Annotated in this window: 47 protein-coding genes and 1 riboswitch; of the genes, 26 read left to right on the forward strand and 21 right to left on the reverse strand. The window is 52.0% G+C overall.

The window, feature by feature from the left end; genetic code table 11:
- Positions 1-11: 11 nt before the first annotated feature.
- The 13 genes from HN413_05095 to htpG all read left to right on the forward strand — a co-directional run bounded on the left by HN413_05095 (position 12) and on the right by htpG (position 19843).
- Positions 12-989, forward strand: a complete 978-nt coding sequence (locus tag HN413_05095) for a BMP family protein (protein ID MBT3389768.1) — start codon at positions 12-14, stop codon at positions 987-989.
- Between the two features lie 351 nt (positions 990-1340).
- Complete coding sequence (locus HN413_05100; protein ID MBT3389769.1) at positions 1341-2858, forward strand: ABC transporter ATP-binding protein; 1518 nt, start codon at positions 1341-1343, stop codon at positions 2856-2858.
- The gene (gene thrC, locus HN413_05105; protein MBT3389770.1) at positions 2855-4081 is read left to right on the forward strand and encodes a threonine synthase; all 1227 of its coding nucleotides are present in this window, start codon (positions 2855-2857) and stop codon (positions 4079-4081) included. Before HN413_05100 ends, thrC begins: the two co-directional genes overlap by 4 nt.
- 140 nt (positions 4082-4221) lie before the next feature.
- Positions 4222-5328, forward strand: a complete 1107-nt coding sequence (locus tag HN413_05110) for an AI-2E family transporter (protein ID MBT3389771.1) — start codon at positions 4222-4224, stop codon at positions 5326-5328.
- Positions 5329-5340: 12 nt separating this feature from the next.
- Positions 5341-6291: a glycosyltransferase family 2 protein gene (locus HN413_05115; protein ID MBT3389772.1), complete on the forward strand. Its 951-nt coding sequence runs from the start codon at positions 5341-5343 to the stop codon at positions 6289-6291.
- 86 nt (positions 6292-6377) lie between these two features.
- Positions 6378-7841: a pyridoxal-phosphate dependent enzyme gene (locus HN413_05120; protein MBT3389773.1), complete on the forward strand. Its 1464-nt coding sequence runs from the start codon at positions 6378-6380 to the stop codon at positions 7839-7841.
- Positions 7842-7894: 53 nt separating this feature from the next.
- Positions 7895-11179 carry a DEAD/DEAH box helicase family protein gene (locus HN413_05125; protein ID MBT3389774.1) on the forward strand — a complete coding sequence of 1095 codons (3285 nt, stop codon included), beginning with the start codon at positions 7895-7897 and terminating at the stop codon, positions 11177-11179.
- Positions 11180-11222: 43 nt separating this feature from the next.
- Entirely contained in the window at positions 11223-11768 is a 546-nt protein-coding gene (locus HN413_05130) for a hypothetical protein (GenBank protein MBT3389775.1), read from the forward strand.
- Positions 11769-11874: 106 nt separating this feature from the next.
- Positions 11875-13296, forward strand: a complete 1422-nt coding sequence (gene hydA, locus HN413_05135) for a dihydropyrimidinase (GenBank protein ID MBT3389776.1) — start codon at positions 11875-11877, stop codon at positions 13294-13296.
- Between the two features lie 281 nt (positions 13297-13577).
- On the forward strand, positions 13578-13997 hold the full coding sequence (locus tag HN413_05140; GenBank protein ID MBT3389777.1) for an STAS/SEC14 domain-containing protein: 420 nt from the start codon (positions 13578-13580) through the stop codon (positions 13995-13997).
- Positions 13998-14000: 3 nt separating this feature from the next.
- Positions 14001-14951 (forward strand): dihydropteroate synthase, encoded by a 951-nt coding sequence (folP, locus tag HN413_05145; GenBank protein ID MBT3389778.1) that lies wholly within the window; start codon positions 14001-14003, stop codon positions 14949-14951.
- Between the two features lie 140 nt (positions 14952-15091).
- Complete coding sequence (acnA, locus tag HN413_05150) at positions 15092-17818, forward strand: aconitate hydratase AcnA (GenBank protein MBT3389779.1); 2727 nt, start codon at positions 15092-15094, stop codon at positions 17816-17818.
- Between the two features lie 153 nt (positions 17819-17971).
- Positions 17972-19843 (forward strand): molecular chaperone HtpG, encoded by a 1872-nt coding sequence (htpG, locus tag HN413_05155; GenBank protein ID MBT3389780.1) that lies wholly within the window; start codon positions 17972-17974, stop codon positions 19841-19843.
- A gap of 57 nt (positions 19844-19900) precedes the next feature.
- Here the strand turns inward: htpG and HN413_05160 are convergent, their stop codons facing one another.
- Together HN413_05160 and HN413_05165 are read right to left on the reverse strand one after the other, a co-directional pair.
- Complete coding sequence (locus HN413_05160) at positions 19901-20431, reverse strand: hypothetical protein (GenBank protein ID MBT3389781.1); 531 nt, start codon at positions 20429-20431, stop codon at positions 19901-19903.
- A gap of 127 nt (positions 20432-20558) precedes the next feature.
- Positions 20559-21116: an MFS transporter gene (locus tag HN413_05165; protein ID MBT3389782.1), complete on the reverse strand. Its 558-nt coding sequence runs from the start codon at positions 21114-21116 to the stop codon at positions 20559-20561.
- Between the two features lie 84 nt (positions 21117-21200).
- On the opposite strand from HN413_05165, the gene surE reads away from it, so the two are divergent.
- From surE to HN413_05195, 6 genes are all read left to right on the forward strand, one after another.
- Positions 21201-21977, forward strand: a complete 777-nt coding sequence (surE, locus tag HN413_05170; protein ID MBT3389783.1) for a 5'/3'-nucleotidase SurE — start codon at positions 21201-21203, stop codon at positions 21975-21977.
- A gap of 192 nt (positions 21978-22169) precedes the next feature.
- Complete coding sequence (locus tag HN413_05175) at positions 22170-23267, forward strand: amidohydrolase family protein (GenBank protein ID MBT3389784.1); 1098 nt, start codon at positions 22170-22172, stop codon at positions 23265-23267.
- 74 nt (positions 23268-23341) lie between these two features.
- Positions 23342-24313 carry an aspartate carbamoyltransferase gene (pyrB, locus tag HN413_05180; protein MBT3389785.1) on the forward strand — a complete coding sequence of 324 codons (972 nt, stop codon included), beginning with the start codon at positions 23342-23344 and terminating at the stop codon, positions 24311-24313.
- Positions 24314-24340: 27 nt separating this feature from the next.
- Positions 24341-25792: an orotidine-5'-phosphate decarboxylase gene (gene pyrF / locus HN413_05185; GenBank protein MBT3389786.1), complete on the forward strand. Its 1452-nt coding sequence runs from the start codon at positions 24341-24343 to the stop codon at positions 25790-25792.
- 42 nt (positions 25793-25834) lie between these two features.
- On the forward strand, positions 25835-26863 hold the full coding sequence (locus HN413_05190) for a quinone-dependent dihydroorotate dehydrogenase (GenBank protein MBT3389787.1): 1029 nt from the start codon (positions 25835-25837) through the stop codon (positions 26861-26863).
- Positions 26860-27330 carry a GNAT family N-acetyltransferase gene (locus tag HN413_05195; protein MBT3389788.1) on the forward strand — a complete coding sequence of 157 codons (471 nt, stop codon included), beginning with the start codon at positions 26860-26862 and terminating at the stop codon, positions 27328-27330. Before HN413_05190 ends, HN413_05195 begins: the two co-directional genes overlap by 4 nt.
- A gap of 3 nt (positions 27331-27333) precedes the next feature.
- Here the strand turns inward: HN413_05195 and HN413_05200 are convergent, their stop codons facing one another.
- The 4 genes from HN413_05200 to HN413_05215 are packed head-to-tail and all read right to left on the reverse strand — an operon-like array spanning position 27334 to position 30900.
- A complete protein-coding gene (locus tag HN413_05200) occupies positions 27334-27816 on the reverse strand; it encodes a hypothetical protein (GenBank protein ID MBT3389789.1) in 483 nt (160 codons plus the stop codon).
- Positions 27813-28397 carry a hypothetical protein gene (locus tag HN413_05205; GenBank protein ID MBT3389790.1) on the reverse strand — a complete coding sequence of 195 codons (585 nt, stop codon included), beginning with the start codon at positions 28395-28397 and terminating at the stop codon, positions 27813-27815. Before HN413_05205 ends, HN413_05200 begins: the two co-directional genes overlap by 4 nt.
- An 11-nt stretch (positions 28398-28408) precedes the next feature.
- Entirely contained in the window at positions 28409-29596 is a 1188-nt protein-coding gene (locus tag HN413_05210) for a DUF3048 domain-containing protein (protein MBT3389791.1), read from the reverse strand.
- Positions 29593-30900, reverse strand: a complete 1308-nt coding sequence (locus HN413_05215) for a DUF3048 domain-containing protein (GenBank protein MBT3389792.1) — start codon at positions 30898-30900, stop codon at positions 29593-29595. Before HN413_05215 ends, HN413_05210 begins: the two co-directional genes overlap by 4 nt.
- A gap of 149 nt (positions 30901-31049) precedes the next feature.
- Here HN413_05215 and HN413_05220 point away from each other — a divergent pair, with 149 nt between their 5' ends.
- From HN413_05220 to HN413_05235, 4 genes are all read left to right on the forward strand, one after another.
- Positions 31050-31880, forward strand: a complete 831-nt coding sequence (locus HN413_05220) for a DUF2085 domain-containing protein (GenBank protein MBT3389793.1) — start codon at positions 31050-31052, stop codon at positions 31878-31880.
- A 49-nt stretch (positions 31881-31929) separates the two neighbouring features.
- Complete coding sequence (locus HN413_05225) at positions 31930-32472, forward strand: DUF4126 domain-containing protein (protein ID MBT3389794.1); 543 nt, start codon at positions 31930-31932, stop codon at positions 32470-32472.
- A 16-nt stretch (positions 32473-32488) separates the two neighbouring features.
- Positions 32489-32827 (forward strand): DUF4190 domain-containing protein, encoded by a 339-nt coding sequence (locus HN413_05230; protein ID MBT3389795.1) that lies wholly within the window; start codon positions 32489-32491, stop codon positions 32825-32827.
- 89 nt (positions 32828-32916) lie between these two features.
- Entirely contained in the window at positions 32917-33108 is a 192-nt protein-coding gene (locus HN413_05235) for a hypothetical protein (GenBank protein MBT3389796.1), read from the forward strand.
- 57 nt (positions 33109-33165) lie between these two features.
- Here HN413_05235 and HN413_05240 read toward each other — a convergent pair whose 3' ends face one another.
- The 13 genes from HN413_05240 to HN413_05300 form a co-directional block, all read right to left on the reverse strand.
- Positions 33166-33615 (reverse strand): DUF402 domain-containing protein, encoded by a 450-nt coding sequence (locus tag HN413_05240; GenBank protein MBT3389797.1) that lies wholly within the window; start codon positions 33613-33615, stop codon positions 33166-33168.
- Complete coding sequence (locus tag HN413_05245) at positions 33608-34642, reverse strand: ABC transporter ATP-binding protein (protein ID MBT3389798.1); 1035 nt, start codon at positions 34640-34642, stop codon at positions 33608-33610. The genes HN413_05240 and HN413_05245 overlap by 8 nt, the downstream gene beginning before the upstream one ends.
- A gap of 8 nt (positions 34643-34650) precedes the next feature.
- On the reverse strand, positions 34651-36342 hold the full coding sequence (locus HN413_05250) for an iron ABC transporter permease (GenBank protein ID MBT3389799.1): 1692 nt from the start codon (positions 36340-36342) through the stop codon (positions 34651-34653).
- 168 nt (positions 36343-36510) lie between these two features.
- Positions 36511-37545, reverse strand: coding sequence for a thiamine ABC transporter substrate-binding protein (locus HN413_05255; protein ID MBT3389800.1), 1035 nt, complete (start codon positions 37543-37545; stop codon positions 36511-36513).
- Between the two features lie 18 nt (positions 37546-37563).
- Entirely contained in the window at positions 37564-38217 is a 654-nt protein-coding gene (locus HN413_05260) for a thiamine diphosphokinase (GenBank protein MBT3389801.1), read from the reverse strand.
- A 31-nt stretch (positions 38218-38248) separates the two neighbouring features.
- Positions 38249-38360: riboswitch (TPP riboswitch) on the reverse strand.
- 39 nt (positions 38361-38399) lie between these two features.
- Entirely contained in the window at positions 38400-39323 is a 924-nt protein-coding gene (locus tag HN413_05265; protein ID MBT3389802.1) for a bifunctional riboflavin kinase/FAD synthetase, read from the reverse strand.
- Positions 39324-39398: 75 nt separating this feature from the next.
- Positions 39399-40316: a tRNA pseudouridine(55) synthase TruB gene (gene truB / locus HN413_05270; protein ID MBT3389803.1), complete on the reverse strand. Its 918-nt coding sequence runs from the start codon at positions 40314-40316 to the stop codon at positions 39399-39401.
- 194 nt (positions 40317-40510) lie between these two features.
- Positions 40511-41467: a bifunctional oligoribonuclease/PAP phosphatase NrnA gene (locus HN413_05275; protein ID MBT3389804.1), complete on the reverse strand. Its 957-nt coding sequence runs from the start codon at positions 41465-41467 to the stop codon at positions 40511-40513.
- Positions 41451-41849 (reverse strand): 30S ribosome-binding factor RbfA, encoded by a 399-nt coding sequence (gene rbfA, locus HN413_05280; protein ID MBT3389805.1) that lies wholly within the window; start codon positions 41847-41849, stop codon positions 41451-41453. Before rbfA ends, HN413_05275 begins: the two co-directional genes overlap by 17 nt.
- Positions 41850-41862: 13 nt before the next feature.
- A complete protein-coding gene (infB, locus tag HN413_05285; GenBank protein MBT3389806.1) occupies positions 41863-43656 on the reverse strand; it encodes a translation initiation factor IF-2 in 1794 nt (597 codons plus the stop codon).
- Between the two features lie 183 nt (positions 43657-43839).
- On the reverse strand, positions 43840-44130 hold the full coding sequence (locus HN413_05290; GenBank protein MBT3389807.1) for a YlxR family protein: 291 nt from the start codon (positions 44128-44130) through the stop codon (positions 43840-43842).
- Between the two features lie 40 nt (positions 44131-44170).
- Positions 44171-46168: a transcription termination/antitermination protein NusA gene (gene nusA, locus HN413_05295; GenBank protein ID MBT3389808.1), complete on the reverse strand. Its 1998-nt coding sequence runs from the start codon at positions 46166-46168 to the stop codon at positions 44171-44173.
- 204 nt (positions 46169-46372) lie between these two features.
- Positions 46373-48964, reverse strand: a complete 2592-nt coding sequence (locus tag HN413_05300; GenBank protein MBT3389809.1) for a CBS domain-containing protein — start codon at positions 48962-48964, stop codon at positions 46373-46375.
- A 127-nt stretch (positions 48965-49091) separates the two neighbouring features.
- Here HN413_05300 and HN413_05305 point away from each other — a divergent pair, with 127 nt between their 5' ends.
- Genes HN413_05305 through HN413_05315 form a run of 3 tightly spaced genes read left to right on the forward strand, consistent with a single transcriptional unit; the run spans position 49092 to position 50749 of the window.
- Positions 49092-49388: a nucleotide pyrophosphohydrolase gene (locus HN413_05305; GenBank protein MBT3389810.1), complete on the forward strand. Its 297-nt coding sequence runs from the start codon at positions 49092-49094 to the stop codon at positions 49386-49388.
- Positions 49389-49931, forward strand: coding sequence for an LOG family protein (locus tag HN413_05310; protein MBT3389811.1), 543 nt, complete (start codon positions 49389-49391; stop codon positions 49929-49931). It abuts the gene before it with no gap.
- A gap of 5 nt (positions 49932-49936) precedes the next feature.
- Positions 49937-50749, forward strand: a complete 813-nt coding sequence (locus HN413_05315) for a hypothetical protein (protein MBT3389812.1) — start codon at positions 49937-49939, stop codon at positions 50747-50749.
- Positions 50750-50825: 76 nt separating this feature from the next.
- On the opposite strand, the gene lexA is transcribed toward HN413_05315, so the two are convergent.
- Together lexA and HN413_05325 are read right to left on the reverse strand one after the other, a co-directional pair.
- Complete coding sequence (lexA, locus tag HN413_05320) at positions 50826-51542, reverse strand: repressor LexA (protein MBT3389813.1); 717 nt, start codon at positions 51540-51542, stop codon at positions 50826-50828.
- Positions 51543-51765: 223 nt separating this feature from the next.
- The gene (locus tag HN413_05325; GenBank protein ID MBT3389814.1) at positions 51766-52317 is read right to left on the reverse strand and encodes a response regulator transcription factor; all 552 of its coding nucleotides are present in this window, start codon (positions 52315-52317) and stop codon (positions 51766-51768) included.
- Positions 52318-52418 lie beyond the last annotated feature (101 nt).

Below are 52418 nucleotides of genomic sequence, written 5' to 3' on the forward strand. Positions count from 1 at the left end.
GACACGAAGGCATGATGGAAGAAGCTCCTGCTGCTGAAGAACCGGCTATGGAAGAGGGCATGGCTGCCCCGACCTTTGATGGCACTTTCAAAGTTGCCATTGTAATGCCCAGCGCCATCACCGATCTGGCTTTCAGCCAGAGCATGTATGACGCCCTGCTCGCGGTTCAGGAATGGCTCGGCGGCGAAGCGGCAATGGAAATCGTCTACTCGGAAGGCATGTTCGTGGTGGATGACGCCGCGGCAGCGATCCGTGACTATGCTTCCGAAGGTTACAATCTGGTGATTGCCCACGGTTCGCAGTACGGGTCCTCCTTGCAGGAAATCGCCCCCGACTTCCCCGAAACCAGCTTTGCCTGGGGCACCACGGTGGACACCTTTGATCTGCCCAATATTTTCGCTTATGAAGCAGCTTCCCAGCAGGGTGGCTATGTCAACGGTGTGTTGGCAGCCAGCCTTTCTGAGAGCGGCGTGATCGGCGTAGTTGGGCCTATCGAAACTGGCGATGCCAAGCTATATGTGGATGGCTTCGTGGCTGGCGCTCAGGCTACCAATCCGGATGTGCAGGTCAACGTGAACTATATCGGCTCGTTCTCCGATGTGGCGCTGGCGGCTGAAGCAGCCAACACCCACATCGCAGCGGGTGCAGATGTACTCACCGGCACCGCCCAGATGGTTGTGGGCGCAATCGGTGTGGCTGAAGAATCCGGCGTGCTGTGGTTCGGCACCCAGGCCTCGCAGACTGCTCTGGCTCCCGGGATTGTGGTTGCCAATCAGGTATACCACTGGGAAGTTGTCCTCAAAGAAATGGTCTCCATGATTGCTGAAGGCACCTATGGTGGACAGGCTTTCGTGATTGACCTTGCTGGCGGCGGCGAAGTTCTGGAATACAACGCCGATTTCGTATTGGCTGATGATGTCAAAGCTTTGGCAGATGGCACTGTCCAAGGCATCATTGATGGCAGCATCGTCATTGATCTAGGCGAGTAGTTTTACAGTCTCAAGACCTGGCAAGTTTTCATCATGGAGACTTGCCAGGTCTTCTCATCGAAATATGTTATTAGAACTTACGCAAAACGATGAAAAATATACCGAAAACAGGGGTGTCTTTTACGAAAATGCGTAAGTCCTGTTATGAAGAAACCAGGAGCACATGAAAGAGATTTCTTGTATTCCTGGATTCATCATAAATTCTAAGAACAGATTTCCGAAGATGTGCAAAAGAACTTCAAGCGTGCAACGTCTTCGGAAATCTCCATGATGTCAATATAGTTCTGAGCGCAGGATGGTACCATGACTGAAACGAACAAACTCCCTTCTGGACACACTCGCATTGACCATATGGAAATGCGCGGCATAACCAAGCGCTTTCCGGGCGTACTTGCCAGCGATAATGTCGATTTCGATGTTCGTACTGGTGAAGTCCACGCCTTATTGGGAGAAAACGGCGCGGGAAAAAGCACGCTGATGAAAGTGCTTTATGGTATGTATCACCCGGATGAGGGCGAAATATGGCTCAACGGGAAGCGCGTAGATATTGCTTCGCCTACCGATGCCATCAACCTCGGCATTGGTATGATTCACCAGCATTTTATGTTAGTTGAAACTCTCACTGTCGCTGAAAATGTAGCGCTGGGAATGCCATCCTCACGTGGCCCACTCACCGACCTTGATAACGTCACCAAGCGTATTCTGGAGTTAGCCGATATTTATGGCCTGCAAGTGGACCCCCAGGCCTACATTTGGCAGCTTTCGGTGGGGCAGCAGCAGAAGGTTGAAATTATCAAAGCGCTTTATCGCGGCGCGGCTCTGCTCATCCTTGATGAACCCACCGCCGTGCTGACCCCTCAGGAAGTGGATGAATTCTTCGTCATCATGCGTCAGATGACCAAAGACGGCCACGGGCTGATCTTCATCTCGCATAAATTGCATGAAGTCATTGAGATTTGCCAGCGTGTCACCGTGCTGCGTGATGGCCGTATGGTCGGCACTCGCCAAATCTCCGAAACCACTAAAGAAGATTTGGCTAGCTGGATGGTTGGTCGTGAAATTGGCTTTGCCCCCGACCGCGGCCATGCTGAATTAGGTGAAATCCGCCTGGAATTGAAGAACGTATCTTGTAAAAGCGACCGCGGCACTCCAGGTCTGAGCGATGTTGATCTTGAAGTGCGCTCTGGCGAAATTCTGGGCATTGCGGGCGTCTCCGGCAATGGGCAGCGTGAACTTGCCGAAGTCATCACCGGGCTGCGCAAAACCACACAGGGCGAGGTTTATCTGGAAGGTGAAGATATTTCGTCGCTTCCTCCCGGTGATCGCACCGACCGGATGCTTTCCTATATCCCTGAAGAGCGGATGCGTGACGGCATGATTCAGGACTTTACCATTGCTGAAAATATGATCCTGCGCGAGCATCATAAACAGCCCTTCTCGCGTTTTGGTTTTCTCAACCTGCGCCAGATTTCTCACCATAGTGAGCGGCTGATTGAGCAATTCCGCGTAAAAACCCCCTCGCAAGAAACGATGGCAAAAAGCCTTTCGGGTGGCAATATCCAAAAAGTTGTCCTGGCGCGTGAAATCTCGCGCCAACCGCGTGCCATTGTCGCCGCACAGCCCACGCGCGGCCTCGATATCGGTGCTACCGAATACGTGCGCGAACAACTTCTCGCCCAGCGTCGCAGCGGCACCGCCGTTCTGCTCATCTCTGAAGACCTCGATGAAATCCTGACCCTCTCCGACCGCATCGCGGTTATCTTTGAAGGGCAAATTATGGGCATTGTGCCCGCCGAAACCGCCACCCCCGCACAGCTTGGTCTGCTGATGGCGGGCGTTACAGAAGAAGAAGGAGTACAAACTGCATGACCCATTTTACTGGTTATAAATGTTCAGTCTGTGGGGCCGAATACGGTCCCACAGAAGTTACGTATACCTGCCCGAAAGATGGGGGTAATCTGGATGTTATTCTGGATTATGAAGCCCTAAAGAAAAAACCGGTGGATGCTCTGGTCGTCAAGGCCGAGGCATCCCTGTGGCGTTACCTGCCCCTCTTGCCGGTGCCCGACCCTGGGGGATACGGTACTCCGCTCCGGGCGGCTGGCTGGACCCCGATGTTTTCACCACCCGCGTTGGCGAAAAAACTTGATCTGAAACATCTCTACATCAAAGACGAGAGCAGCAACCCCACAGCATCTTTCAAAGACCGCGCCAGCGCTGTGCTGATTGGCCGCGCCCGCGAAATCGGCGCTGAAGTCGTCGTGACCGCTTCTACAGGCAACGCGGGAGCCGCTCTAGCAGGCATGGCCGCCGCTGTAGGGCATCAATCAGTGATCTTTGCGCCGAAAACGGCCCCCGCGGCGAAGATTGCGCAACTTCAAATTTTTGGCGCCAAAGTGATTTTGGTAGACGATAATTACGACGCGGCTTTTAAATTATCACTGGAAGCCACCGCTGAATTTGGCTGGTACAACCGCAACACGGGCTATAATCCCTTCACTGCTGAAGGCAAGAAAACCGCCGCTTTTGAAATCTGGGAGCAGGTGCCAGTTGTCAATGAGCAGTTATCTGTTTTTGTCTCTGTGGGTGATGGCAACATCATTTCCGGGATTCACAAAGGGTTCAAAGACCTGCTAGAACTAGGCCTCATCGAGGGGATGCCGCGCATCTTTGGCGTGCAATCCACCGGCTCGGCAGCCATCGCTAACGCCTTCAACGCGGGCAATGAGGAAATCATTGCCGTCAGCGCCACTACGCGCGCCGACAGTATCTCCGTCAATATGCCCAGCGATGGTTTGCGCGCTTTGCGGGCTGCCACGCACACTAATGGGGCCTATATTCTGGTTGAAGATGAAGCCATCATTGCCGCGATCGGTGAACTTGGCCCGGTGGGTATCTTCGCTGAACCGGCTGGCGCAACTTCCTACGCAGGGCTGGTAAAAGCCGTACAGGATGGCCTGATTAACTCAGACGATCCCGTAGTCGTCGTCAATACCGGCAGCGGCCTGAAAGATGTCAACGCCGCGATGATGGCCGCAGGCGAGGCGCCGGTTATTAAGCCAACATTAGATGCCGTTAAAGCATTGATTTAGGCAATGGCTAATTGTGGGGTAAATCCTCAAACTGGGCACAAAAAAATTGTATAGAGGCTTGCGCGGATTCTGGTAGAATGGTGATCTGGAAATCCGCGCGAGCTTTCTTGCTCTTGGGGATTTGATCAGGAAAAGGAAACATGATGCAGCAGGAAAGATGGAGTAAAGAAGCGCGTTATGGCGCATTGGCTAGTCTGATACTTTTAGTGATCGGGGTGCTATGGTATTTTCGCGCGGTCATCAATCCGTTGATAATCGCGGCAATCATGGCGTATATCACTTACCCGATTGTGCGTTTTCTTTCCACACGTACACGCCTTTCACACGGGGCGGCAGTTGTGATTGTCTATATCCTGACCATACTTGTCATTGCTTCGGCACCGGCGATGATTACGCCGGTGATAGTGGGACAGGTGCGTTTATTTACGGTTAATTTCGAGAGCCTGGCAATCCACTATGCAGAATTACGCTCAACCCCGGTTCAGTTTATGGAGTGGGTTTTCTATCCGCAAGAATTTTTACCTGATGTGCCCCAGTTTTCTGCTGATATGCTCTCTCCCATTGCCGAGAGTGTCTTTGTCGTTGTTGGGGCGGTCACAAAGAATTTCATCTGGGTCATGGTGATGATGATTAGCTGGTTCTATTTCTTGCACGATGGTCACCGTTTTGGGGAAGGCATTGTCAATATTGCCCCCGATAATTTGCAGGAGGATATTCGAAAATTATTAGGCCAACTCCGTTTTGTCTGGGCCGATTATATGCGCAGCCAGCTAACTTTTATGTTGGCCGTTGGGGTGATGGATTCGGTTGTCTGGCTAATTGTGGGTTTGCCTGGAGCAGTCATGCTGGGATTTTTTACCGGCCTGACGAGTTTTGTACATGAAGTTGGCGCGATTGTATCGGGCGTTCTCTCGGTTGGGGTGGCCTTGCTCGAAGGTTCAGCCTACTTTTCTATGTCAAACTTCTGGTTTGCTATCCTGGTATTAGCTTTGTATCTGATTCTAACTGCGGTGAAAAATTTCTGGCTGCGCCCTGTGATTGTGGGGCGTACCGTTCACATTCATCCGGGGATTGTATTGGTGTCGATTTTGGGAGCTTTGGTGTTGCACGGCGCGCTGGCTGCGTTTTTAGTCGTTCCAGTATTGCTCTCTTTGTGGATTTTTGCCAAATACCTGCGCTGTCGTGTGCTGGGATTACCTCCTTTCCCGGTTGATGAAGAGTTTCCTATCTCCGAGTTGAGTTCATAAACGAAGTTGGTTATGAAATATTCTGTTATTGCGCCAATCTATAATGAAGTTGAAAATATCCTTGAGCTAACTCGCCGGGTACGCGTGGTGATGGAGCAAACCGGCGAAGCCTGGGAGTTATTGTTGGTTGATGATGGCTCCACAGATGGCTCTACTGAGCAGATTCAGCAACTAGCTGAAAAAGACCCGCGTGTGGTGCCCGTGATCTTCGCGCGCAATTTTGGGCACCAGATTGCTGTCACCGCGGGGCTGGATTATAGTCGCGGGGAAGCGGTGATTATTATTGATGCAGATTTGCAAGACCCGCCTGAAGTGATGCTAGATTTAATTGCCAAATGGCGTGAAGGTTATCAGGTGGTTTATGCGGTGCGTTCCAAACGCGAAGGGGAATCCTGGTTTAAGTTATTCACCGCGGCGGCATTCTATCGCATTATCCAGCGCATCACCGATGTGAATATTCCTATGGATGCAGGTGATTTTCGCCTGATGGACCGTTCTGTCGTGAATGTGTTGAATTCAATGCGCGAGCGGCATCGTTTCTTGCGCGGCATGTCGGTTTGGGTGGGGTTTAAACAGATTGGCGTTGAGTACGAACGCGCAGCCCGGTTATCTGGCGAAACCAAATATCCGCTTCGAAAAATGATCAAATTTGCCAGTGATGCGATTACTGGATTTTCCTATTTCCCATTACAGGTAGCCATGTATCTGGGCTTTGCATCTGCTGGGATCAGCATTTTGGCGATTCCGGTAGTGATTGCGCTGCGTCTGGCTGGTTCGCAAGCTTTCTTTGGACAGGCATCCGCACTGATTGCGGTGTTGTTCCTGGGCGGGGTGCAATTGATTTCATTGGGCGTTTTGGGGGAGTATATTGGCCGTTTATATGATGAAGCCAAAGGCCGCCCGTTGTATATTGTCACCGAAGCCCCGCATAGTGATAATTCAATTGTCAGACAAGTTTCCTAAATATACATTTTGCGTTATAATCTAGTTGTCTGACAATTTGATTCCACAAACGTATACCCTAATTCACCCCATATATCAGGAGACCCATGTACACCATTGACCTGACCGTTTATGAAGATCGCCTGGAACGCGCCGTAAAGCGTGCCAAAGAGCGCAATATCATTATTCCGACTTTTGCGCAGATGAAAAACCCCGCGCTGATCCCCGACAAATTCAAAGAAGAATTGGCTTCGATTGGTTTGTGGGATCTGCATCCCCGTAACCTGTTTCGCATTTCCTGGCATAATGAAGCTAAGGCCAGCGGCGGCGGATTCGGTGGTGTAAATTATCTGGAACTGCCCTCCAGCCTGACGGGTGTGGATGCCCGCATCGTTGTATTGGTAGGCAAGTGGTTCCCGACTGGCGCTCACAAGGTTGGCGCCGCCTTCGGGTGCCTCGTCCCACGCCTGGTTACAGGTCAGTTTGACCCCACCACCCAGAAGGCTGTTTGGCCCTCCACAGGCAACTATTGCCGCGGTGGGGCGTATGATTCGGCCCTCCTGGCCTGCGAATCGATTGCTATCCTCCCCGCCGAAATGAGCAAGGAACGCTTCGAGTGGCTGGCTTCGATCGCCGGTGAGACCATCAAAACCCCGGGCAGCGAATCAAACGTAAAAGAAATCTTCGACAAATGCTGGGAATTGCGCGCCACCGGCGAAGACCTGATGATTTTCAATCAGTTTGAAGAATTTGGTAATTATCTGTGGCACTACGAAGTTACCGGCCACGCCATGGAAGAAGTGCTCAAGCAGGTTATGGGCCCGAACGATAATTACCGCGGCATGGCCTCGGCAACCGGCTCTGCCGGGACAATTGCCAGCGGCGACTACATGAAACAGATTTTCCCCGACAGCAAAATTATTGCCAGTGAAGCCCTGCAATGCCCCACGCTGTTAGAGAACGGCTACGGCGCGCACCGCATTGAAGGCATCGGCGACAAACACGTGCCCTGGATTCACAATTCCAAAAATACTGATATGATCGTTGCGATTGACGACAACGCTGTGGTCAATATCTCGCGCTTGTTCAATGAGCCTGCGGGTAAGGCCTACCTGGCGCAGCAAGGGGTTCCCGAAGCCATTGTTGGGCAGCTTGATCTGTTGGGCTTCTCCGGCATCTCCAATGTACTTTCAGCGATCAAAGCTGCCAAGTATTATGAGATGGGTGAGAACGACATCATGCTCACAGTTTTGACCGACTCAATGGAACTATATCAGAGTCGCCTAACAGAAATGCACGAAGAGTATGGCGAATACAAAGAAACCGATGCTGCCGCTGACTTTGCTCGTTGGTTGCAAGGTGAGAGTACAGACAATCTGGAAGAACTGCGCTATACCGACCGCCGTCGCATCCATCAGCTCAAATATTTTACCTGGGTTGAGCAGCAGGCCCGCACCTATGAAGAAATTCAGGCGCAGTGGTATCAGCCCGATTACTGGACCAGCTTCCAGACTCAGATTGAAGAAATGGATGAATTGATCGTCGCTTTTAACGAGAAAGTCGGTTTATAATACTGGGGTATTTGGTAGACTGAAAATCCCCTTGGGGCTTATAGGTGACTGTCATGCACGAAGTGACAGTCACCTTGTCGCTTATTATCATAAGGCCAACCGTGAATTTCACCCTGCTTGATTTTTTAACCGAAAATGAACTGCGTGATATGGCGGGGCCAAACGTTTATCAGCGCGGTCATGCATATTTTCGCGCCAACCGAGTTTATGTTCAATCGGCAGACCTTCAGGAAGCCCAGTGCAGCGTTCGGGGCACACGGCTTTACAGGGTGGAATTGTGGGTGCAGAGTGATGAGTTAGATCTGGACTGCACCTGTCCACATGCTGAAAGCGGCTGGTTCTGCAAGCATATGGTGGCTGCTGGCCTGGCAGTTCATGCACATCTTGCGAAACTGGCTCCCAGCGCGTGGCGTTCGCGCTTTGATCGTATGTTGATTGAGCGCAAACCCGCGGCGAAAAAGGCTTCCAGCCCATACTGGATTTTTCTCAGTTTGCAGCCTGAAACCACGGGGTGGACGCTCGTTCCCTACCGCCTGTGGTTGGATCGCATTCCCGAAGGGGTGCTTCCCATCGGGGAGTTACCGCCTGAAAAAGACCTCCCCGAACTGGTCAAACACAATCAGTGGATGCTCAACGCCATTAAAGAGATTAGCAAGAACTTTAATCCCCAGGGTGCGCTGAATTATTCCGCAGACGCGGATGCTTTTATTCGCCTGATTCAAAAGCAAACGCGCCGGGCGAGTTCTTACTATTACTACGAATCATACGATTTCCCCATCGCCGAAGATTTATCCTTATTGCGACATATACCACTGCCGATCTTTTTTGGGAGTTCCAGCAACCCCATGCGGCGGGCAGTGCAACTCATTCCTGAAAGCACAGAAATGCATCTGCGCCTGGAAAAAGACGCCGAATATATATCGATGCAGGCTGCCTTAAAGCATGGGGAAACGGATATTTCAATTCGTGATGTCAATGTGGATATTGTCAGCGTGAAAGAACCGATCTGGGCGTTGGTAGATGATAAACTGATTGAAATCGAAGCGCCCTATTCGATCGATTTGTTGCATACATGGCTGCGCTCTCCCGAAGTCAAAATCACTGTCCATTACGAAGATGAGTTCCTTGAGAATTACTTTCCTGCATTGGCGGAACGCTTCCGTATCGAGAGCGACCTGATTTCGTGGGTAGATGCCGGTGGAGAACCGGCAAAGCGCCTGTATCTCACCGATGATGGTGGGGAATTCCAGGTGCAGTTATTCTTTGGCTACGAAGAGTATGAAGTGCCCTATCAATCGCAACTTCCGGAGCAAACCATTCGCCGTACGCCGGGAACGTGGGAGTTGGTGCGCGTCCATCAGCAGCCCATTCAGGAAGAAGAAATTTACAGTTCGATTTCCTCGGCGCATAACGGTCTCAAATATGGCCGCGGCGATTACGATGATCATGTCTTTTTGCTGCGGGCGCGTGTTGACCCGATTGATTTTCTCATGCGTCACATCCCACGGTTAGCCGACGCCGGTTTTGAGATTTACGGTGAAGAAAAGCTCAAAACGGCGCGTGTCAATCGTAATGCGCCCACGCTTTCACTTAACATCAGTTCGGGGATCGACTGGTTCGACATCGAGGCAGTCATCACCTTCGGGGACGTAGAAACCACCCTCAAGGAAGTCCGCCGCGCCCTGCGCAAAAAAGAAAAATACGTCAAGCTGGCTGATGGCACAATCGGCGAAATCCCAGACGAATGGATCGAGCGTTATAAACATCTCTTTGGCCTCGGGGAGCAAACCGATGACGGGATGCGCCTCTCGAATCATCACATCGCCCTGATTGACGATCTGCTCGACAAAGTGGATCAAAACCAGATCGATGAAGAATTTCGTACCCGCCGCAAACGCTTGTTGGAATTTGAGGGCATTGAAGCCCAGGCATTGCCCGCGGGCTTTACCGGCGAACTGCGCCCCTACCAGAAAGCTGGTTACGACTGGATGCATTTTTTGCATGAATATCAGTTTGGCGGTTGCCTGGCCGATGATATGGGTTTGGGAAAAACAATCGAGGCGTTGGCCTTCTTGCTGTCGCTGCGGATCAGCGGCCATGCTCAGTCTGCCGACCTGATCGTGTTGCCGCGCTCTCTGTTGGTCAATTGGCAGCGCGAGGCGGCGCGTTTTGCGCCCTCGTTGCGTTTCCACGAATATTACGGTGCGGAGCGCGAAGCCGGGGCCGCTGTTTTCGATCAGTACGATCTGGTGTTGACCACCTATGGCACGATGATGCGCGATATCGAGACTCTGCGTGAATATAAATTCCATTATGTTGTCTTGGATGAATCGCAGGCGATTAAAAATCCGCTGGCGAAAACATCGAAGGCGGCGCGTTTGTTGCGCAGTGACCATCGCTTGGTGTTGACCGGAACCCCGGTGGAAAATAATACCTTTGAATTATGGTCGCAATTTGCCTTTCTCAATCCTGGTTTGTTGGGCAGCCTCGAGTATTTCAAGCGCGAATTCAGTAACCCCATCGAAAACCGGGGTGATGAAACGGCAGCCCAAATGTTGAGGGCGCTGGTTTATCCCTTCATATTGCGGCGCACCAAAGCCCAGGTTGCACCCGAACTGCCGCCGCGCACGGAGCGAATTCTATATTGTGATATGGAACCCGCCCAGAAAAAACTATATGCCAAAACGCGCGACTATTATCGAGCCATGCTGCTGGGTATCATCGAAGAGCAGGGCATGAACGATGCCCGCATGAAAGTGCTGGAAGGCCTGTTGCGCTTGCGGCAAATTTCCAATCACCCGCGCCTCACCAAGGAAGATTTTCGCGGCGCCTCAGCGAAATTTGAATTGCTGGTGGAAACGCTGGAAACGCTGCGCGCTGAAGGGCATAAAGCGTTGATTTTTTCGCAATTCGTGCAAATGCTCAAACTTGTGCGCGAGGAACTGGATGCCCGCAAAACCCCCTATACATATCTGGATGGGCGCACGCGCAAACGCCAGGAATGCGTCGATACCTTCCAGAATGATCCTGAAATTCCCTTTTTCCTCATCTCGCTTAAGGCGGGCGGCGTTGGTCTCAACCTGACGGCTGCCGATTACGTCATTCATATTGATCCGTGGTGGAACCCCGCCGTTGAAATGCAGGCCAGTGACCGCACGCATCGCATTGGCCAGGATAAGCCGGTGTTTGTTTATAAATTAATCACGCGTGACACGGTAGAAGAGAAGATATTACAATTACAGGAAAAGAAGAAAAAGCTCGTTGAACAACTCATCACTACCGAGAGCAGTTTCTTCAAAGGCCTGACCGCCGATGATGTGGAAGTTCTTTTCAGTTGACGTCCGACGTCCCGATGTCTGATGTCATTGCGTTAGTCATCCAATGATAAAATCCACTGATTTAGTCCTTGTTGTTTACACCCCCTCGCCGCGCGACCTCGAAATTGCCCGCGTGCTGGGTTGGTATCGCATTCCGTTTGCCACCGCGCCCAAAGTAGTTGCCGTGGATTATCTCGCTTTTTACCAACCGGCTTCTTTTGGGGAACATAAATGGCAGATTGAGTATCTGGCCCCCGTGCTGGGACATGAATTGACGACCCGCGCCGAAATATTGCAGGACGAGCCAGACCATCCCCGGGCTGGGGAGGCGTACTTCAAGATTCAACTTGGCCCAATGGTGCCGCTGCCATACCCCATCCGCGCCAAAACCTGGAAGCGCCTGACCTTCCTCTACACCACTGGCGAATACCTTGCCAAAGCCGCAACGTTGGAAGACCTCAGCGTTCACTCCGATGAGCGCAAACTGCTTTGGCACGCCTTGCGCGAACGCGTTGAGAGTGACCACGGGTATGAAGTTCCTGAAGTCGATATCCCGCCGGAAGTGTTGGCGATGTTGTTGGGGATTCGAGGGGGCAAAGGAACCAAATGAACCAAAGGGAGCAAAAGGCCAAAGGTTATCGTAGGCTCATCGAGCGCAAAAAATATTACCTCAGTCCCTTTGTTCCCTCTGTTTCTTTTAATTTGAAAGGAACACCATGTCCAAAACTACTATTCTAAAAAACGGAACCATCATCACCGCCTCGGATACCTTTAAAGCAGATATTCTCATCGAGAATGAAAAAATCCTGGCGATTGGCAGCCAACTCAACGCCGCGGATGCCGAAATCATTGACGCCGCGGGAAAGTTGATACTACCCGGCGGCATCGATCCTCATGTCCATCTGGCGTTGGAAATGTTCGATACGATTTCATCCGATGACCATTACACGGGTCACAAGGCGGCGGCTTTTGGCGGCACCACCACGGTGATGGATTTTATCGTTCAGGAGCCGCAAGGTCTTGCGCATTCCGTTGAGCTTTGGCGACGCAAAGCCGAAATCGCGGCGATTGATTATGGCTTCCACATGAATATTACCCATTTTGACGAGAAAGTGGCCGCCGAAATTCCGGTCTTACTCGATGAAGGCATTACCACTCTCAAGGTTTTCACAGCCTACAATGGCCGCTTGCGCTTGCAGGATGACGAAATTTTCCAGGTGATGCGCATCGCCAAAGAACACGGCATGTTGACCATGCTCCACGCTGAGAATGGCGATGTGATTGACGTATTGGTTGCGGAGGCACTGGCGGCAGGGCATACCAGCCCTGAGTGGCACGCCTACACTCGCCCGGCCTGGGGAGCCGTGGAATCGGTGTTGCGCGCCTGCGCCCTGGCAGCTCAAGCCGATGCGCCACTCTACATTGTTCACATGAATACCGCCGGGGGCGTAGACCAAATTCAATACGCCCGCGCTCAGGGCGTTCCGGTGATGGGCGAAACCTGCCCGCAATATTTATTTTTCACCCAAGATGATTTGCGCCGCTCGGATGGTGCCAAGTGGATCTGCTCCCCCCCCATGCGCTCGCCCGCCGACAACAACCGCCTGTGGGAGGCTGTCTCGGATAGTACCATGCAGGTTATGGGCACCGATCATTGCCCATTCTATTACGATGGCACTAAATCGATTATGTACGAAGGCCAGAAAATCGCTATTCCCGGCAAAGAGTTAGGGGCGCGTGATTTTACGAAAATTCCCAATGGCCTTCCTGGTGTGCAAGATCGTATGCCCCTGTTATGGACCGAAGGTGTTGTCAAAGGGCGCATTACGCCCAATCAATTTGTCGCCATGACGAGCACCAACCCGGCCAAGATTTTTGGCCTGTACCCCCGCAAAGGCGCGCTCGTCCCCGGAGCCGATGCTGATATTGTAATCTGGGATCCGACACGCGTGGTTAACTACGGCGTTGGTATGTCTCATCATCGTACCGATTACAATCTCTACGAAGGTTGGCAGCTCACCGGCTACCCGGAAAAAGTCTTCTTGCGCGGCAATCTTATCGTTGATGGTGACGAGTGGTTGGGGCAGGCCGGTCAGGGACAATATCTGCATCGCAAGTCCCACGCCGAAGTTTTGTAACGCCAATGCCCTAAAATGTCGATAAGTGTTTAAAATCGATCACGAATGAGAACGAATTGGTTGAACTTTGTAGCGGGCAATAAGATGTTGAATTTAGAATTACATCACGCAACGGCGCTAAATTTTCTCTTCAAAAAATTTTTGCGCCTTCACGGCTTTGCGGGAAAACTGTTCAAAGTGATGTTGCCCATTACAAAATTTGTCGAATTTCACGAAGTTTTAACAATTTTCGAGTAAAATCATTTCTACCATCCTTTTGATAATCACAAGGAGTTTGACGCATGACTGACCAGAAACAGCTCCATTTTACGCCCGATCCCGATGCGGGCTATACGGTTGCCCGCCGTGAAGACGGTGGCATGAATTTGACCTTTACCCATATCAACGAGCATACCCTGGAACACTGGCGCGATTTTTCGGCCGAACATCTGCTGGGCTCCGACCGCCTGACGCGCAATCTTTACGATCTGCGTCGGGTTGAACGTATCTCTGAACGAGCACTCAAATATGCCGTTGAACTTAACAGCGATCCGTCCACGCGCAATATTCGTCTGGCGGTTGTCGTTGCCGATGATATGGTGCGTGTGGCCGTGCAAAAAATTGCTGACCTCACCCCAGGTGGCGGCGCGCGCATGGCCATTTTTACCGATTTGGGTGAAGCAGAAGCCTGGCTTGCCCGTCCGATGGAATCAATGATTTAATCGATGCTCACTGCGTTAGTTCTCGACCAGCATACTTTCAGTTGGGGTGCCCGCACATATGTGATGGGCATCCTTAACGTTACGCCCGATAGTTTCTCCGGGGATGGTTTGATGTCTCCCTCGCCCTCCCCCCAGCCCCCTCCCTCTCCCAAGTTTGGGAGAGGGAGGGGGAGCGAGGCGGGGGTGGGTGAGGGCATCACCTCCGCTCTTGAGCAAGCCCGCCATTTCATTGCTGCCGGTGCTGATATTTTGGATGTGGGCGGCGAAAGTACGCGCCCTGGTGCAGAGCCAGTGGATGCCGCCGAAGAGTTGGCGCGCGTCATCCCGGTGATCCACGCCCTGACGGCTGAATTTCCCGACACGCTGATTTCGATTGATACCTACAAGGCGACCGTGGCCGAAGCGGCGTTGGAAGCCGGAGCGCATATTGTCAACGATGTGTGGGGGCTGCGCGCCGACCCGGAGTTGGCTGCCGTGGTCAAGCGTTTCAACGTCCCGGTGATCCTCATGCACAACCGCAGCAACCCCAAAACTGCCGAAATCCGCGATCGTTTGGGGGGGCGCTATGTGGGTGTGGAATATGCTGATCTGCTGGAAGATGTGAAACGCGAATTACTCGAAAGTGTGGCGATTGCCAGAGCCGCTGGAATCCGGGATGAGAAAATTATCCTTGATCCGGGGATTGGTTTTGGCAAGACAATCGAACAAAATCTTGAATTGTTGAACCGGCTGGGGGAAATCCGCGCTCTGGGGTATCCGATTCTGCTCGGGCCTTCGCGCAAGTCATTTATCGGATACACCCTCGACCTCCCACCCGATCAGCGTGTGGAGGGGACTGCCGCCACTATTTCGGTAGGCATCACCCGCGGGGCAGATATTATCCGTGTGCATGATGTCCTCGAAATGGCACGCGTTGCTCACATGACTGATGCCATCATTCGCCCACCGCGCTGAACTCATTCTTCGTTTTCCAATTTAGACTTTACTGTAAACAGCGCCAGAAGGAAGGTTCCGGCGGGCATCTCGCTTAATAGCTTTGTGAAGTAGAGTCAATTTAGTAAATTTTAATTTTTTACCTGTAATAGGAGTATTAAATGTCTCAAAATATCTTCAACGCCCGAGATGTGCTGCGAACTGCGCATGGCGAATACCTGATTTATCGGTTAGATCAACTTGAAAAAGATGGGCTGACGAAACTCAGCCGCCTGCCTTTCTCGATCCGCGTGATGCTGGAATCGGTGCTGCGCCAATGTGATGAGAAAAGTATTACCCGGCAAGATGTGATCAACCTGGCGGGTTGGAAGCCGCAAGCCGCGCAACGACCGGTGTTGCCTTTTCGACCGGGGCGCGTGGTAATGCAAGATTTTACCGGTGTACCCGCGGTAGTCGATCTGGCAGCCATGCGCTCGGCGATGGCGCGCCTGGGCGGCGATCCCCGAAAAATTAACCCGCATGTCAATGTGGATTTGGTGATTGACCACTCGGTGCAGGTCGATTTTTTCGCTAGCTCCGATGCGCTCAAACGTAATGCCGAGTTGGAATTCCAGCGCAATCGCGAACGTTATGAATTTTTGCGCTGGGGCCAGAAAGCTTTCGATAATTTCCGCGTGGTGCCGCCTGCTACGGGTATTATCCATCAGGTTAATCTCGAATACCTGGCTGATGTAGTGTTGGTTAAAGAAGTGAATGGCGAGCGGGTGGCCTTCCCCGATAGCCTGGTTGGCACCGACTCGCACACCACGATGATTAACGGTCTGGGCGTAGTTGGCTGGGGTGTGGGTGGCATTGAAGCCGAGGCCGCCATGCTCGGCCAGCAGATTGACATGCTGACTCCGGATGTGGTTGGCTTCAAACTGTATGGCGATTTGCCGGATGGCGTCACAGCGACCGATTTGGTATTGCTTGTCGTGCAGATGCTGCGTGAAAAGGGCGTGGTCGGCAAGTTTGTGGAGTTTTACGGCCCCGGCCTGGATGTGCTCTCCCTGCCCGATCGGGCGACCATAGCTAACATGGCCCCCGAATATGGCGCCACGATGGGCTTCTTCCCCGTTGACGATGAAACCCTGCGCTACATGCGCCTGACCGGGCGCTCGGAAGAAGTTGTGGAGCGTGTGGAGAAATATCTCAAAGTGCAGCAACTTTTCCGCACCGCCGATAGCCCGGAGTCTGAGTATACCGATACGCTGGCGCTTGATCTGGGTGAAGTTACCCCCAACATGGCCGGGCCGACGCTGCCGCATCACCGTGTGGCGCTTAAAGATATGCAGGTGTCTTTCCAGGCGGCGCTGCGCAAGCCGGTTAGTGAGCGCGGTTTCGCCCTCGGTGATGAAACTGTGAAAACGAAGGTCAGCATTGGCACGAACGGTTCCAGCGCTGAAATGTCGCATGGCTCGGTGGTTATTGCCGCAATTACATCCTGCACCAACACCTCCAACCCCTCCGTGATGATTGGCGCCGGGTTACTGGCGAAGAAGGCTGTCGAGCGCGGTTTGCAGGCCCAACCCTTTGTCAAGACCAGTTTGGCGCCTGGCTCGCGCGTGGTTACAGAATACCTGCGCCAGGCGGATTTACTCGATCCGTTGGCGAAACTGGGATTTAATACGGTTGGCTATGGCTGTACGACCTGTATTGGGAATTCAGGCCCGCTGCCCAGTGAGGTGGTGCGCGGTATCAGTGAGGGTGATCTGGTCGCCGCGGCGGTTCTCTCTGGCAACCGCAACTTTGAGGGTCGTATCAGCCCGCACGTGCGCGCCAACTATCTGGCTTCACCACCCCTGGTGGTGGCCTATGCCCTGGCCGGTACGGTGGATATTGACCTCGATACTCAGCCGCTGGGCACGGATAAAAATGGTCAACCTGTATACCTGAGCGATATCTGGCCCAGCACACAGGAGATTTTGGATACCATCGCCGAGAATGTGCGCCCGGAAATGTTCAAGAGCCAGTATGCTAATGTCTTCGCCGGGAATGAAATTTGGAACAAGGTTGCCAGCAGCGAGGGCGATGTGTACGCCTGGGACGTAGATTCCACCTATATTCAGGAGCCGCCCTTCTTTGCAGAACTCACCGCTGATGTCCCGGATATCACCCCCATCGCTGGTGCGCGCGTCCTGGCCCTTTTGGGCGATTCGATCACCACCGATCATATTTCTCCAGCGGGCGCGATTCCTCCGGATGGTCCGGCAGGTAAATATTTGATTGGGCATGATGTTAAGCCCCGCGATTTTAATTCCTTTGGATCGCGCCGCGGCAACGACCGCGTAATGACGCGCGGCACCTTTGCCAATATCCGCATGAAGAATAAACTTGCCCCCGGAACCGAGGGGGGCTATACGGTCTATTTAGGACAACAACCGACCGACGACCGGCGGCAGTCAGCGGTGAGTATTTTTGATGCGGCCAATAGCTACAAAGAACACAATATCCCCCTGATCGTTCTGGCGGGAAAAATGTACGGAACCGGCTCCAGCCGCGATTGGGCCGCCAAAGGCACGTTGCTACTGGGCGTGAAAGCTGTGATTGCCGAATCCTATGAACGCATTCATCGCTCCAATCTGGTCGGAATGGGTGTGCTGCCGTTGCAATTCAAGCAAGGGCAAACCACTGAGAGCCTCGGGCTGGATGGGCACGAATCCTTCGACATCCTCGGCCTGAGCAACGATCTCGCGCCGCAAAGCGAAGTGCTTGTCAGGGCTGTCAAAGCCTACGGCAAAAGCACTGAATTCAAGGTCGAAGTGCGCCTGGATACAGCCATTGAGGTTGAATACTATCGCAACGGCGGCATCCTGCACACCGTGCTGAGGAATATGCTCACCGAATAGATTAGCAGCATGAATTACAAAGGCACAATACTCTGAAGGGCATAAAGACACGAAAAAAAATCGAAATTTCGTGTCTTTATATTTTTTTGGATGACATCATTTTCTTACATCAAATTAACATTCGCGCGGTAAAAATAGGAGTGGATAACACAAATGGAGGAACCTATGACAGATACCAACCAACCCATTGCCTTCAAGGCTGAAATTAAACAACTGCTCAATATTTTGATTCACTCGCTTTACACGGAGCGTGATATCTTTTTGCGCGAGCTAGTCTCCAATGCCTCCGATGCCCTCACGCAGATGGATTTTGCCATGCTCACCGATCGCGATGTACTTGACCCCGAAGCGGAACTTGCCATCCGCGTCAGTGTGGATGAAGATGCCAAAACCATCACCATCCGCGACAGCGGCGTCGGCATGACGCGCGACGAACTTGCCACCAATCTGGGTACGATTGCTCAATCTGGGGCGCGGGCTTTTCTGGATGCTGCCAAAGATAATAGTGACCAAAAACTGGCCGATGTGATTGGGCAGTTTGGGGTGGGCTTTTACTCTGTATTTATGGTCGCCGAATGGGTGCGCGTGACCTCCCGTTCGCATCAGAAAGACGCCCAGGCCGCGGCATGGTACGCTACCGGCGGCGACACCTTCACCATCGAAGATGCCGAACAAGAAACCCGCGGTACGACTATTGAAATCAAGTTAAAATCCGACGCCGAAGAATATGCCAGCGAGAGTCGTCTGCGCCAGATTATAAAGAAACACTCCGACTATGTGCGCTTTCCCATTTACGTGGGTGATGATGAAGAACAAACCAATCGCCAAACCGCCCTCTGGCGACAATCGCCGCGTGAAGTTGAAGATAGCGAATACAACGAATTCTACAAGCACCTCACCCTCGAGTTTGAAGACCCCATCACCCGTATCCACTTCGTTGCTGATGCCCCTCTGCGCATTTTTGCCTTGCTCTACATCCCCGCCAAAGCCGAACGCGGCGTTTTTTCCCTGCGCAAAGAAGACGGTCTTAAACTCTACACTCGAAAAGTGCTGATTCAGGAATACACCACCGATCTGTTGCCGCCACACTTCCGTTTTATGCACGGCGTGGTCGATGCCGAAGACCTGCCGCTGAATGTCTCGCGCGAATCCGTGCAGGCCACCGCCCTCATGGCGCGCATCAAGAAAATCCTTACCAAGCAGGTCGTCAAGCAATTGGAAACCCTCGCCAAAGATCAGGCTGAAACCTACGCCAACTTCTGGCAGAATTTTGGCTTGTTCATCAAAGAAGGCATTGCCTCCGACCAGGCCGATCGCGAGAGTCTCTACCCGCTGGTGCGCTTCCACACCACGCAACACAGCGAGAGTTGGGTTTCGCTGGCCGAATATGTTGAGCGCATGAAAGACGGCCAGGAAAAAATCTACTATATTCTTGGCGATGATGACCGCTCGGTCGCGCGCAGCCCGCACCTGGATTATTTCCGCAAGCACGGCTACGAGGTGATTACCCTCACTGATCCGATGGACTCGTTCATGTTATTGGGATTGCGCCAATTTGGGGACTATCAACTTCAAAATGTGGCTGCGCCCGATCTGGAACTCCCGGCTGTTGAGGCGGAACCCGAAGCTGAATCTGCTTCCGATGTGTTGCCAACCGACGATATTGCCGGGATCATCGAGCGCTTCAAGGCCCAGTTAGGCGAGCGCATCACCGATGCCCGCGCCACCGACCGCCTGACCGACTCCGTCGCCCGCTTGGTAGACCCCGAAGGCGCTATGGATCAGGAAATGCAGCGCGTTTATCGCCTGATGGATCGGGATTACGAAGTCCCCAAGAAAGTCCTCGAACTCAATCCGCGCCACCCTATCCTGGCGCAGTTGAGCGGGTTGCCTGTCGAGGCACCTCTGGCCGAAACAGTTATCGAGCAAATCTACGAGAGCGCCCTGCTCATCGAGGGCCTGCACCCCGATCCGGCCTCAATGCTGCCGCGCATCCAGGCATTGATGGAAGCGGCCTTGCGCTAAATCAAAAAAGCCGGACTTCGTGCGAAGTCCGGCTTTTTATTATGTTTAGCCTGAAACCTATTCCACTGTCAACTCAAACTCAAACGGTACCGGTTGGGTCAGACCTATATATGCTGCGAACGTGACCAGGGCTTTGATTTTGATCACCTGCCCTTTTTCGAGCGGCATCTGAACCCTATAGAGCGTTTCTTGCTCCATGGAGATCGTGCTGCTGCCCTCCCCACCGCCACCGCCGCCAGCATACGGTTCGAAGACCAGGTCTTCGCCAGTCTCGATATTAGTGAAGGTTGCCTCGCTGAAGAGCGGCGGCGAATCGCCGAACATGTCGATAGCGCTCATGGCTTCAGCGGGCATTTCCGCGAGAATTGAGAAAGTAAATTCGGTTGTGCTGAGCGAAGCCGATGTTTCAAACGTCATGCCATTAACAGTAATTTTTGTAGGCGTTAGATATTCAAGGTCAGATTCGGGTTGATCGGCATCCTTGCCAACCGGCGAACAGCCAGCCCAGAGAAAAGCGGCGGCCAGGATGAAAATAATTGGTATGATCTTTTGAGGGTTGAATGTGTGGAAAGTGAACTTGTTAGCCATTGGGGAATACTCCTGAATGAAGAAGAATTTTCTGAGAATGGTGGTTAGGTGTCGTTGTGAAAGTTGCATAGAATATTTTTTTCTAACTTTATCGTAGCATAAAATTTTCAAAAAACATATTTTGGAATCATGTAGTGGCTCTTGTGTAAAAAGTGTGCAAATCAAACAATGTCATGCTGAGGCGCAGCCGAAGCATCCAGCGAAGCGCCTGCGCTGTGCTAGACCCTTCGCTATCGCTCAGGGTGACAAACAATATTTCTGCACACTTTCGCCCGATGAGCCTATGTGGTTTGTAGCCTTTTTTGCCGAGTTGTCCCCCGAACCAGAGCGCGGCAATGATGCCGAAAGCACCACCGCCGTACCAGATTGCATGGGGGTTGACCCAATCATTGAGTATGCCTCCCACCACCGGGCCGATTCCGGATGCCACCCCCCAGGTGAGCGCGAAAACACTCAAATAACGTCCACGCATATCGGTAGGAGCCAAATCCGCCGTGAAGGTGGTGCGGTGGAGACCAGTGTTAATTCGCCCATTGCCAATAGAACTATGCTGCCCCAAAAATTCACTTATAGTTGTACCATCGCCTGAAATACTCAGGTATAATTGTCGCTTGGCTCTTGAGGTGCGACGCACTTCCGCAACTGCGCTGGTGCAGCGCCACAATTTACCCAGTAATCTGAGCATCGGCTACGATTATCTCTAAAGTGCATTGCACCTTTGTAAGTGCAATTGCCCTACCTGTGAATTTACATCAAAAGAGAATTTTTTATGACCCATATTTTAGTAACCAATGACGATGGCGTAACCGCTCCCGGCTTGCTGGCGTTGGCGCGTGAAATGCAGCAATTAGGGGATGTCACCATTTTAGCCCCCGACCGGAATTGGTCGGCGGCGGGGCATGTAAAAACCATGCACCGTCCCCTCCGGGTGAAAAGTGTTCAACTCGCCGATGACCTTCAGGCGCTCTCCAGCGATGGCGCGCCTTCAGATTGTGTAGCTCTGGCGATGATGGGTGTGGTGGAACGTAATATTGATCTGGTGGTATCGGGCATTAATCCCAATGCAAATTTTGGTACGGATATAACCTACTCGGGCACGGTGACCGCGGCGATGGAGGCAGTTATTCAGGGTGGGGCTGGGGTTGCGGTTTCGCTGGATTCCCCTGAGAATCACAATGGTCCGCTCGATTTTGGCCCTGCGGCGCGCTACGCCCGGCGGATTATCGCGGCCTTGCTCGAGGAGGGGATTCCTGAAAGAACCGTGATCAATATCAATGTGCCCTATCTTACTTCGGAAGCCATCAAAGGTGTGCAGATTACCCGCTATGGCGCGCGCGTCTATAACGATGCGTTAGTGCGCCGTGAGGATCCGCGCGGCAGACCCTATTACTGGGTTGGCGGCGACGTCCCCACAGGGATTCCTGATGAGGGCACGGATTATGGCGCGTTGAAAATGGGGTATGTCTCTGTCACGCCGCTCCAACTCGATATGACGAATTACTCTGCGATGCAGATACTTGAAAAATTAAATCTAAATGGCAGCTAGAATGGCAATCTACCCTTGACAGATTTCGCAGAATCCATAGAATACTGTCCCGGTATGAAAAATAGAAATTGTCCGCCAAAATATCATCAATGCCCCGGAGCTTTCGCTCCTGTGGGCGTTTTGTTGATTGGATCAAAACCGAGTAGAGCCTTTATGGCTCTATTTTTTTATGTCACAGGATTATCGTAGGCTATGAACATAAAACTCCCCGGATTAATAGACGTACACGTCCATTTGCGCGAACCCGGCGCGACTCACAAAGAAGATTTTGCCAGTGGCACCGCCGCGGCTCTGGCAGGGGGTGTGACCACGGTATTGGCGATGCCCAACACGCAGCCACCCCTGGTGGATGCTACTGCTTTTCAACTGGCACTCGACGCCGCGGCACAGAAAGCGCGCTGTGACTATGGTATTTATCTTGGGGCAAACCTCACCAACGCCGCCGAATTGCCCGTGCTGGCTGAAAAATCGGCTGGGCTGAAATTTTATCTCGATGCCACGTTTGGGCCGCTCCTACTCGATGACCTCAACGCCTGGAGAGCGCATTTTGAACACTGGCCGCGCTCTATGCCCATTGTTGCCCACGCCGAAATGCAGACCTTGGCAGCATTGCTCTTTATCGCGGGGTTGTACGCGCGCCCTGTGCATATTGCCCATGTTTCGCGCAAAGAAGAAATACTGCTTATCCGCGCCGCCAAGGAAAAAGGCCAACCGGTGACGTGCGAAGTCGCCCCGCATCATCTTTTTCTTTCTACCGAGAATTTCCCCTCGCCCAATGGGAGAGGGGGCGGGGGTGAGGGTGAAGGCCGCATGTCCGTCCGCCCGCGCTTGGCAACCCCCGTAGATCAGCAAGCCCTATGGGACAACCTCGATGTGATTGACTGTTTCGCAACTGACCACGCCCCGCATACATTAGCCGAAAAAGACAGCGAAAACCCGCCCCCCGGATTCCCCGGCTTGGAGACAGCCTTGCCCTTGCTGCTGACCGCCGTCCATGCCGGGCGGATGAGCCTCGACGATATTATTACACGTATGCACACCAACCCGCGCCGCATTTTCAACCTACCTGAGCAACCCGAAACCTGGGTCGAGATTGACCCCGATGCTGAATACGCAATCCGAGCCGCCAACACGCACACGCGCTGCGCATGGACGCCCTACGAAGGCTGGCAAGTCCGCGGCCGCGTCGAACGGGTGGTGCTGCGCGGACAAGTGGCCTATGAAAATAGTCAAATTTTGGCAAAACCCGGTTATGGTAAAAATGTTCGCAAGTTACAGGTTGAAGGTTGAAAATTTAAATGCTTCAAGAACTTTCAACTTTAAACTTGCAACCTGCACCCGAAAAATAGGAGTAAATGGATATGATGCCCCCACCCAGCCCGCACCTGCCCTTCGGCGATCAGCGCACTGCCCCCTGGTATGGTAAAGATATTCTTTCTGTGAAACAATTCAGCCGCGCCGATCTGGATTATATTTTTGAAGTTGCCCACGAAATGCGTATGATGGTCGAGCGTGTCGGCACTTTCGATTTGCTCAAAGGTAAAATTCTGACGAATTTATTCTACGAACCCTCCACACGTACCTCATCGTCTTTCACCGCCGCTATGGAGCGTCTTGGTGGCAGCGTCATTCCGATTAACGAAGTAAAATACTCATCTGTCTCCAAAGGCGAATCCCTGCCCGATACCGTGCGCTCCCTCGAGTGTTATGCCGATGTCATCGTGCTGCGTCATCCTGAGGTCGGCGCGTCGGCGCTGGCGGCAGAATATGCCCGTAAACCGGTCATCAACGCCGGGGATGGAGTCGGCGAGCATCCTACGCAGGCGCTTCTCGATCTTTTTACCATTCTCGAAGAGCTCGGTTACGCCGATGGCATCACTGTTACCATGCTGGGCGATCTCAAATATGGCCGCACGGTTCACTCGTTGGCGCGCCTGCTCTCGCTTTTCGATGTCCATATTAATTACGTTTCCCCCGAAATTCTGCAAATGCCGCGTGAGATCGTTGCTGAACTCGATGAAAAAGGTGTGCCCCAAACCGAGTACTCTGCCCTTGAAAGTGCCCTACCCCAAACCGATGTTTTGTACGTCACCCGTGTGCAGCGCGAGCGTTTTCAAAATCCCGAAGATTACCAGAAAGTTAGCGGTGCGTATGTCATCACCCCTGAAACCATGCAAGTTGCCAAAGAAAAAATGATCGTGATGCATCCGCTGCCTCGTGTGGGTGAAATTAGCATGGAACTCGACAGCGATCCCCGCGCCGCCTACTTTCGCCAGATGGAATATGGCATGTACGTGCGTATGGCGCTGCTGGCGATGGTATTGGGAAAAGCGTAATGCGTCAGGACGTCAGACGGAGTCACCATGACTTTTTTTGAATTTTTAGAAAACCGCGTAAACGAAGTTGATTCCCTGCTTTGTGTTGGCCTCGATCCGCACAGGAGCGACTTGCCTGAGTGGAGTGGGCGCGCCGCCGTGGAGTTTTGCCTGCGTCTCATCGAGGCGACTGCCGACCTGGCCGTAGCCTACAAGCCCAACGCGGCCTTTTTTGAGAGTCTTGGCTCCGAGGGCGTGATTGCTCTGCAAGAAGTGATCGCCGCCATCCCCGAAGGCATACCCGTGTTGCTCGATGCCAAGCGCGGCGATATCGCCTCCACGGCCCAGGCCTACGCCGATGCCGCCTTCGAGACCCTCGGCGCCGATGCCATTACACTCAGCCCCTACCTGGGCCGCGATTCGGTGGAACCCTTCATCGCCGATCCCGAAAAGGGTGTTTTTCTGCTCTGCAAGACATCCAATCCCGGAGCGTCGGATTTACAAGACCTGATCGTGACCGGAGACCGAAGACTGGATGCCGATGAAACCCCTTTCTTACGTCCTCTGCCCCCCGTCCGCTTATACGAGCACGTTGCCCGCCTTGCCCAATCCTGGAACACTAACGATAATATTGGTCTCGTTGTCGGCGCAACCCAACCCGAATCATTAGCGCGTGTGCGCGCCGCGGCCCCCGATCTGTGGATTCTGGCTCCGGGTGTGGGCGCACAGGGTGGGGATTTGCGCGCCGCGTTGAGCGCCGGTTTGCGCACCGATGGTTTGGGGATGCTGATCCCCGTCTCACGCGGCATCTCCCGCGCCGATGATCCGCGTCAAGCCGCGTTGGAGTTTCGCGACGCTATCAATGCAGAACGAGCAAAGGCACAACCTTCAACCTTCAACCTTCAACCTAATAACTCGTTGGCCGATGGCCTGCTCGAGGCGGGCTGCATCCAGTTTGGCAGGTTCACGCTCAAATCCGGGACTGAATCGCCCATCTATATCGATCTGCGCCGACTGGTTGGTTATCCAAAACTGCTCTCACAGGTTGCATTGGCCTATTTGGATATTTTACAGAATGTGCGCTTTGATCATCTCGCTGCTTTACCCTACGCCGCTATGCCGATTGCCGCGGCCATCAGCTTGCACGGTGACATCCCCATGATTTATCCGCGCAAAGAAACGAAAGCCTATGGCACCAAAGCCCAAATTGAAGGTGTCTACGAGCCGGGTCAACGCGCCGTGGTGATTGACGATCTCATCTCAACGGGCGGTAGCAAGTTCGAAGGAATCGAAAAACTCGAATTTGCCGGACTGGAAGTGGAAGACGTGGTTGTGCTGATTGACCGCCGCCCCAACGGGCAAAACGAACTCGCCGAGCGCGGCTACAACCTGCACGCCGTCTTGACGATTGCCAATTTACTGAATTATTACGCCGAATCCGGAAAAGTTACCGCAGAGAAAATTCGGGCCGCGCGAGAATTCTTTTCGGATGAAAGTTGAAGGTTTAACTTTAAACCTTCAACCTGCCAACTTGTATCCCGTATGTACAGAAATTTCTTCCGCTCTCTACTTTTCCGCCTGGACCCCGAGCGCGCCCACGAACTCACGCTGGATGCGTTGCGTTTGGTTGGCGCGCTGCCTCCATTGCGGGCCGCGCTCCGCCGCGCTTTTGCTTTGCAAAACCAGTCACCGGTGGAAGTCTTTGGGCTGAAATTCCCGAACGCAGTTGGTCTGGCCGCCGGGTATGATAAAGACGGCCTGGCCTGGCGTGGACTTGCATCTTTAGGCTTTGGGCATATCGAAATCGGGACGGTCACGCCGCGGCCCCAGGCGGGGAATCCAAAACCGCGCGTTTTCCGCATCCCGGAGGAGCAAGCTGTCATTAATCGTATGGGCTTCCCTGGGCGCGGCGCGGAGTTTGTGGCGCAACAATTGGCGCCGGTCACCGCTCGTCGCTCGTCGGTCGTCATTGGCATCAATCTCGGCAAAAACAAAGACACTCCTAACGAGGAAGCCGCACAAGATTATCTTTATCTACTGGAAAAATTCTCTCCGCTGGCCGATTATTTGACGGTCAATATCAGTTCGCCCAATACGGTTGGCCTGCGCCGCCTGCAAGCCCGTGCTGCCCTCGAAGATTTATTGAGCCAGTTGAATGCTCAACGTTTAACCTTCAACCTTCAACGTCCAATCTTGGTGAAATTAGCCCCCGATTTAACGGATGAAGAACTGGACGATGCTCTTGACGCGATCACACGCACCGGCATGGAGGGAGTGATCGCCACGAACACGACGACCAACCGCGCGGGAGTCCGCTCGGCGCTGGCGCAGGAAAGTGGTGGACTGAGTGGCGCACCGCTGACGCGCGCCAGCACGACGATTATCCAGAAAATTTATCAACGCACAAACGGGAAATTGCCCATCATAGGCGTGGGGGGCATCATGACTCCCGAAGATGCCAAAGAAAAGCTCGATGCCGGGGCGACGTTGGTTCAAATTTTTACTGGCCTGATCTACCGTGGACCAAAATTTGTTAAAGTAGTTGCGGAATATATATCGAGGAGAGCATGAACAAAATATCGCCAATCATAGATGTTGAAGTCAGCTTGCGTGAAGTCACAGAGGAAACAGTGCGGCAAATTTGCAGCCTTAGCGATACGCTTTCTGCACAGCAACAGCAAATGGTTGCTCCCAATGCCGTATCCATTGCGCAAGCCCATTTTTCGGATAAAGCCTGGTTTCGCGCCATTTACGTGGATGAAACACCGGTTGGTTTTTTGATGTTATATGATGATGTTGAGAAGTCGGAGTATTATTTGTGGCGCTTGATGATTGCCGGGCCGTATCAAAAGATGGGTTATGGACGCAGAGCGATTGAGTTGTTGCTGGAGTATGTGCGCGCACGCCCCGGCGCAACGGAATTGCAAACCAACTATGTTCCCATCGAAGGCGGCCCAGAAATGTTCTATAAGGGGATGGGTTTCGTCTCTACGGGTGAAGTGGATGGCGGCGAAGTTGTCTTGAGTTTGAAGCTATAGGCTTCAAAATAATGCTTGTGTAATTGCCCCGGCCAGCAAGGGAACTGCCAACCCCAGTCCCCAGCGGATGGCAACAAAGCGCCAGCCCATGAAGGGGAGTTCAAACGTAATTGTGAGCAACGCCTGGGTTGCCCAACTGGTGACCAGCGTAACCACCGCGCCCAGCCCGGCTCCGGCGTTATGGAGGACGGCAATCAGCGGAAAGACGACATAGGGTCCGCCGGGCAATAGCATCCCGATAATTTCGGCCAGGAACAATCCTTGCCATCCCGAATCCGCCCCGATCCATTTTTGTACAAGTTCTGTGGGCGAGAGAATGTTGACATAGCCAACGATGATGAAGGCAATGATAAGCAGCGCTGCATTGCGGCGCGTGGTACTCCAGGCCAGTTGCAGCCCTTTGTTCAGGCTGTTATCGCGGCGGCGCCAGGCATAAACAAGCAGCGGAAGGGCAATAATCCACAGGGTTATGGTTGCAGTGGTCATAATGATTTTTCAGAGACTTCGGGTGTATCTATAACATCTGAAGTTTTTTTCATGGCAATTCGGATTTGGTGGATGGTTTTCCCAAACAGCGCTTCGGCCACGAAGCCCAACAGCGGCGGGATAACCAGCGTGACCAGAAACCGAATGATTGTGATACGCGGCCCGAGCAGGGCAATTTCTACTGGGATGCGCGAGATAGACCATAAACTCTTTGCTGTGACAAAAGCCACCAAAACCCCCAGCCCGGCCCCAGAGTGCAGTAAAGCTCCGGCGATGGGGTAATAGACATACGGCCCGCCCGGAATCAATGCCCCGCCGATGCAGGCCAGCGCAATGCCGCGCCATCCCGATTCGGCCCCCAGCCAACGCTCGACGGTTTCTTTTTTCACCAGGGCCTGGATCAGTCCCGCGGTCAGAAATGCGGCGATGAGCAGAGGCAACTCGTGCAGCAGTAAGGTACTGCCACTCTTTATGCCCGCAAAAGCCAGCTCGCTGCCGCCCTTGCGCCAGGCCAAAAATGCCAGCGCCAGAGCGATGAACAGAAGAAATATTGGCGTAAAATCAAGTTTGAGTTTTTTCATTCGCTTGTCTGCTATGGCGTCCAATGATGGAAACGCCAGTTGCCGCTGCCATCATCTGTGATCGTGGATGAAGCGCCCACCACCTGATACCAGGTGTTCCCCGGCTGGAGTGGGAAGCGCGAGCCATCGGGGTAGGTTACGGCAATCAGATCGCTCTCGACGGCACGCGCCCAACTGATTTCGTAGACTTGCCCATCGCGAAAGAGATACGCTTTACCATAGCCAAATAATTCAATTTCCCACACTTCTGGCTCGCGCGAGTAATAGGTGTGTTCGGTCAGCAGGATGACGATATTATCAGCCATGATCGGCTGTTCAGTCAAACGGTCGGTGAGCAACTCAAATTCTTCAGCGTTGCCTGCCGGGTCGTCGTATTTATCTTCGTAGCGCAGATAGCGCCCAATTTCCGGATCATATTCCCAACGATTGTAGAACGATTGGCTGTAGCGCGTGGTCACGCTTTCGCCGGGCGCGCTGCCCTCGGGGATATTCACATTGAAGTGCAGTCCGTCAAGGTACTGCCGCCCGTTGGCGATTCCCGCCGGGGTGAAGTGTTCACTGAGCAGGGCAGTATCGGCTACGAGGTGATTGTAAACGTTGGGGTCGGTGCGGCAGAGTGGATAATCTGCCGTTGCCGGGCAGGGATAATCGGAGAGAAAAATGAGCCGGTCGCTGAACTCGCTTACCCACAATTTATTGAGTATGCGTATATCGGCACTGCCGAAGGCAAAAATCGCTTTGTACATGCGCACTAGGTCTTCATCGGCATAGCGCGCCGAGCGGATGGGGCCGACGATTTCAGCATCGTTGCCATAGTAGATGGCGTTGAAACGTGTGCGCCCGACTTCGTGAAAATACTCAAAAACATGATCGGCTAGCGAAAGCCCCCATTGCGGGCGGACGCTGCGCGGCCCGTTGGATATTTTGATCGCCAATGGACGGCGGTTGAGTAGAGCAGAGTCGGCGACGGGCAGGCCGGTCAGCGGGTTGATATTTTCGGGGAAGTTGATTGGCCCATAGCCCTGGGTGGGGTAATCAGCGGGAGTGCCGGGAGTGGGCGTGGCGGGGGCAGTAGATTGCCCGGGGGCGGTATTTCCCTCGAGGGGTGAACCCACCCGACTTAAGTTCGCTGCGCCGCTTGGGGTGTACGCAACCAACGCAACCGTCAGTATCAGCATAAAGGCCAAAAAATATCTCACTCTTCTTCCTCCGGCTCTGGGTCTGGCGGACGGGCGAAGTCGAAATACCAGGTTGCTGAATCATACTGCCCGACTTCTGAAGTGGTGTTGATAACCTGGAAAAAGGTTGTGCCCGGTTTGAGCGGGAAAGGCCTGCCGTTGGTATCCAGAATAGCGAGGGGCTGGTTTTCAGCGAAACGCTGCCAGCGCGCTTCAAAGGCCTGATTATCGCGGAAAACATAGGCCGTGCCGGTGCCGGTGAGGTCCATTGTGAAAACTTCGGTATCGGATGATTTATGGAAAAATTCGTGTGGCACCATCAGGATGATGACATTGGAGGCGGTAAGGGGCTGGCCGGTGAGCGAATCCATGTGCATTTCGTATTGTGCGCTGTTACCATCCACGTTATCGGTGTTGCCCTGGTAACGCACATACAGCCCGGAGCCATCGTGATAGCGCCAGTAGGCGTAATTGGCATACGAATAAGTGATATGCACTTCCGCACCGATGGGAGCTTCCAGATTGTTGAGCGATGAGAAGAAATTGCCCGATAGATCGCGGCGGTCATCGGCGACGCCGCGGGTTTGGACAAAATCGTGGACAGCGCTGGTATTGCCGAACAGGTTATTATAACTGTTGATACTCTCATCGCGGCACAGTGGCGGACAACGCTGGTCGAGGGCGAAATAGCGTTGATCGAGTTCGATCTCCTCAAAATAATCTAAAGTGCGATCATCGGCGTAGTTGAAGACGAAAATGCCATTGTACATGCGCATAATATGCGCGTCGAAAACGCGCCCGGAACGGATCGGCCCAAACCGCTCGGCATCGTTACCGTAGAAAACGGCCATAAAGCGCGTCAACCCCCACTCGAGATAGTATTCGTAAATATGGTCGGCCAGCGAGATGCCCGCTTGTGGGCGTACACTATGCGGATAATTGGGGATTTTAGCTACAATTGGGCGGCGGTCGAGCAGGGCTGGGTTCGGTACGGGTAGGCCCGTTAGCGGGTTAATATAATCGGGGAAATCATCGGGGCCAACGCGCATAATGCCTGCATCGGGCACCGCCGACGATGACTCTGGTATTGCTGTTGGCGTAGCAGCTTGTGCGGTATCGCTGGGTGACGCCTCTATTACACTTGTGGTGGCGGTTGTTGAGGTAGCCGGTGCCATGTCGGGTATGCTGGCCGGTTCGGCTGTATTTTCGGCAGTCGCGATCGATTCAATCTCTGGGGTTTCATCCGTAAAAAACGGTAATGAGCCACAGGCTAGCATGAGCAAGCTGACCAGGAGAGCGAGTAAAAATAACGGTTTGGGTTTCATAAGGGGTGTGTGGTTTCCGAATAAGAAAGCCGATTTGTTATGAAGTGCTTATCATACCGCACTTGGAGAGCCTTGCCAATTCGCGGAATACCAGATAAAGGGTTGAATAGGTAGATGCCTCAGGCTTTTTATCCGGTATAATTCGGCGTATGATTGGTATCCGAAAAATTCTAGAATCACAATTATTACGCTCGATCTCCTGGCAAAAAATCACATATCTGGTTTTAGGGATTATCATCCTGGCGTGGTTGTTCAACACCCCGGCTGGACTGCTCGGCAAAGCCGATGCGGTTGGTTATGCGGTTTGCCATCGCATTGATGCGCGCTCTTTCCACATTGGGATACGTCAGTTTTCATTCTGTGCGCGCTGCACCGGGCAATATCTGGGCGTGGTTTTGGGCATGGTCTATCAGCTTGTGCTTGGCCGCCGCCGGAGTGGACGACCCTCTTGGGGGCAAATAGTTGTTTTGGGCGTGTTGGTGCTGGCTTATGGCCTGGATGGATTTCACTCGTACCTGCATCTCCTACCCGGCAATCTGATCCATTTTTATGAGCCAAGTAATACCTTGCGAGTGTTGACTGGAACCGGTCTGGGAATTGGCCTCAGCGTGATGGTTTTGCCGGCTTTTCATCAGACGATGTGGAAGGTGCAAGATCGTCGCCCAGCTCTGGGTGGGTGGCTGCAATTTGGCGGATTACTGCTCCTGGGTTTATTGTTGGATATCCTGGTGCTGAGCGAAAATCCGCTGATTTTGTATCCCCTGGCATTGCTCAGCGCAGCGGGGGTGCTGATTGTGCTCACCCTGGTATACACAATGGTTTTTGTAATGCTCTTCCGCCTGGAGAATCGTTTTGAACGCTTCGCTGATTTAACCTTCCCCCTGGCATCTGGTTTTATCATCGCCCTGTTACAAATTGCTGCCATCGACTTTTTACGTTACTGGTGGACGGGTACTTGGGAAGGCTTCCATTTTGGCTGAAGAAGTGATATTCTTGTCAATAAATACCCCAATTGAGTAGAGACGAATTATGGATATTTTTACCGCATTTGGATTATCAGCCAGCGCTGGATTGAACGCCTACATCCCCTTGTTAGTGGTCGCATTTGTGGCTCGTTTTACCGATGTGATCGAATTGAGCGAACCCTGGAATACCATGGAGAACTGGTGGGTGATTGGCGTATTGATTGCCCTCTCGTTGGTTGAGTTCTTCGCCGACAAAATTCCGGCTGTTAATCACGCCAATGATATTATTCAAACTTTTATTCGCCCGGCGGCAGGAGCAATTGTCTTTGCGGCGAGTTCTAATGTCGCCGAGGTTCATCCGGTGTTAGCGATGGCGGCTGGGCTGTTGGTTGCAGGCACGATACACGCCGCTAAATCGGTTGTCGCTCGCCCAATGGTTACGGCCACCACCGGCGGCGCGGGGAATGTTCCGGTAAGTATTTTAGAAGATGTGGTTTCTACGGTATTATCTATTCTAGCAATCCTGATTCCCGTGTTGATCGCCGCCGTGGTGATATTAGTGGTATCGTGGATTGTATGGCGTATGTATCGCAAAGCGTATCAATAAAGAAGGAGAATGAATAATGTCTGATTATTATGGACCGCCTGCCTCTGCACAAAATAGCTCGATGGCTGTGATCAGCCTGATCGCCGGGATTCTTGGCCTGACGCTGTTCCCTGTTTTGGGGAGCATTATCGCTGTGATTACCGGTCCAATGGCGAAGAAAGAAATCGCTGCCAGTGCGGGGACATTGGGTGGCGAGGGCTTGGCTCAGGCCGGAATGATCCTGGGCTGGATTGGGATTGGCCTCTCGGTGTTAGGGGTGTGTATTGGCGGCGTGCTGATCGTTGTGCCGTTTTGTATCGCCTTTAGCGCTGGAGAGTGGAGTTCACTTTTCCCCTTGTTGCATAGTTTGATTTAATGGCTCTTTAGGAATACCGTAAACAATCGCCACGGGGATTCCCAGATGCCTGGATTGATCAATACATTTTTCTAAATTATTTGGAGGTTATGATGGAAGAACAAACGTTTGTAGATGAAACTGGCGCAGAAAAGAATAACAAGCTATGGATTATCCTGGCTGTTGTTGCGGTCGTGCTGTGCTGTTGCTGTGTTGTCGCAGGGGCTGCTGGCATGTATCTATGGAATAATGGTGATGCACTTTTTGGCCTGACATCCAAACTGGTTTTTAACTTGCTTTAGGAACTGCTTTGCTCCAGACCTCCGAGATTTTCTGTAAAAAATCTCGGAGGTCTTTGTTTAACGAAAGCGTGCCTGTAATTCTAATAATGCTCTTTGCGCTTTGTGCTTTTGGACTTGTGTCAGCGGTAGATCGTCAAATTCATCCTCATCCAGCACCAATTGCCGCCCATCGGGGAAAACCAACAAATCCAAAGCCAGATCGCGGTAACTCACATAGCGCCCATCAAATTCTGCCGGGGAAGCCACATTGCAATACCAGCCGCGTAGCTGATCATTTTCATGAGCACGAATTTCAAAAATATTGTACCAATGCTCGAAATAATACGTCTCCAGAAAACGGTCTCCGCGACGCAGCCACATACCGTGAAAGCGCATATCCTCGCGGTCAAAGAAAGCTTCCACCACCAGATGATCTTCGGTACGGGTGATAACCTTGCCGTCGTAGCGCCAGACTTCGGCGCCGGTGTGATTTTGTTTGATGACGGTTATGGGGTGTGTTTCAATCATCTTTAAAAAATTGAAGGCTCTCCTCAGGGTCATAGCTCAGGAGGATGGTTTCCCCAACCTGGGGGAGATTCTTCTGTTGAGATGGGAAATCGGCGCGCAATGTAGTTTCGTGGATCGTCAGTTCGATGTGGCAAACACTGCCCCGGAACGAGCGCCCGGTGACGCGGCCCTTAAGCTGGTGAGGCCCCGAAGCGCTGATTCTAAACCCGTCAGGGCGGATAAGTAAGGTGACATCGCCATTCATTTGCCTCGGAGCTGGGAACTCCCCAAATTCGGTCTGGATCACCCCTCCCCGCGCGCGCGCCGCGTAGAGATTCTCAAATCCCAGAAAGCGCGCCACGAAGGGAGAATCTGGCTGGCGGTAGATCGTCTCCGGTTCGCCAATCTGGGCGATTTGACCCTTTTGCATAATTACCACGCGGTTTGCCAGGGCGAAAGCCTCTTCCTGATCGTGGGTCACATAAAGTGTGGTTTGGCGGGTTTTTCGCAAGATGTATTTAAGTTCGTTGAGCAATTGCTCGCGCAACGTCCGGTCGAGCGACCCCAGAGGCTCATCGAGCATCAGCAGGCGCGGCGCGGGTGCCAGCGAACGTGCCAGAGCCACACGCTGCTGCTCCCCTCCGGAAAGTGTGGCGATATTGCGTTGCGCATAGCCGGTTAATCCTGTAAGTGCCAATAATTCATTCACCCGTGTCTGAATTTCATCCGGCGCGGCCTTTGCCATTTGCAGGCCGAAAGCGATATTTTCAAAGACGTTCTTGTGTGGGAAGAGCGCGTAATCCTGAAACATGAGGCCAAAATTGCGCTGGTGCGCGGGCGTGTTACCAAGCGAATTCCCCTGCCAGCGAACTTCGCCCTGATCGGGCGCTTGCAGCCCGGCGATGATGTCTAACAGCGTGGATTTCCCGCAGCCGCTGGGGCCGAGCAAGGCCACGATCTCGCCCGCGTGGATGTCAAATTTAACCCCGCACAGCGCGCAAGTTTTGTCGAAGGATTTGTGTATGTTTTGAATGCTTATTACAGACATAATGGAATTTAAAACTCACCAATTTCAGCTACGCGTAGCTTTTCAATCGCCAGCATTCCGCCAATACTGGTCAGCATCAGGATGGTGCTTAATGCCAACGCCTGACCGTAGTTTAGCGCGCCGGGGCGCGAAAGCAATCGGTAGATCGTTACCGGCAGGGTAGGATATTCCGGACGTGAGAGCAGGGAGGTTGCGCCGAACTCGCCAATAGAAATTGTGAAAGCGAAGGTAGCCGCCACCAGTGCGGCACGGCCGATCAGCGGCAGATCAACGTGGCGAATGACTTGCACGGGGGTTGCGCCCAGCGTGGCCGCGGCCTGCCGCAGGCGCGGCTGAATACTCTGCAAGGCGGGAACCAGACTGCGCACAACGAAGGGAAAGGCTACCAGGGTATGTGCCAGGGGAATCAACAACGGTGAGGCGCGTAAATCCAGCGGGGGCTGTGCTAACGCAATGATAAACCCTAATCCCAGTGTCACAGAGGAAGTGCCCAGGGGCAGCATTAGCAAAGCATCCAGCAAACGGTTGAGAGGCGCTGTGCGGTCGCGTGAGAGCGCCCAGGCCGCCGGGAAACCCAATCCCAGCGCGAGCAGCACTGTCAGGGTGGCGTAGGCCAATGATAACCCCATCGCGGTAGATGGGGCTGCATAAAAGAGAGAACCTTGACGGTTGAGCCATAATTCACGGTAAAAGGTTAACGTAAAGACGCGCAACCCTTGTCCCTCGAATGAAACCACCGATTGAGTTGCCAAAGCCAATAAAGGCATGATTGTGATCGCCAGCAGCAGGCTGATCCAGAGGTTGGCGAACAGGCGTGTCTCGAAGCCGCGGATACGTTTTTGAATTTGTTGGCTGGCGCGCAAATTTAGCGGCTGACTCAATTGAGTTGCAAGCCGCGAGTAGAGTAGGGTCATCGCCAGGGAAATAAGCAATTGAATAATCGAGAGTACCGCGGCCAGCGGCAGGTTGAATAAGCTGATGGTCTGATAGAAAATCTCGACTTCCAAAGTAGCAAAGGTTGGCCCGCCGAGCACCAGAATCACCCCGAAGGAAGTGAAATTAAAGATGAACACCAGCAAAGCCGCCGCGCTGATTGCTGGGGTAAGTAGGGGCAGGGTGATACGCAAGAAAGCCTGACTTCGATTGGCGCCCAGCACTCGGGCAGCATCGACCAGATGAGAGTCCAGATGCCCCCAGAAATCACCCACCATGCGCAACACAATCGTCAGGTTATAGAAAACATGCGCGCAGAGAATAGCTGTAAAGGTGTGGAGAAATGTGATGGGGGGTGCATCCAGCGCCAGGATGCGCATGAACAGTAGATTGATCAAGCCACGCGGCCCTAATAGCGCGCTGAAGGCTGTCGCGACCACCAATGTTGGCATCACAAAGGGGACACCCGTCAGGGCGCGCAGCAGCGATTTGCCGCGAAACTTGTAACGCGCTAATAAATAGGCTCCGGGCAGCCCGATGAGCAGCGTCAATAAAGTGGACAGACCTGCCTGCCAGAACGTGAAACTAATCACGCCATGCAGTGCGGGTGACGTGACAGCCTCGATAAAAGGCGCGCTATTCTCTGGCGTGCGCGTCAAACTAAAATGCAACATCCTCCCTAGCGGATAAAAATAGAATATCACCAGGAATGTGAGTGGAGCTAACCAGAGCAGGGTTGTATGGCTGTACTTGCGCGGCATAATCATCCGTTAAACTCAGTAGATCACGATTTTGCGTCATTGCGAGCGCAGCGACCTGTGCCCTTTAGGGTCAGCAATCTGCTGCCATATCTGGGGGATTGCTTCGGCAAAAAACGCCTCGCAATGACAGTGAAATTCAGAAAACTGTGATTTACTGAAACTAACATACGCCAGTTACCTCAGTACCAACTTCGTCCAATCTGCAATCCATTGCTCGCGTCGGGCGCTAATATCTTCAGGAGCGAGAAAAGCAGGCGCATCCGGTGTGAAGAGATATTGTTCGAAGGTTGCATCTAGTTTGGTGTTGGCGTTCACCGGGAAAACATACATTTGCATGGGAATATCAGACTGAAATTCCGGAGAGAGCATGAAATCGATCCATTTTTCGGCCAGTTGGCGTTGCACGGTGCCTCGCAGAATACCGACAAATTCAATCTGTCGGAAGCAACTTCCCGCGCCGATCACGGCGGCCGTCGTCGGCGCATTCAGGGGTTCTTCGGCAAATAAATACTCAAAGACCGGGCTGGAGCCATACGAGACCACAATCGGGTATGTGCCGCCCCATTGGCTGAACTCACTATAATAGGCCGATTCCCAGTCATTGACGACTTTTACATCATTATCGACCAACCCCTGCCAGAAATCGAGATAACCATCTTCACCAAAATGTCCGACGGTGGCAAACAGAAACGCCAGTCCTGGTGAAGATGTGGCTGGGTTTTCAACTACGACCAGCCCGCGGTATTCGGGCTTGAGCAAATCTTTGAGCGTTTTCGGTGGGGCCAGACTATTCTGCACAAAGTAGGCAATTTCATAATTCAGGCAAACATCGCCATAATCTACCGGCAAGGCGCGTTGCTCGGAGTCTAGTTCAAATTCATCGGGGATGTCGGCCAGCAAGGGCGAAGCATACGATTCAAAAATACCCTCCTCCAATGCCCGGCTCAAGAAAGTGTTATCCACGCCGTAGAAGACATCTGCCAAAGGCTTATCGCCAGCCAATATGGCTTTGTTGACGGCTGTGCCGGTATCGCCCGCGCCGATAAACTGAACATCAACATTGTGTTCGGTTTCAAACGCTAGCACCAACGCCTCAGATATGGCAAATGAATCGTGGGTCATCACCGTCAGCGTTTGTGGCCCTTTTTCGGTGGCGCAGGCCGACAGCAAGGCTGCGAGGATAAGTAGCAAAAAGAAGTTGTGTTTCATCAGTTTCTCCAAACATAGTTAATGCTGAGGCGCAACGGAGCCGTCCTGCCGAATATGTACCACCAGCAACAACCCCCTGCGCAATGTTATTGTTGCCCGTGTATCATATAAAACATTGCTTACCCCCCGCGCCGCGCCAAATATCAGCGTATCACCTTCTAGGGCGTATTCCAGCCCATGTGTGCTAACGCCAACCGCATCGCCGCGCAATGGAATCAGCGAAAGCGTATCGCCAGGCGCGCCATCAATTTGCATGTGCTGACCGCTTTGCAATACGCGTAATTCTTGCGTGCCATCTATCAGGCGAGTGTTGAATTCACTCAGCGCCGGATGCGCCAGTAATAATAGATTGGCGAAGGTCATATCCCAACGGGCACCCAGTGCGGCGTAGATTACGATTTCCTCGGGCTGGAACCCCCTGGCTTTGTGCAGGGCCAGCTCAAGGTCGGTTTCATCTTTGCGGGTGGGGTAGGTGATCAGTTTTGCCCCGGCATCTTCGAGCGCAACGCACTCAGGGGCAGTCAGCGAGTCCATGTCGCCAATCACCCACCCTGGGGTGAGTCCGAGTTTCATCAAGTGACGGGCGCCCCCATCGGCGGCAATCAGCACATCTCCAGGCAGAATATCCTGGGGTAATAAAAAATCTCCATTGGCAAAAATAATCACACGCATAAGAAAACCCTCCGTCAGGAGCGGAGGGTTAATTTCTTGTGGGCTGCCATCCCTCCGCCGGTATGATCCGGATCAGGTAAACGGGTCGAGCGCTTTTGGCGCTCCTCTCAGCCCGGCAGTACCAGGCTCCCCGTGCAGAATATCAATTGTGTTCAGGAGTATAACGACAGCGCGCTAACCTGTCAAGCGGCGAGGATCTTACGGGCCTGTTGGCTATCCCGGTCGATTTGATGGATGAGTGCATCAACATCTGAGAAGCGTTGCTCGCCGCGCAGCCGCTGGATAAATTCAAGCTGGACGGATTCGCCATAGATATTCTCGGCGAAATCGAGCAGGTGTGCTTCCACACGGGGACGCACGGGGCCGCTCTCGAAGGTGGGGCGCACACCGATATTGGTAACTGCCCCCCAGGTTTGGCCGCCGAAATGGGCGCGGCACACATAAACACCCGCCGCGGGGATAGCTTGTTCTGCCCAAATCTCCAGATTAGCCGTTGGAAAACCGAGGCTGGCACCGCGCTGATCGCCAAGCACAACCTTGCCCTCAATAGCGAAATTTCTACTGAGCAGGGAGGCGGCTTCAGCTACTTGTCCGGCCCCCAGCAAAAAGCGGATGCGGCTGGATGAAACTACCTGCCCATCGGAGTTGAGCGGATTCGTGCGCCGTACAGAGAAACCCATCGTCGCGCCCATGCTACTGAGGGTTTCAAAATTCCCATCCCGATTTTTGCCCAGCGCAAAATCGTACCCAATTTGCAAATGTTGAATATGCAGGTGTTGGTTCAGCTTGTTCATAAAATCTTGCGCGGCGGTGGCGGCAATAGCTTTGTTGAAAGGATGCGTAATGACAACATCAATGCCGAGTTTGCCGAGCAGATGTGCTTTTTCGTTGGGTGGGGAGAGGTAAAAGGGGTAATCATGCCCGCGCAGGACGATTGCGGGGTGAGGATAGAAAGTAAGCACAACGGCTGGCATACCTTGTTGATGTGCGCCAGCCGCCAATTCACGCAACACTTTCTGGTGCCCGATGTGGACACCATCAAAAGAGCCGATGGTTAACCATGCGTTATCCAACCGGATTTCATCGAGAGACCAGAAATGCTGCATTAGCGATCGTTAAAATACCATTGGGAGTAATGGCGAGGACGCGGCCTTGTCCATTACTCCCAATAGGCATATGATTTAGGTTTGGAAGAATACTTTCTTCGGGAACCATTCGCGCTTATTCTCGTCGAAGCTCATCAAAGCAACCAAATCGCCTTGTTCGCTGACTGCGCGGGTCATGCCTTCTTCAGTCATTTCAGGGTTCGGACCTGCAGGAATGCGATGACCAAAAGCAACTTTTTCAACGGTTTCGTAGTCCAGTTCAACCGTTGGCCAGTCGGGAAGTAATTCCGCAGCTGGGATCAGGTGCCGATACCAGTCACCGGTGAGGAAAGCATCTTGCAGATCACGCAGGCGCACAGCATGGCGCAGGGTGAAAAATCCGCTTTTGGTGCGACGCAATCCGATTAAGTGTGCACCGGTTTGCAGGTCTTCACCGATGTCATTAGCGAGCGAGCGCACATACGTACCCGACGAACAATATACATCAAGAACGGCTTCGGGCGGCGCCCATTCGAGTAAGTCCAGTGTGTAGACATCAATCTCGCGCGGCTCGAGTTCAACTTCTTCGCCATCGCGGGTACGTTTATAGGCAGGTTTTCCCTGTACTTTGATCGCGGAATATGAAGGCGGGGTTTGCAGAGTTTTGCCCTCATAACTTTTAAGCAAGGTGAGAAATTGATCTTCGGTAATGTGTGCAAAAGGGGCTGTACGGGTGATGCGCCCTTCAGCATCATATGTGTCTGTTGATGCGCCCAGTTTTACGGTGGCCTGGTAGCGTTTGTCGTCTGCGGCTATAAATTCGCTCAGGCGAACAGCAGGGCCAACCAGTACAACCAGCACACCCGATGCACGCGGGTCAAGCGTGCCGGTGTGCCCGGCACGACGAATATTGGTACCACGCCGGACAATTTTTACGACATCGTGCGATGTCAAACCGACGGGCTTATCAATAACCAAGGCTCCAGATACGACGTTTTTTATATGACCTTCCATAGTGTTCATCTCCCCGGTATAGGTTGTGTGAGATATGTAAATTGTACTTGATTCATAAGATTTCAACTTGAGATTTACATGTGAATTTTATTTAGACTTGCCATGAAAAAACCTGAAAAACTGGGGGAGTGGGTTATCTTGCAACCCGCTCCCCCTTGAATTCCGATATTTTGTAAGACAAATCCCTCATTCTATTACTGTGTCAGCATTTGTGTGGCTGTAATTACCTGTTTCTTGACATCATCGAGTGCCCCTTCGATCGTAGCTCCAGAAGCAGCTTTGTGTCCGCCGCCGTCAAACTGAGCCGCAATTTTCGAAGTATCGTAGCCGGGTCTGGCGCGCCAGCTTACTTTGATCATCCCGTTGGGTTGTTCAATAAAGATTACCGCGACAACGGCGCCATCTACTGAAGCCAGCAAGCTCACCAGGTCGGCATCATCCTTACCGGGGTAGTTGCTAGTTTCCCGGTCGGCGTTGCTCAATGTTGTCCAGATGATCTGATTTTCCATCTCAATGTGATTTAATCCAGCGCCCCAATACCGCACCGCTTCAAAAGATCGCTCATGCAATGCTTTTGTATACAACTTGGGCATGTCAACACCTAATTCCATCAATGCCGCTGCGGTGCGTAATGTTTGTGGTTGCACATTGGAGGTACGAAACCCGAGCGTATCGGTGATTATTCCGGTAAGCAATGCTTCGGCGACGATTTGGGAGATATCTAAACCCCATTGGGGCAAGTAACGTGCCAGCATTTCTGCCGTTGATGGCGTTGTGCTTTCAACCAGGTTAATATGGGCGAAATTAAGATTGGTGATATGGTGGTCTATATTCAGGTCTGGTTTTGGATACTCATCAAGAGCCGTGCCAACCCGGTCCAGTCCTGAGCAGTCTACGACAACAATCAGATCAAAGACACCAGAAGGCTTTTTTTGAATCTTCTCGCTGTTTTTGAGATGTCGTAGCGCGCGCGGCACACCATCGGCAAGCACCATTTGAACATCTTTCCCGGCTTCTTGCAGCGCCAAACCGAATGCAAGTGTTGAACCAACTGCGTCGCCATCGGGGCGAACGTGCGAGGTAATCAGGATGCGATGTGCGCTTTGAATACGGCTTCTGATTTCTTTTAAATCTTTACTCAATGTCGTCATTAAGTGAGCTTTCTTCCGTATCCGAAACTGGTTCGTCACTAATATCCAATGAAGCCAGAAGTTGTTCAATGCGGTCGGCGTGTTCAGGGCTGTGGTCCCAGTAGAAGCGCAGGCGCGGGAAATGGCGTAGTTCAACCCGCCGCGCTAATTCGCTGCGCAGATACCCTCCAGCGTGCTGCAAACCAGCGAGAATCTCCTCAGCCTCCGAACTGCCCATCAATGATGAGACATAGACATTGGCAAATGAGATTTCGCGGTCCACGCGGACCTTGGAGATATTTACATTTGACAATCGCGGATCGGCTGTTTCCATCAAAAGCAAGGTAGAAAGCTCTTCGTGAATTCGGTCCGCGATCCGTTTGGCGCGTAGTTCAGATGGCATGTTTTGTTCCTGACTAGAATACTTTTACTTCTTCAATCTTGTAGCATACTACTTGATCGCCGTCTTCAAAATCGTTGAAGCCTTTCATGCCAATGCCACACTCAAAGCCTTCGCGCACTTCACGCACATCTTCTTGATGCCGCTTGAGAGAAGCCGCTTCACCTTCAAAAACGGCTTCATCGCCGCGCATCACTCGCATGAATGCATTGCGAAACAGGGTGCCTTCAACCACACGGCAACCGGCGGCTTTCCCGATCTTGGAGGCAGAAAATACAGCCAGTACGTTCGCGCGTCCCAAAACCACTTCTTTTTGTTCCGGGGCCAATAAGCCTTTTAGCGCCTTATCGATATCTTCGGTGAGCCTGTAAATAATATTATACGAGCGAATTGATACTTTTTCGGTGTCGGCCAATCGCCGCGCGGGCGGGTCGGGGTTGACATTGAAGCCGATAATGATCGCGTCGGATGAAGATGCCAGCATGACATCATTTTCAGAGACATTCCCGGTATCAGCATGCAAAATATTGACTCGAATATCTTCTACCTGCATCTCTTCAAGTGAAGAAACAATCGGCTCCAATGAACCTTGTACATCGGCTTTAATAATCAGGCGTAGTTCTTGTGCTTCGCCAGATTGTACCCGGGCAAATAGCTGTTCGAGGGTCATGCCCGCGTGTTTGGCTGCGCCCGATTGTTCACCCTGAAGTTGGCGGTCATGCACGATGGTACGCGCAACTTTGGTAGACTCAACAACTTTGAAGATTTCGCCCGCCGCGGGGATTTCATCCAAACCCATAACGGAAATAGGAGAGGATGGTGGCGCTTTCGTGATGGCGACACCCTGGTAGTCAAACATGGCTTTGATACGACCGTGGGATTGTCCCGTAACGACCACATCTCCGGTTTTGAGTGTGCCATTTTGCACCAGCAGGGTAGCGACCGCGCCGCGTCCACGCTCTTGGCTGGCTTCAATAACTGTGCCGAATACTTCCCCATTGGGGTTAGCATAAATCTTGGTATTGTCGGCAACCAACAAAATCGCCTCGAGAAGGTCATCCAGACCCTGTTGTTCTTTCGCCGATATCGGAATGACCAAGGTATCCCCATCCCATTCATCAGGAACCAGGCCAATTTCAGCAAGCTGTTGTTTTACTTGGTCGGGAACTGCGTTTGGGCGGTCAATTTTGTTCAAAGCAACGATGATGGGAACCTGGGCAGCCTGGGCATGGGCGATAGCTTCGCGAGTTTGCGGCATCACGCCATCATCTGCGGCTACCACCAGAACGACAATATCTGCCCCTTGAGCGCCGCGCGCTCGCATGGCGGTAAAGGCCGCGTGTCCGGGGGTGTCAATAAAACTGATGAAGCGATCGTTGTGTTTGACTTGATAAGCGCCAATATGTTGGGTAATTCCACCAACTTCGCCTCCGGCAACATTGGCCTCACGGATAGCATCCAGCAAAGTAGTTTTCCCGTGATCAACATGGCCCAAAATACCAATAACAGGAGGGCGTGGTTCCAGATTTTTAGACGTTTCTTTGGCAATCCACTGTCGCCAAAGCGGAATTTCGGAAATATCCTTACCGCTTTCTGCCTCGCTGATTTCGAGTTGTGCATCGAAGCCCAGTTCAGCCGCGATTATCGCGGCGGTATCAAAGTCGATCTCCTGATTAATATTTGCCATTACGCCATTCGCCATCAATGTTTTTATCACATCGATAGGGCTGGCTTGTAAGTGTTCAGATAATTCGCGTACGGTTATGCTGCTGGGGAGTTCAATTGGTTTTAATTCGCCATTATCGCTCATAGTGGTCACTCCTTCTAGGTTCTCAACTGCAGCTGGTAGATGTGAACCATCGGTACCGCTTGCTTTGAGCAGAGGTTGTCAAGTTGAACACCCTAATGAGTTGGCGAGAGCAGGCTGACTTCGGTTAGTACAGGATGATGGCTCGCGGGCCAGTTGGGTGTTGTTTGGTTATGTGGCTGTGATTCATTTCGTTGCTGGCTCAGCTTCTATGGGGAGTTCTTCCATGAACGCCTTGAGTAACTGATGATCTTCAGCGCTGATTGTGGTTTTAAGGGCGCGGGCCAATGAGCCTCTTATCCCTTTTCCCCAACAGTCACGTTTCTGATGTATATAAGCGCCGCGTCCGGTGAGTTTGCCCGAAGGGTCAATTTTCACACCTTCAGCGGTGCGTACTATGCGGATCATCGAACGTTTGGGGAGTACAGTCCGACAGCCTACGCATGTGCGTTGGGGGATGTGTTTTTTCTTCCTCACTGTAATTTAATAGTCAGATGAGATGCCGGGGACTGGTAGTTTAAAAATCCCACTCTTCATCATTCCATTCATTCCATTCTTGTCCTGATTTCTTGCGTTTTTTACGGTAAATCGTGACATCGCGATCAGGGTCGTATTCGATTTCAACGTATTTTTTACGTTTCTTGCCTTTATCATCTGTGCTTTCGTCGCTGGCAAGCTCATCAAAATCGAGCATTTCTGGCTTGAGCTTGAAGATTTCTTCCATTGATTTGGGTAACTCTTCATCGGGTGCGCCAGCTTTCTCGGCGGGCGCTTCGGCTTTTGCTGCATCTTCGACCACAGCCTCAACCGATTCTACTTCATCGCTGGCTACTTCTTCAACAGAGTCTTCAGTCTCTTCGGCTACTTCTTGAACAGATTCGTCTTCGGTCGCCTCGTCAACTTCAGCAATGGCTTCCGTTTCGGTCGCCACTTCGCCTTCGCTGGCCGTTTCTTCAGATTCCTGCATTGCTTCAACTTCTTCAACAGGGGCTTCTTCTGTAATCTCAACCGGAGTAAGCGAGGTTGCCATTAATTTCAATGCCGCTTCGATCTCTTCCATAGCTTTGGGGCCGATACCATCAACTTCTCGAATAGCCCCTGGATCAAAGTTATATGCAAACATTAACTCTCCAACATTGGATACTTCCAGATTGTCTTCTAATAATGATGTGAGATGATCTGAAAAACCAAGGGTCGGTAGGGGAAGTTCGTATGCCCCTGCGGGAACATCTTTGCGGGCATTTTTTAGGCGGTTGGCATGTTCCTGTTTGCGCTCTCGAATGCTGTCAATGAGTCCACGCTCGATGCGCGTGGTAAAGGCGTGCATTTCTTGGAAGTCTTCCGGGGTGATCGGCCGCCCCTCGGCCTTCTTTTTCATCAGGGCTTCAACGCGCGGAGTATTTTCGCTTTCAATTTCCTTATATTCAGCGTAAGCGGCATTATTCTTGAGTTTGAAAAGCGTTTCAGATGTGGCTTCAATCAGGCTCTTGATGTCGATGCGCCAGCCAGTGAGTTTGGCGGTGAGACGGGCGTTTTGCCCATCGCGCCCGATAGCCAAACTGAGTTGGTCTTCAGGTACGACTACGGTAGCCGTCTTTGGCCCATTATGCTCTTCCAGAAAGACGCTTAAAACGCGCGCCGGGCTGAGAGCTTTGGCAATATACGCTTGGGGATCCGAGTTCCACTCAATGACATCGATTTTCTCATCACTTAGCTCGCGCACAATGGTTTGAATACGCACACCGCGGATGCCGACACAGGCTCCAACCGGGTCTACGCCGGGCTGGAGTGCCGCCACAGCTACTTTTGAACGTTGGCCTGGTTCGCGCGAGATGGAGCGAATTTCTACCAGCCCCTGGTAAATTTCTGGAACTTCATTTTCAAGTAAACGTCGCAAAAAATCGGGATGAGCGCGCGATAGAATGATCTTTGGTCCGCGGTTGGAATCTTGTACTTCAAGCAAGAGCGCACGCACCCGATCGTGAACGCGGAAGAATTCGCGTGGAATTTGGTGGCGGCGCGGCATTATCCCCTCGGCTTTTAAATCCAGCCCCAGGCTGATTTGTTTGGCATTGATGGCTTGCACAACGCCACTAATAACATCGCCAGCCTGATTAGCATAATAAGCGTGCTGGGCATCTCGCTCTGCTTCGCGAATGCGTTGTTGAATTACCTGACGAGCTGTTTGGGCAGCCACGCGCCCGAAATCAGTCGGGGTGCTTTCCACAATGACCATATCGCCATATTCAGCTTCAGGATTTACCTCTTTTGCTTCTGCCAGAATGACCTCGGTGCGGTCGTCTTGAACTTCGTCAACGACCTCTTTTTCCGCGGAAATCGAAACCGCGCCGGTAATCGGATCAATTTTTGCCTCAACATGCTGCGCGGTAGAAGCGCGAACGGCGCGTCGGTACGCAGATACCATCGCATCCTCAATAGCAGCTATAACAACATCCTGGGGTAACCCTCGATCATCGAGGACTTGTTTTAAGGCCAGAGCAAAATCATTCTTCATATCTCTATATCTCCATCAATAACTGGGTGGTTGTCTATCAGACACAAAGAAAAGTGGGGGTTGCCCACTTTTCGCTGACAGCAGTATTGCTACCACCCTATAGCGTCAAAATTCTAGCACGCTTTGTTATTTGTGGCAAGACTGTGAGCGTAAAAATTAGCACGATTGATTTGATATTGTCTCAGTATATGGCAAAAATCTGAGTTAATTATTTGCTACGATCAATTGATCGCGCAGGCGAATTTCTTCTTCCACGGAGGTGATTTTCTCATCCAACCAGGCGCTGCGCAGGTCTTCGAGAATTTGTGCGTAAACCGGTCCAGGAGCCAGCCCCATTTCTTTGAGATCGTGACCTGTGGTAACAGGCTTGATCTCTCGCCATTTTTGTGCGAATTGGAATAGGCACTGACGCACTTTCTCGTCGTTGGTTGCATGGTAGAGGCCGTAAATTGCCAGTGGTGGGGTTTTTGCACAACGCCGGGTAATTTCACTGGGTTCTTGGTCTACAAGGTTGGGGAGATCGTGCCAGATGAAACACGCCGCGCGGATGGTTCCGGTGAGGGCGGCAGGTAATTTCAAACGTTTAATCACGCCCTGAATGCGGTAGATGGGGGTGGGAATCAGCCACAGGATGTAGGCTAAAGCTCGTTTCAGGCGCGCCCCTTCCATGTCTGGTGAGAGATTCCAGATCGAGTCTGGTGTATGTGCCTCGAGGGTAGAAATTTGCCTGGCAATTTCAGGATTCCACTTTAGGTCTTTGTGGATTTCACTGAGCAAGTCGAGTTCGTTTAAGCGATCCAGCATTTGGATGGCATTTTCCTCATCGAGAATATTGTCCAGTTCATGCCGGATGCGGTCGCCAGAGATGCGGTTCATCAGTGAGCGTGCTTCTAGTAAGAGTTGATAGCTGCGCTCGCTGATGGCGAAGTTATAGCGTTTTTCGTAACGCACTGCGCGCAAAATGCGTGTGGGGTCATCGACAAACGAAAGCGAGTGCAGTACGCGGATTTTTTCGTCTTGCAGATCATTCAGGCCGCCCCAGTAATCATGGAGTTCGCCGTAATGATGTCCATCGAGACGCAGTGCCAGCGTATTGATGGTGAAATCGCGGCGGTGCAGATCGAGCTTGATGCTGCCGCGTTCCACGGTGGGTAGCGCGGTGGGGTGGGTGTAAAACTCCGTGCGTGCAGAGATGAAATCGAGCGAGGCAGGCAGGTTGCCTTGTTGGAGGGTGCTTTCTTCTAGCAGCCATTTGGCCGTGCCAAAGCGTTTATGTGTGGTAACACGCCCGCCAAATTGATTACCTAGCGCCTGTGCCAATTCAATCGCGTCGCCTTCCACGACCAGATCAAAATCGAGGCTGGGGCGGTTGAGCAACAGGTCGCGCACAAAACCACCAACAATGAAGAGTGCGGCGTTCTGGCTTTTGGCCGTTTCGGCAATCATATGGAGTAAATCTAATCGCTCTGGGGGCAATGCTTGGTTGAGTTTTTCGTTCAGGTTGCGCGGCGCGGCGCGGGTGGGTTTGGTGGTGAGTATTTTGAGTAAATCGGTACGGGTGACGATACCGATAATCTGATGGCTGCCACGCTCGACGACCGGGATTTGACCCCAATCGGTATCCGTCATAATGTTTTGGAGATATTCGATGGAATGATCGGGATGAACGTGTGTATTACCAGCTTTCATCAGACTCGATGCAGGCAGGTTGAGCTTGTGTGAAAGAGCGCGGTCCACGGCGCGGCGGGTGAGTAAACCTACGATGGTATTATTCTCGACTACCGGATAGCCTTCGTAACCGTAACGCTGCATACGCTGGGAGGCTGCTTCTACCGGGGTGTCGGGTGTGAGTACTTGTGGCGCGCTCGACATAATTTCGCCAACCGTCACAGACGGTTGGACGTGGTGGGGTAAGATGGTCTTGAGTTCAGCATATACATCTTCGAGAGTACGATTCTTAATCAACCCTGCGGCAGCGCGGGGATGCCCGCCGCCGCCGAAATGCGCAGCAATTTGGGCCACATCGATATTATCGCTGGTAGAGCGGCAGATCAGTTGTACGCCCCCGCGGGTCTGGATGACTAAAATCAATGCTTCGGGGTCGAGCAGATCGCGTAGTTTATGGGCAATTGTGGAGAGTTCCTCTTCGGATTCCTGCGCGTCACCGGTAGCCAGCAATACAGCCAATCCATGAACATCCATGCTTTCTGCGTTCGCTTGCAAGCTGCGGTAAATGGCTTGCTGTTCTAATGAGAGCGGATGGTTGAGAAAATCATTCGCGATCGATAAATTGGCGCCTTCTTCCAGCAGATAAGCCGCGGCGTGCACATCGCGCGGAGTGGTGCGGCTATATGTTAAAGAGCCGGTATCCTCATAGATGCCCAGAAGCAACAGCGTTGCTTGAACCATGTTGAGATGCTGACACCTTTCTTGAATGGCCTCAACGAAAATAGTCGTATTGGCTCCGGTCTGATCAGAGATGAACTCCCACTCCGGGGGGAGATTCGGCTTGGGGTTGTGGTGGTCCACTACCTTGATGTGTGTCTCACCCCCCATGCCTTTTACACTGACCAAAGACTGCGTATCCACGAGGGTAATCATCTCGATAGGCTCACCTGGCATATCGCGCGGATCAATAAAAGGGAGTTCGGCGCCATAGAGCGTGAGAAAACCGCGCACATTGCGATTGATGCGCCGTGGCAGCACCGGGATAGCATTTTCGTCGATCAAATTTGCTCCCAGCAGGGAGGCGATGCCGTCGAAATCGGTTTGTTCGTGGGTAAGAATAATCCGCATAATGTGCTTATTGTACTGTATTTCTATGAGGAAACCAGGAGGCTATGAGATTTTCGATGTTTTCTCACCAAGCTGTGAAAACCATAAGTTTTTGAGAAGATACGAATCTCCGGTATAATTTGCGTTTATGGATATTCGTGAACTTACGGAACATATGCACAATTTTGTGCGTGCCAAAGCCTGGTATGAAGCCGACAGCCCGCGCCCGCAGACGTTGCGGAATTTGGCGATTTCGCTAAACCTCGAAGCGGCGGAAGTCTTAGAATATTTCCAATGGGATGAGCAAGCTGAGAACCTGAATGGGCTGGCCGATGAATTAGCCGATGTGGCTTTGTATCTGCTGCAAATTGCGAGTATTGCAGAGATTGATATTGAACAAGCTATGCTGGCGAAGCTAGAACGAAATTACAAGCGAGACTGGTAGATGAAACGAATTACAGTTTTTGGTGGATCAAAACCGAAACCGGGCGAACCGGCCTATCAGCAAGCATATATTCTCGGGCAACTGCTTGGTGGGCAAGGGCATACTGTCCTCACCGGAGGCTATATTGGCACGATGGAAGCCGTTTCGCGTGGCGCGGCAGAAAGAGGCGCGCATGTTATCGGTGTGACCTGTGATGAGATTGAAGCCTGGCGGCCAGTAAAGCCCAATCCGTGGGTGCTGGAAGAGATGCGCTATCCAACCTTACGCCAGCGCCTTTACGCGCTGATTGACGCATGTGACGCTGCGATTGCCTTGCCCGGTGGGATTGGCACATTAGCGGAAATCGCTGCCATGTGGTCTCAGCTACAAACCGGGGCTTCTGCGCGGCGTCCCCTACTGTTAATTGGAGCCGGTTGGCAAGTTGTTTTCGAACGCATGGCAGAAACGCTTGGCGCATATATGGCCGAAAAAGATCGTCAATTGATTACATACGCTATTGATGAGTATCAGGCAATTGATTTTTTGCCAACATTATTTGAATAAATCTTATGCCTGCTATTCAACCTGTGCGACTTTCTGCTCAAATTGATGAGTTGGTGTCAACATTTGATGACCCCTTGGCTTTTTCACGCGCCATGCACGCATTGTTAAATTTCTATGCCGATCGCACTTTGCGTTCCAGCCAGGTGATCGAAGCGGCGCCCTTGCTTCACAGTTATCGGATAGCACCGCCCGTAATGCGCCAGATTGAAAAGACACTTCAGGCGCGTGTTGACGATGCTCCCGAACAGGCGTTGATTCTCGCCGACCAACTTTGGTCAGAGCGATGGCTGGAGACTCGTCTTTTGGCGATAGCAATTGTGGGTAATCTTTCAGGAGAGTTTAAACAAGAGATCATTTCACGGATCACAGCCTGGGGTATGGAATGTAAAGAAGATAAGGTGCTGCGATCCTTGTTGTCAAAAGGCCTGGCGCATATACGGCTGACCGCATTTGATGAGTATTTGGCCTTGCTGGAAAGCTGGTTGCTTTCATCGGATCCTGCAAAGGTCTATTTGGGTATCCACGCACTCCCCGCATTGTTGAAGATTAAATCATTTGAAAATTTGCCGTTGATATTTCGCTGGTTGATGCCCCAAGTGCGGGAGATTAATTCCACCCATAAAAGCGATTTGATTTATGTAATTCGTTTGTTGATCCAACGTTCCCCCCAGGAGACGGCTTATTTTTTGCGTCAGGCGCTAAATGTCACCGTTGATAAGCAAACGAGTGCTTTGATTCGCCGTGTATTGGATGATTTCCCCGAATCTTTGCGACAAACTTTGCATGAAACGTTGCGAGCGTCTCGCCTTCAACCGTAGAATATTCATTTGGCTTATGTAAAAAATCTCCGCTCTATTCCGAGCGGAGATTTTTTGTTACGCGAGTTGAATATTGTTAGTGCGCTTCTAGTTGACGTACTACCATCACAACTTTACCATGTACTTCAACGGTACTGCGGTCATTGATATAAATTGGATCCATGGTGGGGTTTGCGGGTTGCAAGCGGATATGGTCTCCATCATCAAAGAAATATTTGAGAGTGGTTTCATTATTGTCATTGAGCCAGATAGCAACCATTTCACCATTATGTGCTTCTTGCGTTTTCTTAAGAATAACAATATCGCCGTCGTTTACCATAGCGTCAATCATCGAATCTCCACGGACTTCCATAGCAAAAAGATCACTTATATTCCTCCCTGGGTCAGGGAGCATATCCCTGGCGATATTAATCATCGATGACTCTGCATCATAGGGATTGAAGTCACTATCCGGGAAGGGGATCGGCTTGCTCGCTACGATACGACCAACCAACGGGATTTGCAATAATTCGTTGATCGTGTCTACAACGTGTTCAGCAGTTGCGGTTAGCGCCTCGCCATATTGTTTGATGATACGTAAACCGCGCGAAACGCCGCGGTCGCGTTCAATATAGCCTTTTTCTTCGAGCTGGTCCAGATAATAGTTCACCACTGATGTGGATGAGAGAACGGCACGTTCCATAATTTCTCGGATGGTGGGTGGGTATCCGAATTTGGTGGAATAGCTCTCGATGATTTGGAGAACTTTGACATGTTTTTCATTCAACCCGGCTGCTTTTTTTCGTGCCATCATAAGCTTTTCTCCCGAACGGATACTTGTGTGTGCAGCACCTTATATATAGATAGAATATTTGTGCTAAGGTAATATTACTTGAACATTCGTTCTGTGTCAAGGAGAATTTTCTTGATATTGGACGAAGAAATATGGCAAATTTGCCCGCGCAGCTTGGTTGCGGTATAAAAAAAGCCCGACCAAGTATCTAAATCTAGCCGGGCGACAACTAAGAAAAAGTTTCTTACCCTTTCGAGAAAAATGATTCTTCCATCGCAAGGATACCCAATTTTCGGGCTTTTGAAATCGCTGCCGGACGGTTGTGAACATTCAGGCGTACATAAGCGCCGGAGAGTAAGTTGCGCATTGTGGAATTTGCTACATTGAGAATCCGGGCTAACTCAGCGGTAGTCTTATCTGGATATGCAGCACAGAGTGATATTGCCTCAAGTTGACGCGGTGAGAGCGCATCACCTGGGGAAATTTTTCTATTGAGTTGTTCCAATGCCATCCGGCTAAAGTGGATGCTTCCACTGGCGATTGCACGCACCACCGAAGGTAATTCCATAATGGTTTGGCGGTCATCCTTCAGAATATACCCACTGGCTCCGGCGCTGATAATATTCTTGATTATAGTGGGCTGACTGTGCATTGAGATCACCAGGATGGCCATATTGGGGTAGTGATCAATAAGTTTGGGAATTAGATACAGAATTGGATAGATATTGTTGTTTTCTGCTGATGTTGGAACACTGATATCTAACAAGAGCACATCTACTGCATGCTCTTTCAGCATTGGTTCTAATTCTTCACCGTAAGAAATCGTGGCAACAATCGTTATATTACTAACCTTGCACTTTAAGAATCAGAAAGAGCCAATTGGCTGCAAATTTGTTC

The organism is Chloroflexota bacterium (assembly GCA_018648225.1).
GTDB lineage: Bacteria > Chloroflexota > Anaerolineae > Anaerolineales > UBA11858 > NIOZ-UU35.

Bases quoted from the DNA above. Each gene is read 5' to 3' on its own strand.
- nusA (MBT3389808.1), bottom strand. From the start codon at position 46,168: ATGAAGAATGATTTTGCTCTGGCCTTAAAACAAGTCCTCGATGATCGA.
- HN413_05095 (MBT3389768.1), top strand. From the start codon at position 12: ATGATGGAAGAAGCTCCTGCTGCTGAAGAACCGGCTATGGAAGAGGGC.
- HN413_05120 (MBT3389773.1), top strand. From the start codon at position 6,378: ATGTACACCATTGACCTGACCGTTTATGAAGATCGCCTGGAACGCGCC.
- lexA (MBT3389813.1), bottom strand. From the start codon at position 51,542: ATGATGGCACGAAAAAAAGCAGCCGGGTTGAATGAAAAACATGTCAAA.
- HN413_05315 (MBT3389812.1), top strand. From the start codon at position 49,937: ATGCCTGCTATTCAACCTGTGCGACTTTCTGCTCAAATTGATGAGTTG.
- HN413_05300 (MBT3389809.1), bottom strand. From the start codon at position 48,964: ATGCGGATTATTCTTACCCACGAACAAACCGATTTCGACGGCATCGCC.
- HN413_05310 (MBT3389811.1), top strand. From the start codon at position 49,389: ATGAAACGAATTACAGTTTTTGGTGGATCAAAACCGAAACCGGGCGAA.
- acnA (MBT3389779.1), top strand. From the start codon at position 15,092: ATGTCTCAAAATATCTTCAACGCCCGAGATGTGCTGCGAACTGCGCAT.
- folP (MBT3389778.1), top strand. From the start codon at position 14,001: ATGCTCACTGCGTTAGTTCTCGACCAGCATACTTTCAGTTGGGGTGCC.
- HN413_05100 (MBT3389769.1), top strand. From the start codon at position 1,341: ATGGAAATGCGCGGCATAACCAAGCGCTTTCCGGGCGTACTTGCCAGC.
- HN413_05325 (MBT3389814.1), bottom strand. From the start codon at position 52,317: ATGCTGAAAGAGCATGCAGTAGATGTGCTCTTGTTAGATATCAGTGTT.
- pyrB (MBT3389785.1), top strand. From the start codon at position 23,342: ATGCCCCCACCCAGCCCGCACCTGCCCTTCGGCGATCAGCGCACTGCC.
- HN413_05110 (MBT3389771.1), top strand. From the start codon at position 4,222: ATGATGCAGCAGGAAAGATGGAGTAAAGAAGCGCGTTATGGCGCATTG.
- HN413_05220 (MBT3389793.1), top strand. From the start codon at position 31,050: ATGATTGGTATCCGAAAAATTCTAGAATCACAATTATTACGCTCGATC.
- HN413_05160 (MBT3389781.1), bottom strand. From the start codon at position 20,431: ATGGCTAACAAGTTCACTTTCCACACATTCAACCCTCAAAAGATCATA.
- HN413_05250 (MBT3389799.1), bottom strand. From the start codon at position 36,342: ATGATTATGCCGCGCAAGTACAGCCATACAACCCTGCTCTGGTTAGCT.
- hydA (MBT3389776.1), top strand. From the start codon at position 11,875: ATGTCCAAAACTACTATTCTAAAAAACGGAACCATCATCACCGCCTCG.
- HN413_05260 (MBT3389801.1), bottom strand. From the start codon at position 38,217: ATGCGTGTGATTATTTTTGCCAATGGAGATTTTTTATTACCCCAGGAT.
- HN413_05140 (MBT3389777.1), top strand. From the start codon at position 13,578: ATGACTGACCAGAAACAGCTCCATTTTACGCCCGATCCCGATGCGGGC.
- HN413_05165 (MBT3389782.1), bottom strand. From the start codon at position 21,116: ATGCTCAGATTACTGGGTAAATTGTGGCGCTGCACCAGCGCAGTTGCG.
- surE (MBT3389783.1), top strand. From the start codon at position 21,201: ATGACCCATATTTTAGTAACCAATGACGATGGCGTAACCGCTCCCGGC.
- HN413_05305 (MBT3389810.1), top strand. From the start codon at position 49,092: ATGGATATTCGTGAACTTACGGAACATATGCACAATTTTGTGCGTGCC.
- HN413_05190 (MBT3389787.1), top strand. From the start codon at position 25,835: ATGTACAGAAATTTCTTCCGCTCTCTACTTTTCCGCCTGGACCCCGAG.
- HN413_05230 (MBT3389795.1), top strand. From the start codon at position 32,489: ATGTCTGATTATTATGGACCGCCTGCCTCTGCACAAAATAGCTCGATG.
- HN413_05215 (MBT3389792.1), bottom strand. From the start codon at position 30,900: ATGAAACCCAAACCGTTATTTTTACTCGCTCTCCTGGTCAGCTTGCTC.
- HN413_05265 (MBT3389802.1), bottom strand. From the start codon at position 39,323: ATGCAGCATTTCTGGTCTCTCGATGAAATCCGGTTGGATAACGCATGG.
- htpG (MBT3389780.1), top strand. From the start codon at position 17,972: ATGGAGGAACCTATGACAGATACCAACCAACCCATTGCCTTCAAGGCT.
- HN413_05125 (MBT3389774.1), top strand. From the start codon at position 7,895: ATGCACGAAGTGACAGTCACCTTGTCGCTTATTATCATAAGGCCAACC.
- HN413_05275 (MBT3389804.1), bottom strand. From the start codon at position 41,467: ATGACGACATTGAGTAAAGATTTAAAAGAAATCAGAAGCCGTATTCAA.
- HN413_05115 (MBT3389772.1), top strand. From the start codon at position 5,341: ATGAAATATTCTGTTATTGCGCCAATCTATAATGAAGTTGAAAATATC.
- infB (MBT3389806.1), bottom strand. From the start codon at position 43,656: ATGAGCGATAATGGCGAATTAAAACCAATTGAACTCCCCAGCAGCATA.
- HN413_05235 (MBT3389796.1), top strand. From the start codon at position 32,917: ATGATGGAAGAACAAACGTTTGTAGATGAAACTGGCGCAGAAAAGAAT.
- HN413_05240 (MBT3389797.1), bottom strand. From the start codon at position 33,615: ATGATTGAAACACACCCCATAACCGTCATCAAACAAAATCACACCGGC.
- HN413_05255 (MBT3389800.1), bottom strand. From the start codon at position 37,545: ATGAAACACAACTTCTTTTTGCTACTTATCCTCGCAGCCTTGCTGTCG.
- HN413_05195 (MBT3389788.1), top strand. From the start codon at position 26,860: ATGAACAAAATATCGCCAATCATAGATGTTGAAGTCAGCTTGCGTGAA.
- pyrF (MBT3389786.1), top strand. From the start codon at position 24,341: ATGACTTTTTTTGAATTTTTAGAAAACCGCGTAAACGAAGTTGATTCC.
- HN413_05205 (MBT3389790.1), bottom strand. From the start codon at position 28,397: ATGAAAAAACTCAAACTTGATTTTACGCCAATATTTCTTCTGTTCATC.
- thrC (MBT3389770.1), top strand. From the start codon at position 2,855: ATGACCCATTTTACTGGTTATAAATGTTCAGTCTGTGGGGCCGAATAC.
- HN413_05175 (MBT3389784.1), top strand. From the start codon at position 22,170: ATGAACATAAAACTCCCCGGATTAATAGACGTACACGTCCATTTGCGC.
- HN413_05225 (MBT3389794.1), top strand. From the start codon at position 31,930: ATGGATATTTTTACCGCATTTGGATTATCAGCCAGCGCTGGATTGAAC.
- HN413_05200 (MBT3389789.1), bottom strand. From the start codon at position 27,816: ATGACCACTGCAACCATAACCCTGTGGATTATTGCCCTTCCGCTGCTT.
- HN413_05245 (MBT3389798.1), bottom strand. From the start codon at position 34,642: ATGTCTGTAATAAGCATTCAAAACATACACAAATCCTTCGACAAAACT.
- rbfA (MBT3389805.1), bottom strand. From the start codon at position 41,849: ATGCCATCTGAACTACGCGCCAAACGGATCGCGGACCGAATTCACGAA.
- HN413_05130 (MBT3389775.1), top strand. From the start codon at position 11,223: ATGATAAAATCCACTGATTTAGTCCTTGTTGTTTACACCCCCTCGCCG.
- truB (MBT3389803.1), bottom strand. From the start codon at position 40,316: ATGGAAGGTCATATAAAAAACGTCGTATCTGGAGCCTTGGTTATTGAT.